We start from the raw sequence: 57319 nt of genomic DNA, 5'->3' as shown, positions 1-57319 counted from the left end.
ATTTCGATCTACCGGGACCGAACCCCGCATCGATTGAACGATGCTGCGACAAATTCACGCAACGTCAGCTCCTCGAGAAGGCCGGCGTTCCAATACCTGCTTATCGGTTGGCGGCGAATGCGATAGACGTAGAATGCGCTGCCGCAGAGATCGGCCTGCCGGTGGTTCTTAAGCCAGCCGTAGGTAGCGGCAGCAGCGGAGTCCGATTGTGCCGCAACATCGATGAGCTGGCCGAACATACGGCCTATCTGTTGAACGGGAAACACATATGGCGGTCTTCGCCGAGGATACTCATCGAAGAATTCGCACGAGGGCCATTCTATGGCGTTGACATAATGGGAAATGAGGTCATTGGAATTGAGGCCGGCGACTTCGGCCCTCCACCGTATTTTGTCTTCCGTCATTTGACCTGCCCGGCCCCGCTGACTGGTGACGAGCATAGGCGTATCGCAGATGTTTCGCTGAGCTGTTTGCGAGCTCTCGGTCTTGGCTGGGGGCCAACCACAGTTGAACTCCGGTGGACGAAGCGGGGCCCAGTCGTCATTGAAGTCAATCCGCGCCTTGCGGGTGGAACCAGTCCTCGGCTGGTTCAAGCGGCTTACGGAATCGATCTCATCACGGAGCACATCAAACTTGTCATCGGCGACGCATGGGATTTGCGCAGAAGGCATTCGCACATTGCGGCCTCGCAGTGCCTGGATGCAGATCGCGATGGCGTACTCGATTGGATCCATGGCGACGGTCGGGCCGCTGCTGTACCAGGTGTCGCCGAGGTGAAATTGTACATTAAACCCAAGACGCCGATCGTCAGGAAGGGCGACTTCCGAGACCGCATCGGACATGTCATTGCCACTTCACCCGGCCGTGCTCAGACTGCGGCTATACTTCAGCATGCCGTCGACTTAATAAGTTGGTCGATCGCACCTTTTCCGGCCTCAGGTAACTGCGTCCCTTCCTCCGCTGCACCGGCGCACGTAAGGCCTGATTAGGGAATGATGTTCGCCGAACTTGGTTCAATTGAGAGCAGGAGAGAGACACAGGTCGATGGTGATACCTCAGCTGCCCGTGCAGAATCCCGGAGGTGGCGCTTGATCCGCGGAATGAGGCGGCGCTTATGCGGCGAGCGTCGGCGAATATACGGCGGTCGTGACGTCCGACTGATCGCTCGCGTTGGCGCTTCCGGCCACTAGGTTTAAGCTCATCGGGCTTCGATGCGGTCGTGTGTTGCCAGCGCAACGCAATCCCTGCCCAGATTGCCCAAGGTGGGGTGTTGCTCTGGTTCAGATCAAAAGGCGGCAAGGTGATTTAGGTACTAAATGCCCATCGGCATCACATCGACCGTGGAGAAAGCACAGAGGAAATGCCCCATGATGCTCCGCACCTTAGTTCGAGCAACTGAGCGAAACACCGTAGCGTTTCATTACCAGAAGTAGGACCGAAATGAAAAGGCCCCAAGGTCGCGCTTGCGGCTATGGCGGCCGACACGCGCAAAGCCGCGTCGCTTCCGGACGACAACGCCCGCTGGTTCGCGTCGCCGATGAGCTACAATCTGCAAATCATCGGCGACGTGACCGGCAAGTGTGGGGCTATTAGACCGCCGTGGCGGCGCCGCCGGCCGGCGCTGGCGGCGATCAGGGCCGGCCTCACGTGCGAGGCAGTCCACGGCAGCCGAGGAGGTCATTCTCCGTCGGCTACCACACCGGGCAGCCGGTTGGTCAGCCCTTCCCAGAGGCGCCGCAACTCAAGCGGGCGATCGATGTCGGTATGATGTGGGTCACGACCTTGCCGTGGTGTGAGAGAGGAACGATGGCAAAACCGCGTCTGGAGACCTTGAAGTCCATCAACGCCGAGTTTCTTGGCAACCAATGGGTTGACGGCGATCTTGAGCAGTTGGCGACGTCTCCTTTCGGGATCGTCTCCAGCTTCGAGAGCTTGCTCTCGGATTTGCGCAGTATCGTCGCCAGGGACCTGGGTCATATCGCGCCGGACGGCGTAGCGCAAGCATCACACTCTGGTCATGACTGATTCAAGGTCAATCAAGACGATCGTCGCCGCACTCGAGGGCGGCAACCGGTCCGCGGTGGAGATTGTCAGAGAATGCATCGCTGCGGCCGAACGGACCAATTCCTCGTTGCGCAGCTTCATTACGGTGGCCGCTGACCACGCGCTAAAACAAGCAGGGAAGTCCGATGCACGCCGAAGGGCGGGCCGCGTCCTAGGCCCGCTTGACGGAATTCCTTACGCCGCGAAGGACATGTTCGAAACGCGCGGCATCCGAACCACCGGTGGCAGCAGGGTGCTAGAGAACAATGTGCCGGACACGTCGGCGGCAGCCATTTGCATGCTCGACGCGGCGGGGGCGGCCCTGATCGGGAAAACGAACCTCCACGAATTCGCCTATGGCGCGACCGGCGAGAACCGCTGGGCCGGAACGGTCGTCAACCCCCATGACGAGACAAGGCTCGCTGGCGGCTCGAGCAGCGGCTCCGCAGCGGCCGTGGCGGCCGGCATCGTGCCGTTCGCGCTCGGCACGGATACCGGCGGCTCGGTTCGCGTTCCGGCCGCGCTCTGCGGCATCGCCGGGTACAAACCGAGCTATGGCCTGATCAGTCTCGATGGCGTCATCCCCTATTGCTGGTCGTTGGACCATGCGGGCGTACTCGCGACATCAGTTGAGGACCTGGAGCTTGTCGTCAGGCACATCGCGAAGCTCCCGCCGGCGACGCAACCCAGTGCGGCGCTGAGGGTTGCGCTGGTCGAGGGCTTCGAGGAAAAATGCGAGGAGCCGGTGCAAGACGCGTTCCTCGCGACGAAGGGGCACATGCGACGTTTGGGGGCAATGTTTGGCGCGATCGAACTCCCAGACCAGTCCGTAGCCCGCACGGTCTCGCTGACAATTCAGCTCGCCGAGACACTTACCTATCACGGCCCCAATCGCGCCCGCGCCCGCGATCGATTCGGTGCTGACATGCGCGGCGGCATGGTGTTGGGGCAGTTCCTATCTGCAGAAAGCTACATCCAGTGTAAGCGCATGCTGGGAACTTACAGGCGAGCGTTTGCGCAGGCCATGCAGATGTTTGATGTCCTGCTGACGCCGGCGTGTCCGATCATGGCGCCGCAGGTCGGGACCGTCGACGTAGACATTGCGGGGCAGACTATTCCGCTTGGCAACGCGCTGACGCTGTTCACTTCTTTCTTCAATCTGGTAGGTGCGCCGGCACTAGTGTTGCCGGTCGCCTCGCCGAGCGGCGGCCTACCCGTCGCTGTGCAGATTGTTGGATCGCCCGGCTCCGATTCCCAGCTCTTCGGGATCGCCCTCATTCTCGAGAATGTATGCAGGGCGTGTAGATCCTGACCGCTGCGAGGCAGTTCGTTCAAGCACTTTGGCAAATGAGCGGAGTATCCAGACAAGACTGAAGACAATTCACGTCACCAATTCCTTTCGGGCGATGCGCTCGCCGGTCTGGCATTCGTTTGCTGACCCAATTTGGGGCATGACCAATTTGTGATCACATCATTTGGCGGCGCCTACGCTGTGAGCCGGCTTAACGGTTGTCTTGCAACTTGTGGAATTGCCGCGCTCATTGTGCGCTGCCGCTGCGAGCCTGCGATCACCGTTGGCCAATGCAGCCATAAGGTCCAGCACTGGATGCTTACGGCGAAGGTTCCGTAACCATGTGGTTGATAGACGAACACTCTAGTGTCGTCGGCGCCGCGATGGCAAATAGCGCTGCAGCGAGAGCGCTGGATATCGACGAAGGTCACCGCGGCGCGGAGGGCCACGCCGGCGCAGGCGTTATTCCCGCCGCCTGGGAGTGGGCGTCGACCTCTGAGACAATGGCTGCAATCGCGCTCGGATACAAATCGCCCTGCGTGTGGCAAGCTCTCGGCCTGCGGAAACAATCGATACATATGCCACTGGGCGCTGGGTAGGCTATGGGGTTGCCGCAGCTACTTCCCCACCATTTGCGGCTGGGTCATAAGCTTCGCTTGCGAACAGCGTGTCGTAGATCGCCAGGCTATGATGGAGGTGATGTTATCCGCAGAAGATCGGATCGAAGATGCGGAGATCATCCATCACCATGCGCACCGTCCGTGTCGGTGGACGCCGTCGGCCTTTGGCAGGGCGGTCAGGGCGTTCTTCGTCTTCGTCAGGTGGCGCGCCCGAGTACTTGCCGCGGTGACGCGAGCATAGGTTATCGCCCGGCACTCGCCGGCGTACCCTGAGCACGGCCCGATCAGTGGCGTCAGCCCGGTCTGAGACGGGGTGAAGGCGAGATTGTACGCGACCACCGAGGACCAGATCTAAGCTTTGAAGTGATCGAAGCGGTCGACAACGCGTTCGATCAGCTTGCGCGCATTCGGCCCTACCACGGAGAACTGGCCCAAGCGTCGGTGGTCGAAATCAACTGGACGTCCAGGCCAAAGGCATTGCCGCGCGAACTCCATGTGTCGGTAAACTGGGCCGGCCTGTGCCGTGGTCGTCGACACGACAAAATTGGCGGTCAAGGCGGCATGCAGCATCGTCGGGTCTGAAGCCGTGAACGATAAGTTGAGACCAAGCATGGGAGGGAAGGAACTCCCCTACATGCTTGAGGCGCGGCCGTGCGCTCTCGTTTTCCTTGGGAATGGACCGACGGCTTCAGTGCACCACCCGGCATATGATTTCAACGACGAAGCCTTCCCTACGGCATCGGGTATTGGGTGAACCTGATCGAGACGGTTCTGGCCGATTGAAGCGAGCGTCATCCGCACCACCTGGGTAAACATTACCGATCGGACGCACAGCCGGAACTCCGTGGCGCCTTGCAGGCTTGGTTTCGGGCTATGACGTCGCCCGAAGGCTCAAGATCGACGGCGATGAGGTTTTGGCGGCCTGAAACGGCGATGTGGCAGCTGTTGGGTGCTTTTCCGCGAGCCTCGCTAGGAGACAGAACGCCACTGTCTGACCACAGCATGCCGCCGTCGAAACGGGCTACGACGGAATTGCCGCCGACAGATGACAAGCCGCTCAGTGGCAGCGTAAGACCATTCATGGCGGGTGTGGTCTCCGGAAATGATTCGGATCGGCCTTACCAACCAAACCCTAGGTCATTTCAATGGCTTGAACCACATCCGCCAACCCGCCGTGAATTTTTCAGGCTAACACTCACGCGAAAACCAGAACGCGGCTGGTATGCGCGTCATGCCGATCCTTTCATAGAAGCCTACAGCGTCGGGCTCGGAAATCAACGCCATTGCGACGACAGGTCCGAGCTGCCGGCGCGCGTCGCCAACCAGGCCCTTGCCGATGCCAAGCCCTTGCGCCGATTTCGAGACGGCGAGCTCGGAGATATAGCAGACCCAAAAGAAGTCGGTGACGCCGCGGAGAACTCCGACCAGTTTCCGGTCGCGCCGGTCGAGCCGCGCCGTCAGCACTAGATCGGCATGGCTAAGCATCGCCTTCAGCCGCAGCTCTCCATGGCCTCCCCCGAAGCCGGATTCCACCAACACTCGGCAGAACTCAGCGGCATCGAGGTCCGGCTCGCTAGCGTAAAGGATTTTAGGGGGCTCGGGCACACCATCTCCTTTCAGAAACGTCTCAAGTATAAATTGAATTGCATCCTATTCTGTGCAATCATAGTAACATCAGCAGTTGCTTTGGTGGTTCATCACTTTTGCTCGTCGGGAAGGTGCCCCGAACGGGGTTTGGCTGCGAACTGATCGAAGCTCCACCAGTCGGTCGTACCGCGACGACTATAACCTCTTACCTAGCGCCGCTGCGCAGAGGTAAGGGCCACATATTGTTCCTATTCGCCAAGGGTCGGAAATGGTGTGATCGACCAACTGATCGAGTCGACGGCACGCTGAAGTGCGATCTCGGTCTGAGCAAGACTGGGTGAAACGGCGACGACATGTCCGATACAGTCTCGGTAGTCGCCTTTCCTGATGATCGGCGTCTTGGGTTCAACATAGAATTTGACCTCGGCGACACCTGGTAAAGCAGCCGCCCGACTGTCGCCATCGATCCAGTCGAGGATCCCATCGCGATCAACAAGTAGGAACCGCGCGGCCGCAATGTGCGAATGCCTTCTGCGCAAATCCCATTCGTCGCCGATCACAAGCTTGATGTGCTCGGTGACGAGATCGATACCGTGAGCCGCTTGAGCCAGCCGAGGTCCGGTCCCACCCACAAGACGCGGGTTGACTTCAATGACGACTGGGCCACGCCTCGTCCAACGGAGTTCAATGTTCGTTGGCCCCCAGCCAAGGCCGAGAGCTCGCAAACAGCTCAGCGAAACATCGGCGATACGCCTATGCTCGTCATCAGTCACAGGGGCCGGGAAGATGCTCCGCAGGAAGACGAAATGCGGCAGGGGGCCGAAATCAGCGGCGCCAATCCCAAGGACCTCATTTCCCATTACAAGAGTGCAATAATAAGGACCTTGTGCGAACTCTTCGACCAGTATCTTCGGCGAAGACTGCCATGTGTGCTTCCCGTCCAACAGATAGGTCGTATGTTCGGCTACCTCTTCGACGCTGCGGCACAATCGGACACCGATGCTGCCGCTACCTACGGCTGGCTTAAGAACTACCGGCAGGCCGATCTCGGCGGCACAGCTTTCCACCTCCGTCGCATTCGCTGCCAGGCGATAAGCAGGTATCGGAACGCCGGCCTCCGAAAGGAGCTGACGTTGAGTGAATTTGTCGCAGCATCGTTCAATCGATGCGGGGTTCGGTCCCGGTAGATCGAAATGCCGGCAGAGCTTGCCGACTGTCGCAGAGACCGACTCGTCGTCGCCGGCAAAGCCAGTAATGCCAGCAATCTCATACGTCGCACGCAGCCGAGAACATTCGTGGATCAGCGCATCGAGATTGTCTGTATCGACACGGATCGCCTCAATTCCTTCCGCCGCAAGATAGTCGTACTGAGCTGGATCAGCCGACAGGGTAATTGGATGAAGGCCAAGACACTGAGCCGCTTTCACGTATAGCAGACTGATACTCCTGTGGCCTTCAACCAAGATGAGCGCGCTTCTTGCCATTGGCTGTTGACTCCGACCTTGGGTTCTGTGCGGCAGTCCGTGCATAAATTGGCATCAGCTTTTGTTAGCTGTGCGTGACTTCAGACGTTGCGGTGAAGGTACCATTGTCAGCGATCTGCGGTCGTGAAGATTCTGTAAAATAGTTTAAAGGACCTTTTGCCACATGTAGTTTGGGGATGTGGTACGAAGCGTCTTGATGAATTTCGGAGGGAGCAAGGCCTGGCCTGCTCCGGCGCGCAGCCGCCATCCCTTTGGCAATGGAGCCTGCCCGGGACTCACATTGGGGACGTGAGATCGGCAAGCTCGGTCATGTCAAACTTAAAACCCTTCGTTAAGCTAGCCGCCTTGATGCACGGCGATGAGGTTTTGGCGGCCTGAAGCGGCGATGTGGTCGCTGTTGGGCGCTTTTCCGCGATCCTCGTCAGGCGCCGGCGATGATCCGTCGTGATGGCAAGTGGTTTGCAGGTTGCGGTCGGCGGATTCGTTTCGGGCGTCTGCGCCCCATCGTTATGTCGCGAGCCGCGGAATGCGATCGAGGACGATGCGCAGGATGCGTTGGTCGGGGCAGGATGTCGGCAGGTGCAGGCGGATTTGCGTCTTCATCTCGATCACCCGCGCAGCGGATCTTGATGATGCGCAAACGCAGCGTGTCGAATTGGGCGACGCCAAGCTGGAGCGTTTCCGCATCGCAGCGCGCAGGCCGGGCGCCCGCATCCTCTCCGTAAAGCGGCTGTGGCCGCGCGAACGGATGTAATACAGACCGGGCGATACCCCGAGCGAAATTCCGGCCTCATGGCGGGCCTGCGGCTATCTAAAAACCAGATGACCTCGATACACACACTGAATTTGACCCAAGCCTATCGGCAACTGAAAATCCACCGACAAACCAAATAGAAAACAACCGCAAATCGGAGGAGACGATGAGCTTATTTGGTGAACAGGCGCATCAATGTTGGCTAGTTGCCGTCGGCGTGCGGTCATCCGTAGCCCGACGGGCTTCGGCGTGATCCTCGGACAAGATGCGAACGTTGATCGACTGTGGTGACGGCTGAAAGGTGACCATTGAACCTAATGTGACGTCGTTCTGCGCCGAGGCCGGGATCAAAGTTACGGCAGGCGCCCGACGAGGATCCGATCGACAACGTCGAACTGCGGAAAACCGCTCCATCCAGCAGATAGGCGCGGATCGTTGCGCCAATAACTTAAGAGGGGAATGAAACATGATAATCACTCGACGCGAAATCATAAAGGCGGGTTTGGCCGCCGGTACGGCTATGTCGATCCCATCGGTCCTGCGGGCGCAGACCGCGCCAACCGCAGCGCGGACGGTCCGGATGGTCATGGGTGACCTCAGTGTGTTCGATCCGGTCGTTACGACGGCTAGCGTCACCTTCAACCATTGCTTAGCGATTTACGACACGTTGTTCGGCGCTGATTCCAAGTTTATGCCGCAGCCGCAGATGGTGAGCAAGTGGAACGTTTCCGACGACAAGAAGACCTACACGTTCGAGCTCAGAGATGGCTTGGGCTGGCACGACGGCTCCCCCGTCACCGCGGCGGACTGTGTGGCCTCAATCCGTCGGTGGGGCCAGGTGGCTCCCGGCGGGCAATTGCTCATGGCGCGGGCCAGGGATATCTCGAAAAAGGACGACAAGACCTTCACGATCGCGCTTCAGGAACCGCTGGGGATTCTACTCGACCTCCTGGGTTTCCAAGGCCCATTCATCATGCGCGAGAAAGACGCGAACCTTTCCCCCACGGAGCAGGTGACTGCGAACATCGGATCGGGGCCCTTTAAGTTCAATCAGGCTCTTGCGAAGCCGGGCGCCAGCTTTACCTACGATCGCAGTGACAAATACGTGCCACGTAACGAACCTGCCGACGGATTGGCCGGCGGGAAGGTCGCGAAGGTCGATCGCGTCATCTGGGAGAATATTGGCAATCAGCAGACTGCGTTGGCGGCCTTGCAAGCAGGTGAGATTGATTTCGTTGGGACGCCGCCAGTCGATCTTTTCCCGGTGATTGAGAGCGATCCCAACCTTGAACTGCAGGTTCTGGACAAGACGGGCCAAGATATGTTCCTGCGTATAAACTGTCTGCAAAAGCCGTTCGACAACGTCAAGGCGCGCCAAGCGCTGCTGCACCTGGTCGATCAGGAGGCAATTATGCGCGCCGCTTTCGGTGACCCAAAATACTTCCGATCCGTCACTTCGATGTTTGGAAACGAAACGCCAGCGTCCAACGACGAAAATACAGGATGGCACAAGACAGGCGGCGACCCGGAAAAGGCCAGGCAACTGTTCAAGGAGGCCGGATATGCCGGCGAGAAGGTCGTCATTCTCGATCCGACTGACTGGCGCGAAGCCGACAATGCCTCGCAGATACTGGTGGCGGCGCTGCAGAAGATTGGGATCAATGCCGAACTTGCGCCGAGCGACTGGGGCGGGCTTGTCGCGCGCCGCGCGAACAAGGGCCCCGTTGAGGACGGCGGCTGGAGCCTCTTCATGTCGTCCGAAGCTGAATGGATCCGCGGCAATGTCGTTACCGCAGTCACCCTATCCATGAATGGCGAAAAAGGTTGGTTCGGCTGGCCGCAGAACGACGAATATGAAACTCTCCGGGTCAAATGGGCAGATGTCGAAACGCTTGAAGAGCGCAAGGCCCTGGCCCGCAAGATGCAGCGGATATGGTGGGACTATGTCCCCGAGGTTCTGTTGGGTCAATATGTCACCCCAATCGCGCGCCGCCAGACCCTCACGGACCTCATCAGCATGCCGGAGCTCATCCCGATATGGAATATGCAGAAGGCCTGAGACACGATGGCCGCCTATATCCTTCGCAGAATGGTGTCGACCATCGCCGTTATGGCGATGGTCGGGGTATTCGTTTTCCTGCTTCTCAGGCTGGCGCCGGGCGACCCGGCGGCCATGATCGCCGGTAGGTTGGCCACGGCGGAGATGATCGCCGGCATCCGCGAAAAAATGGGCCTGAATGATCCTATGCCGGTTCAGTTCATACGTTGGGTGCGCGACATGCTCGGTGGAGATTTCGGGACCTCGATCTTTGCCGGGCGACCGGTTCTCGAGCTGATCTCGCAGCGGCTTGAACCGACCCTTTCGCTGTCAATCCTGACGATGATCCTTTCGGTCATGGTCGGAGTCTCTTTCGGCATCCTTGCCTCGTGGCGAACGGGCGGGCTCGTCGACCGCTTCCTCGCGGCCTTTTCGGCACTTGGTTATTCCGTCCCGGTCTTTGTCATCGGCTATTTTCTCATATACTTCTTCGCGATCAGGACACACTGGCTACCGGTCCAGGGATATGCGCCGATCGATGGTGGCCTCGGGCCTTGGTTTGTACACCTGATCCTGCCCACCGTGGCATTAGGCATTGGCTACATTGCATTCATCGCCCGGGTTACGCGGGCCAGCATGCTTGAGGTTCTGTCGGAAGACTATATGCGAACGGCCGCCGCCAAGGGCGCTTCGTCCTATGCCATCCTCTTCCACCATGCCTTGAGGAATGCCGGCGTCCCGATCCTGACCGTCATCGGCATAAGCTTCGCCTATCTGATCGGCGGAGTCGTCCTCACGGAAACGGTGTTCAACATACCCGGTATCGGTCGTCTGGTCGTCGATGCGATCAACAACCGAGACTACCCCATCATTCAGAGTGTGCTCATCCTGACTTCGGGTCTGTATGTCCTAATCAACCTCACAGTCGATCTGGCTTACACCTTAATCGATCCCCGTATCCGGTACTGATATGACGATTTTATCAGTTGAATACGTCCCTACGGGCCGCCTGCGAATATCTGACCTTCCCCGTTTGGCAAAGCGTCATCCGCTGGTCATTGCAGGCGGCGGTCTGTTGGCGCTTCTGATCATCCTGGCGCTCGCTGCCCCACTTTACGCCGGGAATCCGGTGAACATGGATCCGTTCAAGCGCCTCCAGCCGCCTTCCGCCGAAATGTGGCTTGGGAGCGACAATCTGGGCCGGGATGTGTTTGCGCGGACGGTGTTCGGCGCCCGAATCTCACTCATGGTCGGATTGATGTCGGCGGCGTGCGCGGCCATGACCGGGCTCCTGATCGGAATCATCGCCGGCTACAGCCGTAGCTTCGACAACGTCGTCATGAGGGTCATGGACGGCCTGATGTCGATCCCGACGATTCTGCTAGCGATTGCGCTCATTTCTCTGACAGGCCCCGGGATCGGCATCCTCATCATCGCCATCGCGATCCCCGAGACGCCAACCGTCGCGCGGCTGGTTCGTTCGGTGGTTCTGGGTGTTCGCGAGCGTCCCTATGTGGAGGCCGCGCTCTGCGGCGGCGCGCGCCTGCCGAGGGTGCTGTGGCGACATATCCTCCCGAGCACCATTCCGGCGCTAATGGTCCAGGGTGCCACTGTCTGCGCCAGTGCGATTATGACGGAGGCGGCACTGAGCTTCCTCGGCGCGGGCGTGCCGCCCGAGATTCCAAGTTGGGGCAACATGATCGCCAATTCGCGCTTGTACCTCGCCATCGCGCCATTGACAATCTTCGCCCCCGGTATCTGCCTTGCCGTCACGGTCCTTGCCGTCAACCTGCTCGGCGACGGCCTGCGCGACCTGTTCGACCCCCGCGCCAAACGGAGGCGCTAACATGCGGATACATCAAACCGCAGGGAACGATGTGCTTCTCGATGTCCGAAATCTGGAAACGCACTTTTACGGCGAAGAGAGCGTCACACGTGCCCTGGGCGGCATCAGCTTCCAGGTGAAAAAAGGCGAAACGCTCGGCGTCGTCGGCGAATCCGGATGCGGGAAGAGCGTCACCGCTCTCTCCATCCTTCGCCTGCTGCCGAAGCTGACAGCCAGGACTGTCGCCGGCGAGATCCGCTTTCACGGACGCGATCTTCTCGAGTTGTCCCATCGGGAGATGCGAAAGATCCGCGGCGACCAGATCGCCATGATCTTCCAGGAGCCGATGACGAGCCTGAACCCGGTCTATACGGTCGGCCACCAGATCGCCGAGGTGGTCCAGATCCACACGAAAGGCCCCCGCTCGGTGGCGATGGCAAAGGCCGAAGAGATGCTTCGTCTGGTTCGCATCGCGGACCCCGAGCGTCGCGTCAACAACTATCCGCATGAAATGTCGGGCGGCATGCGTCAGCGCGCCATGATCGCAATGGCCCTTGCCTGCTCGCCGGAACTGTTGATCGCCGACGAGCCGACCACGGCGCTTGACGTCACTATTCAGGCGCAGATTTTGCGGCTCATCCTCGATCTGAAAGAGCGCATGGGAACGGCAGTGATGTTCATCACACATGATCTGGGCGTTGTGGCCGAGACATGCCAACGCGTGATTGTTATGTATGCTGGCCGAATCGTAGAGCAGGCCAACGTCATCGATTTGTTTGCGCGTCCCGCGCATCCCTACACCCAGGGCCTCATGCGCTCGGTACCTGATCCGCGGCGCGGCCGACAGCGCCGCCTTCCGGAAATTCCCGGCATTGTCCCAAGTCTTCGCGAGCCCATTGTCGGGTGCAGTTTTGCGCCTCGCTGCCCGTTCGCGATCGATATTTGTCGCGAGAGGACACCCGTTCTTGATGATGTCAGGCCGGGCCACGCCGCGGCTTGCTGGCGCGCCGAAGAGGTGATGGGCGCATGAGCGATCCTTTGCTGAAAGTCGAGAATCTGACCAAGCATTATCCGCTTGGGGCGGGATACCTGAAGAAGACCATCCCAGTGATCCGGGCGGTGGAGGATGTATCCTTCACCGTTGATGCGGGCGAGACGCTTTGCATCGTCGGGGAATCCGGCTGCGGCAAGTCGACCGTGGCGCGGCTCTTGATGCGACTTGTGGAGCCTACCGGCGGGCGCGTGCTGATTGAAGGAACCGACATTGCTGGCCTCAAGAAGGACGCGCTTCGCGCTTGGCGGCGTCGTATGCAGATGGTCTTTCAGGATCCTTACTCGTCGCTGAATCCGCGCCTCACGGCCGGGCAAATCATCACCGAACCGGTCGAGAATTTTGAGCGCCTCAGCCGGAAGCAGCGTCAGGCGCTTGCCGCGGACCTTCTGCGAAAAGTCGGAATGTCGCCTGAGATGATGCACAGGCTGCCATCCGAATTGTCGGGCGGTCAGCGCCAGCGGCTCGGCATTGCACGAGCGCTGGCTCTTGAGCCCTCGCTGATCATCGCCGACGAGGCGGTCTCGGCTCTGGACGTCTCCGTGCAGGCACAGATCTTGAACCTTCTTCTGGATCTCCAGCAGAAGATGGGCATTGCCTTCGTCTTCATCTCGCATGACCTCGGCGTCGTGGAGCATATCGCGCATCGCGTTGCCGTCATGTACCTGGGCCGGATCGTGGAACTCGCCCCGAGCGAGGCGCTCTTCGCGAAACCGGTCCATCCCTACACCGAGGCGCTGATCGCGGCAGCGCCGGTGCCGGATCCGACGCGGGTTCGGCTGGAGGCGCCCGTCGAGGGCGAGGTGCCAAGTCCGATCAACCCTCCGAGCGGATGCGCGTTCCATCCGCGCTGCCCGCTTGCGGTCGAGCGGTGCCGCATCGAAGTGCCGCCCTTAGTACCGATGGCAGACGGGCGCATCGTGGCCTGTCATGTGCGCGCTCCGGCTACAGGCATGCCGCACCTAGCGCGTGCCTCGACCAATTCGTCGTTCACCCCTATGGCATAGCGCATACGTATTCACCCCAGCAAACATACCGAGCGCACGCGACACGAAGCCGAGGTCGTGCCAAGTGAAAGTAGAGAGATAGAGGATAAATTTATGGAGAAACATTTACACGAGAATGGTCGTTATCCGGTGCGACGGGCTGACGGCTATGATGCGATCGGCTCAACCGAAACAAACGTTGCGGACGGCTTCACGATGGTGGCAGTTGGAGACCTCATCGTCTCGCGAGCGCTGACTAATGGCCACCATCCCGGCTTTGGCGACATTGTCAAGATTCTTTGTAATGCCGATGTTACATTCGGCAACATGGAAACCCTGATCTTCGATATCCGATCGTTCAAGGGAAGTCCGGAGGCTGAGCACGGCGGTGCGTATCACATCAGCGTACCGGAACTGGGACCTGATTTGAAGGCGATGGGGTTCAACATCGTCGGTCGCGCGAACAACCACACACTTGACTGGGGTCTTGAAGGCATGCGCGAGACGAGCCGGGTGCTGGATGAGAGCGGTATCGTCCATGCAGGTGCGGGCGAGAATCTCGCACAAGCTGGCGCCGCTCGCTTTTTGGAAACCGCACGCGGTCGCGCGGCATTGGTGTCATTGGCTACAACGTTCGCGCCTATGGCTCGAGCGTGCGATCCCGCTGGCGAGGCTCCCGGCAGACCAGGGCTTAATGCCCTTCGTTTGGCCCAAAGCATCGTCGTGCCGCCGGAGATGCTTGAGAGTTTGAGGCGGGTACGTGATGCGTTGCCAGGCTACAAGGCGGGCGAAACGGATCCAAGCCGGGTCATGGTCGGTGGGGCAACATATAAGACAGGCAACAAGGCCGGCTACAGCTACGAAGCAGACCAGCGCGATGTCGCCGACATTCTACGAAACGTTCGCCGGGGCAAGCAGTTTTCCGACTTCTGCATTGTCACGAACCACGCTCACGAGCCTGGGGGGTGGAGCCAGGAACCGGCTGATTACGAACAATCGTTTGCGCACCAAATAATTGATGCCGGAGCGGACGCATACGTCGGACACGGGCCGCATCTGTTGCGAGGCATCGAGATCTACAAGGGCCGCCCGATATTTTATAGCTTGGGGAATTTCTTTTACGACGACCTCCGGACGCCCGCCGGGGCGGACATGTTCGAAGCTTACGGAAAAGACCCACGAGTCGATACAGATGCCGAGGTGACAGTTGACGAGGAGGCGAAAGGGTACCCGATTGGGGAAGGGCTGTTCTATGCGGCGCTCTCGGCCCCAGTGTATTATGAGAGTGTTGTCACCGTCAGCCGCTTCGAACAGAACCACCTTGCTGAATTACGTCTTTATCCCATCGAGCTCGGTTTTTCGAATAGGTTTGCCAACCGGGGCGTCCCCCAGCTCGCCCCCACAACCCAAGCAAAAGCTATTCTGGAGCGCCTAAAGAACCTCTCGAAGCCATTTGGGACCGAGATCGTCATCGAGAACAACGTTGGAGTGATCAGATTGAGTCCGACTTCGCCGTGATTACTCGGCTGGGCTGCGGCATCTAGTTCTGTCCTCTATTCCGAACGCTCAGAGTCGGTCAATGGCTGATTCTGCGCATCAAAAGACTGCCCACGGCTGCGTGGATCATGGCTTCGGAGACGTCGATGCGTCGTTCGTGGTCGCGCACGAGGCGGCGCCTGTGTGTGAGCCAGCCGAAGGCTCGGCCTCGCGTCTCTTGTCCATAAGCCCAAAATCGCAATTCGATCGCGCAGGCAATCAACCGGACTCTTACGCGGCAGGGGGAGCCACACATGATAAAATCATCTGATTTTGCAAATGAACCTCGCCAGGACGAGCTTTCAAGCTTGGTTGCAAAAGAGGTCCAGCGCGTTCTGGCTCAGCACCAAGAGGTTATGAAGGGAAGGAGTTCAATCTCATCGCACGTGGGGAATGGCAATATCGCTGCTCCCGATTTGCTTTCGGATTGCGAACAAGCGATTCATGACGATTTGACAGCCTTGGCCTCCAAGTTTGTTCACGGGCTCGCAGCCGAAGCAGCGCGACGTTTCGATGCCAGCGCTCGCGAGACGCCACCGCTCACAGCGCAAACCAAAGGCGCGCATGGGTCCGCAGTTTTAAAAGGGCCTGATCAGCAAAGCAATAGCTTGCGCATTGAAGACTGGGCAGGCGCGGTTGCAGGGCCCACCTTTCTGGAAGAACACTTCGGCATACCGCGGTCGACATTGCATTGGTGGCAACGGCACAACGACGTGGTCGCATTGCGGAAGGGCGCGCGCAAGCATGTGTTTCCCTTAGCTCAGTTCATCGATGGCAGGCCAGCGCCAGGGATACGACAAGTGCTCTCCTTGATCGCCAATCCCAGACCGGCGTGGCTTTGGCTGACCTCCCCTTCACCTCGGCTTGATGGCCGAATTCCCATAGAGATGCTCCGGCAAGATCTGGCTGCAGAAGTCATCTGTGCTGCACGAGACTTTTCCTCAACATGAAGTCCAGCTGACGAAACCAGCTGCAAATCAGTGCACCGCGTTGCGAGCCTGTGAAAGCCCAATTGCGGGTCGCGCACGCCACTACGCACCTGAGCAATCTATTTTGCAATCTCGTGCAACCTGTACAGCCTGTGTTGTTTGTATAGTTTGCACGAATTGTACAGTATATATCTGATTGTACGTGACATAATCGCAACGGTTGTTATACATAGATCTGCGCTGCTCAGCATATACCTTGCATTATTCACAATCACGAATAGCGTCAAACTCCGAGGAAGCAGCGCGATGCGCACTTTTTCGATCGTGGGGATGGGGAGGGATGCTGTCTTTCGGCAATGAAGATGCCCTGGCCCTTTTTTTAATCTTTTGAGTGGAGATCAAAATGAATATCAAGAGCCTTCTTCTCGGCTCCGCTGCCGGCTTGGCCGCAGTCACCGGCGCACGCGCGGCCGATGCCATCACCGTCGCCGAGCCGGAACCCGCTGAATACGTCAAGATCTGCGACGTCTACGGCGCTGGCTACTTCTACATCCCCGGCACCGAAACCTGCCTGCGCATCGGTGGCTATGTCCGCTGGGACGCGTCAGCTGGCCAGGAAGGTTCGTTCAACGAACGTCGTGCTGTCGACCATGAGGACGGCAGCATCAACGATACCTGGCACAAGAAGGCCCGCCTCTCGCTGAGGACCTGGACTGGTCAGGAAACAGAGCTCGGGACCTTGAAGACCTACACTGAAACCAAATTCAACTACTCTGACGGCAGTAACAGCAGTTCCCTGAACTTTGCCTGGATTCAACTCGGCGGGCTGCGTGTCGGTAAAGACGAATCGGCCTTCGATACGTTCATCGGCTACGCCGGAGACGTCATCAACGATTCGCTGGTTCCTTATGGGGATTTCGACACCAACGTCGTCCAGTACTATTTCGACGCCGGCAACGGCTTCTCGGCCGTGGTCTCCCTCGAAGAAGGCTCTGGCGTGGTCGGTACGATCGACAGCTACGTTCCGCATGTCGTTGGCGGCGTGAAGTATACGCAGGGCTGGGGCGCCATCACTGGCGTCGTTGCTTATGACAGCAACTACGAAGAGGTGGCCGGCAAGGTTCGCTTGGACGTGACAGCGACCGAGGCGCTATCGCTATTCATTATGGCGGGCTACGGTACGGACGACAATCTCAACGACCCTACCTATGCGATCCCTGCCGGCGACCGCGGCTTCTACAAGCAGTGGGGCGGCAACTGGGCAATCTGGGGCGGCGGCACCTACACCGTCAACGAGAAGACTGCGTTCAACCTCCAGGTGTCATATGATGAGGCCAAAGAATTTGGCCTTGCGGCGAACGTCGCCTACAAGATCGTCCCGGGTCTCACGATCACGGCCGAAGTTGACTGGGCTCATAACGACCACGACAGCAATGGTTACAACTGGACCGGCATCCCCGCCGGCAAGAGCAACGCCGTCGGCGGCATCCTCCGCTTCCAACGGTCGTTCTGACGGATCGAAGGATTGGATCATAGCGCTCGTCGCATAAGATTGCGAGCGCTAGACTCGCTCGTCCAGCCGGGGTTGGCTTAGCGGGATACCCAAAAAGGCTTTCGGCGGCTCCTTCCAAAGTGCTTAGGTCCGCACCTCCGGGATCGAAGCCTGCCGCCGATGCGAAGGGCGCCCTTGACCAAGGCGCCCTTCAATCTAATGCACGTCGCTCAAAAGTGGCTTCGGTTTTGAGAAAACGACATGCATGGAAACAAAGGCTTGAAGCGCGTCGCATGAGTGCGTTTCGACGAGACGCGCTTTAGAGCGTCGAGCATGAGGCGAGCCCCGTTTCAGAGGCTATTGCGGTTGAGTTGCGGAGGGTCAGGTTGATCGTGGCTGGACCGGTGACGCCGGAGCGGTTGCAAGCAACGCCAGGAAGAAGGCAAACAAAAGCCTCAGCCAGTTGAGCAAGAGGCTGAAGACGATATGGGGCGAGCGGCGAGGGTGTGGCATCCTTCGGCGCTCCAAGAACATCCAGCAGAAGGAGCGTCTCCATGTCGCAATCTTTTGACGCGAGCCGGTCCCTTGCCGCTCTCAAACAGGATAACACGATCATCGCCGTCATCGAAATGAGCAAGGCGAAGTGGCGGGTCGCCGCGCTTGTTCGGGGTCTCAAGCGCCAGCCGCTCAAGAAGCTCGATGCCGACGCGCCAGCACTGTTGAAGCTGCTGCAGCGCTGGCGCGACGAAGCCGGCCGGGCCGGGCACACGGTCAAGCGGATCGCCGTCGCCTATGAGGCGGCGGCGGTGGTCCCGCCGTCGCGTTCGATGGATGACAACCTCGCGGCTCGCGTTAACCGGGCGCACACCTGAAGCACCTGCTTGACGATGTCGGGCGGGTTCTGTTCAACCTCGTCCGTGTGGCGGGCTCTCGCTTATGTGGCTTCGACAGTCGCAATGTCGACAGCGCCCCATCTGGCTTCTAGATGACAACAATATACAAATTGCGTTTGACGCAAGCCGCGTGGCGATTAAGCTTGATTAATGAACACACCTAAATGGCCATGTCGAATGCCCATAAGGTCCATAGTTTTGAAATAGCAGATGCCGGGTATCGAGATTTTCTTCGAACTGTAAGAAGGAAGCAAAGCCGAGCAACCTTCACCACGATATATTTGAGGTTTGTTGAAGGTACCGATTCAACAATAAATATTCAGAGAGATGAGATTAATGAACTCTGAGACAATGGGCTTTACACCAGCCGTAGAGCTGGCTGAACTTGTCAGAAGCAAAAAGATTTCGCCTGTGGAGTATATGCGCACGCTACTGGCTCGCATTACTGAGCTGGAGCCCAAGATAAACGCCTTCGCTTACTTAGCGGCAGATCACGCTATGGATGAGGCGAAAAAGGCGGAAGGCGCGCTGATGAGCGGTGGGCGGATCGGACGGTTGCACGGCGTGCCTGTCACGATCAAAGATCACTCGATCACCAAGGACATGCCGACACAGCACGGCAGCAAGATCTACGCCGGGCATCAGCCGACCGAGGATGCGCCGCTCGTCCAGCGCCTGCGCGCAGAGGGCGCGATCATCATCGGCAAGACCACCGTGCCTGAGATGGGCTGGACCGGCGTCTCGCGCAGCCCACTCACCGGCATTACGAGCAATCCGTGGAAGCTCGGCTACAACGCCGGCGCTTCATCGGCTGGCGCAGGCGCTGCGGCTGCGGCAGGCTACGGTCCGCTGCACCAAGGCAGCGACGGCGCAGGATCGATCCGCATGCCCGCGCATTTCTGCGGCATCTACGGATTGAAACCAAGTTTCGGGCGTATTCCGAACTATCCGGTCCCCGGCAGTGACATGACGACCCACAACGGGCCTATGACACGAACTGTGGCCGACGCCGCGCTGATGACTGAAGTCATGGCCGGTCCGCATTCTCTCGATCATACGACGCTGGAGGCGGGGCCTGCCAGCTATCTGGGCCGCATGCACGAAGGCATAAAGGGCAGGCGGATCGCCTACAGCCCCGATCTGGGTTTTGCCCGTGTCGATCCGGAAGTCGCGGAACTGGTGAAGGCCGCCGCGGCACGCTTTACCGAACTTGGTGCAGTTGTCGAGGAAGTACCCACCCCGTGGGCGAAGGACGGACCGGAACTGATCCGGTTCTTCTGGTCTGCGCACCTGACCGGCCTAGCACAATACCTCCCGAAATGGGAAGCGGAGATGGATCCTGGGCTCGTCGCTTGCATTAAGCACTCTGAGAACGTCTCCGTCGCGCGCTACCAGGAGATGCGCTATCGGAAGATGACCTACGTCGCGAACATCCATCGCTGGTTCCAAGATTGGGACTTGCTATTGACACCGTCCGCTTCAGTCGCCGCTTTCCAAGCCGACAAGCTGATGCCCGATCATTGGCCGACGCATGCTTGGGACTGGATCATGTGGGCGGAGTTCTCCTACCCGTTCAACATGTCATGGAACCCGGCTGCAAGCGTCCCGTGCGGCTTTACTCCGGCAGGCCTACCGGTGGGACTGCAGATCGTCGGCAAACGTTTCGACGATCTGGGCGTGTTGCAGGCCTCGGCGGCGTTCGAACAGCTGCAGCCTTGGAAGGACAAGCGTCCGCGGCTCTCAACCAAAAATATGTAACTTGCCCACTGTCGTCGTCCTTCGGGGGGCGGGGAGCGACACTCCACACTTTACCTTCGATCTCGACGCTGCAGGCTGAGCACGGGCACCTTGTTGTCCCCAAAGGCGCGGATTGCGGAAGCTTCGCTTCCGGTCTTCAGTCGCAATAAAGGGGAGGGACCCGCGCCTTCCTATCACAGGCGGATGTCATGGCAATGAATAGAAGTCTAGCCAGACACTTGAGGCGCTTCTCGTCTGACGAGCTGAAACCGCCCGCGGATGGAATCTTCGAACCTCGCTGCTCGGTGCTGGATAAAATGAAGCAGGGAGATCCCATAGGCATCCTTCATCCGATGGATACGCTGTCGGCTGGTTCCATTGATATTCGCGCGCGCGCCACGCTATCGGTTGCGGTATAAGATCCGGAGCATATGTCGACGCCGACGAGGGGGTGGCGCTCCTTGCGAGACCGCTCAAACGCTGAGGATCGGGGGCGCCTTGCCATTGAGTCAGCCAATCGATTGTGCAGCGGCGAGAAATTAAAAGACGCCGCACCTCCTCCGAGGCCACGGGCGGCTCAAAGTCAAATTCAGTCGGTCTTCGCTATCATCTAGAAGCGAGATGGATTAGATGCCGCAACGGCCATGACAGCCGCTCAGAATTCTCACGCTGCTTGCAAAAAGCTCATGAAGCGGCCAGCTCGTTCTGGTAACAAGACTGACAAGACTCGCTCCTCTCCATCCCGTCAGCCCATAACATCGAACACGCTCTCGCAGATCGGAACCCTGAGCGGCAATCCTCGTCGCCGTCGCTGATCTCAAGACGCCCGAATCCTGCAGCGTCCGGGGAAGCTGTTGCCTTGCTCGGCTCTTTGGGCGCGCCATCACCACTTTCTGCAAAGCATAGCGCGATCGGTCGCCATCTGGTGCAAGCGCTAGTACGGGGAGTACACCCGTAAAGTCAACGGTGGGGAAAATAAGGGGCCGACTGCTCGGGTTTCCGAGCAAGGCTTGTTGGCCGCTCGATCAAAAGGGTCATTTGAGGTGGAAGCTCTCCTTTGTGTATTTGGAGGACCCGTTCGTCCAGTTCCTTGTCTGCTTCCGTGAGGCGATGGTTCAGGCGAAGATAGTCTGTCCAGGTCGGCGTGCGGAATGTTTCTATCCACTGCACAGGCTTCTGAAGATTGCGCTGCAGGGTCCATTGCCGAGCACCGACGCGGGTCTGCACATGCCGGCGCTCGCGCATGAGGTCCAGGAAAGCCTCGACGTTCTCTTCATGGATCAGATATTCGACCTTGACCACGATCGGGCCGCTTCTCGGCTTCAAATTGAGAGCGACAGCTGGGGCGTCGAATTCCTCCAAAGGATCGGGCTCGGACTCCCGGCGCTCGCGAAGAGGAAACAGCACGCCGGCTGCGGCGACGAGCAACAAAGCACCAGCGGAGCCCTCCAGCGCCCAGGTCAGGGAATGGTTCTGGGAAACCGTGCCCCATACCCAGCTTCCGGCAGCGATGCCGCCATCTATCAATGCATAGTAGATCGAGATGGTGCGTCCCACGACCCAGCGCGGGCTCGCCAGCTGCACGCTCACGCCAACGCCGGACCAGGCGGTGACCCAGCCCGCGCCGCCCAAGGCGAGTGCAAGTGCCGCCACCGCAATGGAAGAGGTCAGTGCCAGGGAAAGGGAGCATGCCGCGCAGGCGACGCACGCGAGCCTCATCAACCGTTCCTGCGATAAGCTCCGTCTGAATGTGCCGTTGGCGAGGCCGGCGAAGACGGCGCCTGTCCCGAAACCGGCCATCAGCGTGCCATAGGCGAGCGGTCCTCCCCCCAAATGATCGCGGACAGCCAGCGGCAGCAGTGCGAGTATGGCGATGCTCGCCAGGCCAAAGATGGTTCCGCGCGCGATCGCCGCCTTGATCTCAGATGACATCGCCGTGAAGCGCAGCCCGTCATAAATCGCCGTTTTCATCGACTCACGCGGGAGAGGTGAAGAGCGAACCTTCCACTTGCAGCGCCATACGGTGCCTAGCGGGACTAAATAGGTGAGGGTGGTCACTGTGAAGGCCGCCAGAAGCCCGAAGGAGGCAACCACGATGCCGCCGAGCGCCGGGCCCACGGTCCGCACAGTGTTGAAGCCGACGGAGAGCAGGGTCACGGCAGCCGGAACATCGCGGCGGTCTACGATATCGCCAACCGAAGCTTGCCAGGCGGGATCGTGGAGAGCGCCGCCGCATGCGATCAAAAAGCTGAAGCCGAGGATCATCCACGGACTGACAAAGCCCAGCGCCACAAAAGCGGCCAGCGCCACAGAGGCTATCACCATAAGGCAGCGGCCGGCGAACATGACCCCGCGACGGCTGTAATTGTCGGCGAGAGCGCCAGCGAACACGGACAAGATGAAAGCGGGCAAGTTCGATGAAGCCTGCACCAGCGCCACCATCAGATCGGAAGTCGAGATCGTCGCCATCAACCAGCTGATGGCGACAGTCTGCATCAACCAGCCGAGAGAAGACACCTGGGTGGCGAGCCAGATCGAACGAAAGGTCGGGTTTCTAAGCGGCGCAAATGTCGCCGGCGAACCTGCGCCCTCGTCTGCTCCCGCCATCCTGCGCATATTTCGGAGCGCCGCCTCTCGTCTTACGTATAGACTCGCCTGCGCGGAAGATGTGCAGGCGCAAACTGCCGCCATTTTGCAATTTCATTCCAGTCCAAGATTGATCAACTGCTGGCTTGCGTCAAATGCAGTATCCATAGCTGGGTCATCTAGCGGCGAGATGGCCCTAAGCTCCGCTTGCCGGCCCTACTGGGCGGCATGATCAGCGCCCTCGTCGCCCGCAAAGTCCGTCCGCACTGTCGGTTGACCCGCGCCAGCGGCTCGGCACATTGCGCCGAAGCGGCCCCTCAAGCCTCGCAGCTCATCGCCCGGCCCTGGACGTCTTCGTATAGGCCCAGACCCTGAACCTGCCTATCAATCTGCAAGAGGGGATCGGCATCGCCTTCATCTTCATCTCGCACAAGCTCGGCGTCTTGGAGCAACGGGCACCGCTCATAATGTCCGCCAGGATAAACCGCGGTAGCAGGCGATATGCTTCTTAGCCCTCGATCGGTGATGAAACGCTCCAGTATCTGCCCAAGCTTGACAAGATCCCTGAGGGGCTGGCCCGTGTGGCGGGCAAGCAGGCTGGCGGCCATTGGGTGTAGGCGGGGGAGCCAGCTATTCATCACGGTTCCCGTCTGAACATCGTGCAGCCACCAAGCCAGGCGGCGGCCATCTAAAAACGCGATGGCACCATCTGGGACATTATATTGGCTAATTGAACACCGCGTGGCGCATACTTCCAGAGCAGCAAAACGCGCATCAGCGATCGTAAACCCGGCGCCAGGTCGCCTGAATACTAGCAATAGGTTGAACAATGAGCGAAGCACCGCATCTTACCTTTGATAGCGATATGCCCGGCGTGAGCAGGGGGCATCTTGTTGTCCCGGGAGGTGCCGACCGCGGGGAGCTTTCGCTCCCTGTCTTCAGTCTCAATAGAGGAGAGGGGCCGCGCCTTCTTGTCACCGGCGGAAATCATGGCAATGAACTGGAGGGGCCGCTTGTCGCGCGACGGCTTATCGAGTGGCTGCCAGAAGCGCAAACCTGTGGAAGGGTCATCGTCCTACCGATGCTCAATCCATTAGCCGTGCAGGCATGGAGCCGCAATACTCCGCTCGACGGGTTGAATCTCAATCGCGTGTTTCCGGGCCGCGCCGGCGGGTCAGTGACCGAACGAATCGCGGATGCGGTTTCGCGCATTTTGTTGCCAATGGCCGACACGGTATTTGATCTGCACAGCTTCGGACCAACGTGGGATTTTCCACCGGCCGCCACGACGCACCCGATTGCCGATCTCGATCTCATGGCCAGGACGGTGAGAATGGCGGAAGCGTTCAAATTGCCCTTGACATTGGTCTGGGAATACAACGACACGGTTGGAATGTTCGATATCGTGGCCCAAAACCAAGGGAAGGTATTTGTTTGCGCTGAATTTGGCGGCGGCACGGTCGGCGCGGACAATCTCGCGATTTACGAGGCTGGAGTGCGCAACGCGCTCATCGCGCTCGGGCTGGTCGAGGGTAAGGCCGAGTATCCAACGTTCCGTCAACAGAAGTCCGGCCAAACACTCGAAACGCATCCGTCCGACGAGTTGAAATCGCCCGCACCGGGCATCTTCGAACCTCGCGCGTCGGTGTTGGATGAAGTGAAGCAGGGAGATCTCATAGGCATCCTGCATCCGATGGATTCTCTGTCCGTTGAATCCATTGACATCCGCGCGCCTGGAACAGCCATCGTCTTCGCCATACGATCGGGGGGGCATGTCGGCGTCAACGAATGGGTAGCGGCCGTTGCGCGCCCCCTGCGCCTCGAGTGCCACTAGCAGAACGAAATTTAATCCCCTCAGAATGAATCGAGTGACTGAATTGCAAATCAAAGACGTCCTCCTCACGCTTGGCAATGGCGCATTTTTCTATGACGACCAGGCTGCTATCAGGGCCGGGGCCTCGCAGGATGCTTTCATCTATGTTGGCGAACCGGTAACGCCCGGGTTTACATCCATTCGCGTTCCAGCATCGTCGCTCAGCGTCGGGCTTGTCCTCTCCGACGACACCGTTGTTTGGGGCGACATGATGGGCGTTCAGTACTCTGGTGCTGGCGGACGCGATCCATTGTTTGAAACTTCTCAAATCTCGGATTTGACCTCCCGGGTCGTGGCGCCTCGGCTTCTGGATGTTGATGTATCTCGTTACCTTGTGGCCTGCGCGAAGGTTCTCGAGCCTCACGAACATAAGCGGCTACCTCTCGCGATTGAGTATGGCGTCAGCCAGGCCCTGCTTCGAGCCGCGGCCTACCTCCAGCGCGCCACCATGGCAGAGGTTGTATGCGCTGAATTTGACTTGCCGCTGCCGACGCGCAGGGTCCCGATCTACTGCCAGAGCGGCGATGCTCGCGAAATCAATGTCGACAAGATGATTCTGAAGGCCGTGGATGTGCTTCCCCACGGCCTGATCAACTCACGGCAGAAATTCGGAATCAACGGCCAGACCTTCATGGAGTTCGTGAAGTGGGTTGCAAGGCGTACGCGCGAAATCGGCTGCCCGGGGTATCATCCGGTGCTGCATTTCGATGTGTATGGCTGGATCGGCCAGGAAATCGGCCTTGAGCCGCAAAACATCGCGGACTTTATCTGCCAGGTTGCAAATACCGTCCCGGATTTCACGCTAAACATCGAGTCCCCAGCGGATTTCGGTTCGACGCAGGCACAAATTGAGAACTATGCCAAGATCGTATCGATATTGGACAACCGGGGTTCCAATGCCCGTATTGTTGTGGACGAGCGATGCAACATGCTCGAGGATATCCGGCTCTTTGCCGAAGCAAAGGCCGCCCATCTCGTCCAAATCAAGACCCCCGATGTTGGCTCAATTGCCGACACGGCACGTGCCGTTCTTATTTGTAAGGAGAACCAAGTTGGAGCGTATGTCGGGGGGAGCTGTACCGAGACGGATCTCTCCGCCCAAGCTTCTGTCCACGTATCGGTCGCGACCCAGGCCGACATGATGCTCGCAAAGCCCGGTATGGGTGTCGACGAAGCATTTTCAATCGTTGGGAATGAACAAAATCGGCTGCTTGCGATGCTGAACCGTCGTCGGGCTCAAAACGAAAACGTTGGATGAAAGCACGGTGTAGCATGCAGAACTCTCTTGAGGGGATCACTGTCGTCGCCGTGGAGCAGGCCGTGGCCGCGCCTTATGCATCGTCTCGTCTTGCTGACGCCGGCGCACGTGTCATCAAGGTCGAAAGGCCCGAAGGGGACTTTGCCCGCAACTACGACAAGTTGGTGCGGGGACAAAGCGCTTACTTCGTCTGGCTCAACCGGGGTAAGGAGTCGGTCTGTCTGGACTTGAGAACTGAGGGGGACCGCGCCGTCCTGGACACGCTCATTGCCGGTGCCGACGTCTTAATCCAAAACCTGAAGCCGGGCAGTATCGAAAAACTGGGGTTCCGGTCTAGGGATCTCCGTCGGCGATTTCCGCGTCTGATCACCTGCGATATCTCCGGTTTCGGCGACACAGGGCCGTACTCCCATTTGAAGGCCTATGATCTCATCGTCCAGGCCGAAACTGGTCTGTGTGCGATCACCGGGACGCAACAGGGGCCCGCCCGTGTGGGTGTGTCGGTTTGCGACATCTCGGCAGGCATGAACGCGCATAGCGCCATTCTTCAGGCGCTATATCACCGCGAGGTCACTGGCGAAGGGACAAGCATCCAGGTGTCACTGTTCGATGCCGTCGCCGACTGGATGAACGTGCCGGTTCTTCAAAACGACTACAGCGGCTATCACACGGTGCGCGCGGGCGTGAAACACCCGTCGCTCGCGCCATATGGTGCCTATCGGTGTGCCGACGGCAAAGAGGTCATCTTTTCGGTTCAGAATGACCGTGAATGGGTGAATTTTTGCGAAAAGTTCCTGAAGCTGCCGAAGCTTATACGCGCACCTGGTTTCGCCGATAATATGGAGCGCCTCGGTCACCGTGCGCAACTTGATGAGATCATCGAACGGCGCTTTTCCAAACTGCTATGCCACGAAGCAATGCAGGAGCTTGAGGCAGCCGGGTTGGCATATGGCCGACTGAACGAAGTCGCGGATGTTTCAAAGCACCCACACATTCGCAAGGTGCAGGTCGGAACACCCGAAGGGACCATCGAGACGATCGCCCCCGCAGCGATCTTCAACGCTGAGCACCCTTTGCTGCGCCCTGTCCCGGCTCTTGGCGCTCATACCGAGGCTGTCCGCGAGGAGGTTCTGGGACGTTTGCGCGAAAGAGCCACATCGGCGTGAGCGTGCGTCTTGTCGGTAAGGCCGGTGCGCTCGCGATCTATAGGAGAGCGTGTGTACCACGGATCATCCAGCGAATCGGCGGCCCTGCGAGCTCGCTAAAATCGACCGCAGAGGCGACTCCATGATCAAGGACACCTTTCCGGCCATTGAAAGCCCTATGTCTGTACCCCGCTGGAGATCCCTGCTCTTCGTTCCCGCTCACGTTCCGCGCTTCGTTAAGACGGCCCATGAGCGGGGTGCAGATGGCGTCATACTCGACCTCGAGGACTCGGTCCCGCAAGACCGGAAGGACCAGGCAAGGCGTCAACTTCGTGGATCGGTGGCAAAAGTGGGTCGCAACGGTGCGTCGGTTTTGGTCCGCGTGAACCGTGGCCTGCGCGCGCTGGCTGCCGACCTTGAAGCAGCGGTCGTCGCAGGCGTCAATGCGCTTGTCCTTCCCAAGGTGGAATCGGCCGAGTGGGTGATGGAAGTCGCTGATGCCGTGACGGAACTTGAGCACGAAAGGAATCTTGACGCGGGAAGCATTCGGTTCGTTGCCCAGATCGAGACTCCGGGGGCATTGACGAGACTCGCGGCAATAGCTTCGGCCCATCCACGGATGGCCGCGATGGCGCTTGGTCCGGAAGATTTCAGCGCGGCCGCTGGCGGGACACCAAGTCCAGAGCTCCTTCTAGGACCGAACCTTTCGGTCTTGTTCGCCGCCCGTGCGAGAGGTCTGCTGCCTCTTGGATTCGTTGGAAGTATCGGGCAGTTTTCGGACACGCAGAAGTTCCGCGATGTCGTCATACAGGCAAGGCGGCTCGGTTTCGTCGGAGCGTTGGCGATTCATCCGACACAAGTTGCCATCCTGAATGAAGCCTTCTCGCCAAGCGCAGAGGAGTTCGAGTGGGCCCGGCGCGTGCTCGCGACCGAAAGGGATGCCGCGGCAGAGGGTAGGGGTGCTTTCGCCTTGGACGGCAAGATGGTCGATGCCCCGGTTGTCAGGAGGGCCCGTGAAATCATCGCCATGGGTCCAAAGGCCGAGTTGGGCGTTTGAACGGCTGATTAGCCCAGACTCGGACGACACGACACGAAGGTGCTCCACTTGCCTCGGCCGTGGATTGCCTGGGCGATTGCTGCAGTGCGGCACAATTATTGCTTTCTCGCCATCACTTTTCGAGATAGATACGAGGAAGCTGGGGAAGTGCCTCAGTTGGGCACTTCAAATGATGGAAATTAGGCAGTTAAAATACTTCGTCGGCGTAGTCGAAGCGGGCAGCTTCACGAAGGCTGCTGCGTTCCTCAATATTGCTCAGAGCGCTCTGAGCTTGCATGTGCGTCAGTTGGAGGAAGGCTTCGGCACTCAGCTGCTGATACGCGACAGGTCCGGCGTAAGCGTGACGGCGTCAGGAGCCAAACTGCTCGAGCGAGCGCGGGCGATTCTCAGGGAAATTCGACTCACCGAGGCGGAATTGACCAATACAGCCGCTTCCCCTGCCGGGGAGGTGACCATTGGCATTCCGTCGGGAGCCGCTCGCGTGCTGAGCGGCCCCTTGCTTGAATCAGTGAGAGCCGAACTGCCGAGGGTCTCACTAAAGATGATCGAGGGTATGACGGGACCGCTGGAGGAGTGGATGGCTGCTGGCCGCTTCAATCTGGCAGTTCTCTACCGCACAGCGGATAGTGTGGCACGAATGACGGTCCTGGCGCGCGAAGAGCTCTGTCTCGTGGTGCCATCAGGTGAACCGCCTTTCGAAGCTTCGATATCTCTGGCGGATCTACACGCGTTCCCGCTGGCGGTTCCCATGCGCAATAACAATGTCAGACGTTCGGTGGCTGACGTCGTCGCACAACACGGTTGCGCGCTGGACGTCAAGTTTGAAGTGGACTCGCTCTCAACGATCATCAACATGGTTATAGAAGGAAAAGCCCATTCTATTCTCGCCCCCTCAGCCGTTCAAAAAGAAGCCACTCAAGGGCTAGTTCGGACGGTCAAAATCGTCGATCCGGTGATTACCCGTTCCGTCGTACTTGCCGTAAATCCGAAAGATGAGCGTTCTGCGGCCGTCTCCGCGGTCCGCAAGCTCATCCCCAAGGTCGCCAGAGAATTAATTGAGAGTGAGGCCTGGGCAGCCGCGGCTCCTGACGCCACCTGAACTCTTCGACCTATTTGGAAACGCTATGTCTTCTTGCGGCCATCAGGATCAGATCGATCTGGATTCCAGATGGATTTCGGCAATATTCGATATTTGACCTGCCGCGACACTCGCGATGAAACTGGCTCAGGCGAGTTTAGCGGTTCGCTATCGAACGGCGATCGTACGGCAAAAAATTCACACAAGTGGAGCACGCGATGTCCGAGGCCAGGAGCTACGAGCTCTTCATCAACGGCAAATGGCGGGCGGGTGGTAGCAGAGTCACATTGCCGGTGATTAATCCGGCAACGGAGAAGGTAGTTGCCTCGGTAGCCTCGGCGACGGTGTCGGATCTGGACGAGGCCCTCGCTTCGGCAGAACGCAGCCGCAAGGCTTGGTGTTCACGGCCTGCAAAAGAACGTGGCGAGATCCTGGTAGCAGCCGCAAGAGTCTTGGCAACGCAGATTGAACCAGCAGCTAGGGACCTGTCGGCCGAACAGGGAAAGACGATTGCCGAAGCAACAGGCGAGTACGCGCGCGCGGTCGAAACGCTGGAGTGGAACGGTACGCACGCGGAAGAGCTGTCCGCGACTATTCCGTTGGGTCCGAACCGGATGATCGTTCCGGAGCCGCTCGGTGTCGTTGCTGCGTTCACGCCATGGAATTATCCGGCCGTGCTCATCACCCGCAAGCTCGCCCCGGCGTTGGCGGCAGGCTGCCCAGTGATCCTCAAAGGGGCTGAAGAGACACCGAGCGTAGCTGTCCATATCGTTGAATCATTGCGCCAAGCAGGTGTTCCGGACGGCGTGGTCAATCTGGTTTTCGGTGTGCCGGTGCATATATCGCGGCATTTGCTCAGTTCACCAATCGTGAAGGTCTTGACTTTCACCGGTTCAACCGCTGTTGGAAAACAGCTGGCCATGCTCGCGGCGAATAATTTGCAGCGCTGCATTCTTGAACTCGGTGGGCACTCTCCGGTTATAGTGTGCGAGGATGCCGACCTGGCAAAGGCGATACCGGCTATTTCGGAATACAAGTTCGAGTGCGCGGGCCAGAGCTGCAATGCGCCCAGCAGGATTCTTGTCGCTCGGACACTCTACGAGGAATTCCTATCCCGGATGACGGAAGCCGCCCGCAAGATCAGGATAGGCCTACCGGACGACCCTGCGACGGAGATGGGACCGATGGCAAACGCGCGGCGAATCGAGGCCATGCAGCGTCTGACCAAGGATGCGGTCGATCGCGGCGCCCACATCGAGACAGGTGGAACCCGCCTCGACGGAGCGGGCTTTTACTGGCCGCCAACCATCCTGACGGGCGTGCCGAAGGATGCCAGAGTGCTTCATGAAGAGCCGTTCGGACCGATCCTCACCGTGGCTCCGTTCGATACGCTCGACGAGGCCATCGGGGAAGCCAACGACACTGAGTATGGCTTGGCCGCTTACTTCTTCACGGACGCTGCCGATACGCAACGAAAGCTGACCAATAGTCTTTCGGCGGGCGCTGTCAGTGTGAATTACCTGAAAGGGGTTTCAGCTGATGCACCTTATGGAGGCGTCAAACAGAGCGGCTATGGATATGAAGGAGGCGAGCAGGGGGTACGGAGCTTCCAGATCCTGAAAATGGTGAACGGCCTCGGTTCATTTGGATGAGATCCGGTGGGCAGTAGAACACGGACCATCGCCGGCAAGGACATCATAAGGAGCGTGGCCGACGCCCTTCAGTACATCTCGTACTACCATCCTCCAGATTACATCCGCTCTCTTTCGCAAGCGTACGCGCGCGAACAGAGCCCAGCGGCAAAAAACGCAATAGGGCAGATTCTGCTGAACTCCCGCATGGCGGCCTTCGGGCGGCGGCCGATCTGCCAGGACACCGGCCTTGTGGTGGTCTTCGCAAAAGTCGGCATGGACGCCCGGATCAAATCAACGGCCAGTTTCGCAGAGCTCGTGAATGAAGGCGTCCGTCAGGCCTATCTCGACCCGGACAACCCCCTTCGGGCATCGATCGTTGCCGATCCGCTCGCCGGACGAGTCAATACTCGTGACAACACGCCGGCGGTCGTCCACGTCGACCTTGTACTAGGTAACCAGATTGACATCACCATTGCCGCAAAAGGCGGCGGGTCAGAGAACAAGGCACGTTTTACCACCTTGAACCCCAGCGCCTCCGTTTCCGACTGGGTGGTTGACACAGTCGCGACGCTTGGCAGTGGGTGGTGTCCACCCGGCCTGATCTCGATTGGCATCGGTGGCAGCGCTGAAAAGGCGATGCTGCTGGCCAAGGAGGCCATGAACCAGCCCATCGATATGGCGGAATTGATTGCCAGGCGGCCTTCAAGCGCGGAAGAGGCACTGCGGATTGAACTTTATGACCGGATTAACGCACTGGGCATCGGCGCCCAAGGCCTTGGTGGCCTGACGACAGTCGTCGACGTCAAGGTTGCGACCTATCCTACTCATGCCGCGTCCAAGCCCGTGGCGCTCATTCCGCAATGCGCCGCCAACCGGCACCTGAAGTTTACCTTGGATGGCTCTGGACCAATCATGCTGGAGCCGCCCGATTTGCGCGAATGGCCCGACATTGGAACGGACGAATTGAGTCCAGCCGGCGTACGAAGAGTGAACCTCGATGCGCTGACCAAGGAACAGACGGCGTCGTGGCGTTGCGGGGAAACGCTCCTTTTGTCCGGAAAAATGCTGACGGGCCGTGACGCCGCCCACAAGCGAATGGTCGAGTTGATCGACGCCGGCAAGCCGCTTCCGTTCGATCTGCAGGGGCGCGTAATCTACTACGTTGGACCCGTCCGCGCCGTGAGAGATGAGGTCGTCGGACCGGCCGGCCCAACAACGTCCAGCCGCTTGGACGATTTTACGGACAAGGTGCTCGCCGAAACCGGGCTTTTCGCGATGGTAGGCAAAGCGGAGAGAGGACGGGCGGCCATCGAGTCGATTGTAAGGCACAAAACGCCGTATCTCATCGCAGTGGGTGGGGCTGCCTACCTGATATCAAAATCAATCAAGTCAGCGCGGCTCATTGCCTTCGAAGACCTGGGCATGGAAGCAGTCTATGAATTCGAGGTGCAGGATATGCCTGTCATCATGGCTGTCGATGTTGAGGGAAACTCAATTCACAATTCTGGGCCTCTTGAGTGGCGCAAGCGCATGGCGGCGGACAGCATCGCACGCAACATCGGCGTTTGAGCCTTCCGACCAAGCTCGGTTGATCGGCGTCAATTCCATTGTCAACACGGCTTAAGAGCACAAGGTCATGAAGTCGAAGCCCAATCCTGCGCGCCTGGACGCTTGGGACTTCCGGATTCTCTCAGAGATTCAGTCAGACGGCCGGATCTCAAAAAGCGAGCTTGCAAAACGCGTTCATCTTTCGGCGTCGGCCTGCTCGGAGCGGCTCCGTGCACTCGAGACAGCAGGGATTGTCGAGGGGTTCTACGCGCGGCTGAGTCCGGCCCTCATCGGCGGCATGGTGTTTGTGATGGTGGAGGTCGTTCTGGAACGTCATCGCCTCGAGGACCAAAGACACTTTGAGACTGCGATCGGAGAATTTCCGGAAATCTTGGATTGCTGGGCTATCGGCGGGCGGATCGATTATCTGATGCGCGTCGCATCTCCTTCTATGGCTGCGTATCAGGATTTCATGGAGAGACTGCTGCAGGCAGGCTTGGGGATCGATCAATATTACAGTCTTGTCGTGACCAAACCAATCAAGTCCAATTCACCAATCCCCTTGTCCGCACTAAGGCGACGGTAAACGCCGACGCCTTCGTTTCCACGGCTTTTGATCCCCATTCCGCGAATTCGTCGGCGAAGGACGTGCATTCCCGCGAAACTGGAGAGGCGTTTGCGGTATGGTAATTGCTAACGCGGCCGGCCGAGTGCCCTCCGCCAATCCATCGCGAGGAGAGGACTATGCGGTTGAGTAATCTGGGAACCGAGCAACTCAGAGAGAAGGATCGAAGCTTCGTCTTTCATCCGTCCACGCATCTGGCCAAGCACAGCCGAGGCGAGACCCCAAATCGGATCATGGCCGGTGCGGAAGGCGTGTACATTTGGGATACCGAAGGCCGAAAGAGCCTCGACGGTTTCGGTGGGCTCTACTGCGTCAACATGGGATATGGCTGCACGGAAATTGCCGAGGCCATTGCCAGGCAAGCACACGAAATGCCGTTCGCCCATATCTATGCAAGTCAAGGAACAGAGCCAGTCGCCCTCTTGGCAGAGGCCGTGGTCGAGTATTTTGGTCAGAACATGCGAAGGGTCTTTTTCGGCCTTTCCGGCTCCGACGCCAACGAAACCAACATCAAGCTGGTCTGGTACTACAACAACATTCTGGGCCGCCCTGAAAAGAAGAAGATCATCTCGCGTCATCGCGGCTATCACGGGTCCGGGCTGGTCACCGGGAGCCTGACAGGCCTTGCCTTCTTCCATAATTTCTTCGACCTGCCGCTGGACTTGGTGCGCCATACCACGACGCCGCACCACTATCGCCAGGCGCATGACGGCGAAAGTGAGCAAGCATTCTCGAAACGCTGCGCGGATGAACTTGAAGCCCTTATCGTGGCTGAAGGCCCGGAGACCGTTGCAGCTTTTATTGGAGAGCCGGTGCTTGGGACAGGCGGTATCGTTCCACCCCCAAAAGGATACTGGACCGCTATTCAAAGCGTGCTCGACAAGTACGATATCCTGCTGATCGCCGACGAGGTGGTTTGCGGGTTTGGACGAACCGGTGAGAAATTCGGTTCCCACCTCTATGGCATGCGGCCGGACTTCGTGACCATCGCCAAGGGTTTGAGTTCCGCCTACCTGCCCATCTCCGGGTCAATCATTGGCGACCGCGTCTGGTCGATCTTGGAACAAGGAACAGAGAAGCACGGCGCCCTCGGCCATGGCTGGACATATTCGGGTCACACGCTTTGCGCTGCGGCCGCGCTCGCCAATATTCGACTCCTAAAGGAAAGAAATATCCTGGAGCATGTCCGCGATGTCGGCCCGTATTGGCATGCCCGCATGAATGCCGAACTGGCGGGACACCCCATTGTTGGCGAGGTTCGTGGTGTCGGAATCCTCTCCGCCGTAGAGCTGATGCGAGATCCAAAGCAGAGAATACCGTTTGAATCCGATCTTCAGGTCGGGGTTCGAGCCGCCGCTGCTCTGTTCGAGAATGGTGTCATCGGCCGTGCCATGCCACACGGCGATATCCTCGGCTTTGCCCCGCCTTTGATCATCACCCGGAAGGAGATCGACATAATCGTCAACGCAACCGCGAAATCAGTCGAGACGACCTATCGCGCGCTGAAGGCCGAGGGTGCGATATGAACATGCGAGTGCCGACGGAAGCGAGCCCCGGGTTCGACGCCGTCCCGGGTAAAGTGGTCCCTGGGAGGAACTTTCCCACGGACCAAACGCTTTGACGTCAGCCTGTCGCCCACGGTGTCCCATTGGTGAAGGCGGGTTGACAGCGCATTTCGCGCCGAGCCGACCGAAACTGCTGAACTTGAAGCCGTCGGATTCTAAGCATGCTTCGGATACCTTTGATCGCAAGCGATAACCAAATCAGTTCTGCCGCCGCTGTCCTGTTGCCCAACGACCAGGGTGTTTGTGCGGCGCGCCCTGCCGATGTACCTCCCCGCCGGCAGGGCGCCTTTTTTGACCCGCTGGATCTGGGTGGCCCGCTGGATCTGCGTGATTGTAGCGCCTCCGCAATCGACAGTTCGAGAAGGAGGTCATCTGCATATCCGGATGGCACATCGAGCTTCGATAATTCTTATACACCATGGCGACCGCCCACAATCGCAGCTTCGGACCCGCGGCTTACGGCAGCCGGCGTCGAGGTCGCATGCACCTCCTTTCATATGATCGAAGGTCCGGGGAGTAGTCACCGCGGTGAATTTTCTCCAGCGTCGAACATCTCGGGGGGCGAGTCCTCTCGCCGTAGCTGCCAAGAAGCCGGAAAGTCCCAGGTTTAATTGAAAACAGCCGCAGGAGAAAATGCAGCTCGTCTTCGAAACTTTGCTGGAACAGTTGTCTTTGAGTGTTGATGAAGTCGACTTCCATAACGCACTGGCCAGCGCCGCCGGCGCCTTCGACATTCCCGCATTTGCCTATCTGTCTCTGGTGTCTGATCGCGTCACAAAACCCAGGCTGATATCGAACTATCATTCTGGCTGGACGTCGCACTACTTGCGCCACCAATATGAAAGGATCGACCCAGTCATAGAATGGGCAAGGTGCAGCGAATATCCCTTTCAGTGGGGACCTGATTTCGGCCATGCTGGCATTTCAACGCGACAGCAACAGCTTTTCGATGAGGCTGCCGAATTCGGCATCTGCTGCGGACTGACGATACCACTTGTTGATCGCCGCGGCGGTGTCGCTGCGATGACCTTCGCGGCAGACAGGCTCGATCCGACCTTCCTGCGCGTCGCCGAGAAGTATGAGCAGGCGCTCGAGATTATGGCGATGTGCTTTCACATTGGCGTTCGCCGCAAGCTTTCGTGTGGTCTGGCGGTGGATGGTGTTTCGTTGACGCCCCGTGAGTACGAATGCCTGGAGTGGACGGCGAAGGGCAAGTCCGCCTGGGAGATCGGCTGTATCTTGGGAATCAAGGAGCGCACGGCCGCTTTCCATTTGGACAATGCCAAGAAGAAGCTCGGCGTGCGCACCAAAAATCAGGCAGTGACACTGCTGGCCTCCTCACGATCATCAATTCTCTGAGGGACAGAATCCCTCTTTGATCGACCTGTGCAAATGCACAGGCAGTCGCGGCATGAAGGTTCGCCTCCAATGGCAGGGTCATACCTGCGAGGAGACCATCATGATTGAGCTTATTGCGCCCGGCTGGCACGGCGCCTTTGCCTACGAACTTCACGAAATGCACCGCCTGCGCTACCGCGTCTTTAAGGAGCGCCTCGATTGGAACGTGAGCACGACCGGCGGCTTCGAGATCGATTCATTCGATTCCCTGAAACCGCACTATCTTGTGTTGTGCGATTCCGCCGGTCGCGTCGGGAGCGGCGTACGCCTTCTGCCCTCGACGGGGCCGACGATGTTGCGAGATGTCTTTTCGAGGCTGTTGGAGGAGAGAACGGCACCCGAGGAACCGAGCGTCTGGGAAAGCAGCCGTTTCGCCCTTGATCTTCCACCGTCTTCACCGAAGGGCAGTGGGAGTATTGCTGTTGCGACCTATCAACTCCTCGCTGGCATGATCGAGTTCGGTTTGTCGCGGCAGCTTACCCATATCGTCACGGTTACGGATTTGCGCATGGAGCGAATCCTGCGTCGCGCCGGATGGCCGCTGGCCCGGATCGGTCCGCCCCAGACAATCGGCACCACGTGCGCAGTTGCCGGCTGTTTGGATGTCTCAGAGGCGAGCCTTGCTGCGGTCCGCCACAGTGGCAGTCTTGGCGGTCCCGTCCTGTGGGCGCCAGTGCTCTGCACGGGCGCCTGACATGGCTATGATAGGTAATGACGCCGACTGGCCGGACTGGCAGGATGAGAAATCTTATCGCTATACGCGGCACCTGACGCGACGCGGCTGGGCCTGGGAATTCCTGCGGCGCAATCCGGCCTTCCAGCGTGACTGCAGGCACGCGCTTGAGCACGCAGAATTTGCAGAAAGGTGGTTCGAGGTAGAACTGGTGAGATCGTCGCTCGATCTCACGCAGTGGGGGCTCCTGTTTCGCAAGCTCGTTGAGGCCTGATGCGGCTGTGTTCTGGTGCTCCCGCCAATGCCCGCATGTCCTGCCGGTCATTGCGAAAAAGGCACTGTCGCCCGAAACGCTTTCGTTTGATCTCGCTAGATTGCCATGTCGGGCGGCACTCATGATCACGGCGGACGGTCGACAGCACGTCATGCTGCGAAATGCTCACCGGGACCTCCAACTTGTCGTGGAGGGCGCGGAGGTTTTGCGCCCCGTTCGGCTTTCCGTCGACGCGATCTGGCCCGCCGATCGAATGAGGCAGCACCTGAATGCGCTCGAATGCCTCAATGCTTTTCACGCGACTGGACAATTTCCCGACAGGCTGTTTCCCCCCGAAGCGCGCGCTAGCCGTCTGCGCTTTGTTCTTCAGGCGCTCGACGGCTCGCTAGGCGGGGCATCGCATCGCCAAATCGCAATGGCCCTGTTGGCTCGACAACGCGTCCAGGCCGACTGGACGGATCCGCGCAACCACCTTCGCGATCGAATCCGCCGTGCCGTCCGGCGCGGTCACATGCTCATGGATCGTGGCTATCGGGATTTCCTCGTCTAAGATGATTGGAATAGCTCACCTGGAGCCGGTCAGCGCGCGAACAGTTCTTTGTATCCAGTCGTAACCATCCAGTTTGCCCGATCGAGATGGCTGCGAACCGCCATTCGGGCGCGCTCAGGTTCTCGCATCGGATCGATGCCAAGGACGAGCTGCGCCATCTCGTCTTCGCTGGCGTCGTCGGCGGACGCGTCCAGGAGCCTCATATAGATGGTGAAGTGCTCATTGTCGTAAGCGGTCAGGCTGTCCGACCATGGGACTTCGTCTTGGACTTTGCGTTTCATCGCGACCCTCTTGCCGGTTTGGGGTTTGTTGTGATCGGGCACGGCTTCTCCTCGGTTGGCTCACCATAGCGAATAGGAACGATCGTTCCTAGAACGATAGTTCCGGTTCTGGTCCCTATCTCGCCATGGACCTCACGGAAGTCATGGCGATCAACATGCGTCGTTTGCGCCATGATCAGGACCTGACGCAGGAAGAATTGGCTGCCCGCGCAGAACTGAGCATGCGCTATGTGGGCTCGATCGAGCGTGCTCGGGTTTCCGCAAGTGTCAGTGTGCTTGGCCGGCTCGCAAAAGCGTTTGACGTTGATCCTTGTGAGTTGATTAGGCCGCCGCAGTAACAAAGGCGATCAGTCCATCCCGGATTGCCGAAATCCATCTGGATGACGCGCAACCGCCGCCCATGAACTGAGCCCGCTTTTCTTCGACATGGTCTCGACCATACAGTTTGCTCCATGGCGCGGTTTGCCTTGTGGATTGCAAATATATCCTAAAATGGGATAATCCGAAACTGGGATTAGTTGATGAGCCGGTTCCCTTCTGGCCGGTTCATCTGATGCCGAAATCCCTTCGATCGCCCCGCCAACGCCGGCTGCTGGAACAGCTGATAGCGGCGCGCAAGAACAAGGGCTTAACCCAGGCCAAGGTTGCCGAAGCGCTTCGCCGCCCGCAGTCTTTCGTGGCCAAGTATGAGGGCGGTGAACGTCGCATGGACGTCATTGAGTTCCTCGATGTAGCGGAAGCGCTCGAAATCGACCCTTGCGAGGTTCTCGCACGTGTGCGTCGCTTGCGTGACCGATAGCTTGTGCTGCTTGGCAAGCGACAAGTCACCAAAATCGTAGCCCTGGATTTGCTGCCCCGGCGGCAGATGGTTCGGGCACATCGATGGCATAAACTCAATGGCTTTGACTTGCTGACCTTCGCATGGAGAGCGCAAGCTGGTCTGACGAAATGCACGCAGGATCAGGGAGAAGGCCGGCTTGACGCAGGAGCAGCTTGCCCAGATCTCCGGCTTCAGCCAGCAGTACATCAGCGGGCTGGAGAAGGGCAAAAGGAACCACCATCGTCAGGCTTTATGAACTGGCACAAGCCCTCCGTGTCAGCCACATCGAAGGGGTGCGACCTAACTGACCAGGATAAGCGCTATTTGGAAATGGCGCCAACGCGCCGCGGACATTTCGACCGCATCCACCATGTAGATGATGCTGCGCACACTCGGATAGGCGAAGAACGGCACGACGTGCTGCCAGTCGCGCCGCCAGCTCTGAGTGATCGCCGGGTGTCGCCGGCCTCGAAGTCCTGCAGAGCCTTCATGCCGGCTTAGCGTCCGCCCCCGGCAGAGGGCGCTGAGCGTCGGCACAACGGCTTCGCGACCTTCCGCGACACGAACAGATGACGGATCAGGTGCACGATACAGGTTAGCACTGTCGCCTAGGTAGAGGTGGCGCCGCTCGCCTCCCTGTTGGCCAAGCAGTTTGCCAGCTTGCCGTCTTACCAGCCACCTCGCCAGTCTCGTTGCGTTCTTGTTTAGGCCTTGCAACAGATCCTTCAAGGAAATTTATGGAATCTTTGCGACCACAAATCGCTGTCAATGGTACGCTCACCACAACTTTCAAGTTCAGTGGTGGCAGAAATCTGATGTGGTTATGTTCCGCTGCCGAACAGCATTTGCGAAGAGCCCGACATGAAAAAGCGAGCAGGACGAGGGGTTCGGTTCTTCTATTTGGCGCCGTGCTGACCAATGATGATACTTGTCGATCGCCTGATGACAGCAGCACATCTTGATCGCCTACGGATCCTGGGCCTTTGCGCGCATGCCGACCTGACTGTCCGCGAACTGGCGGAGATTCTCGATCTTCGTCGGGAGCGCGTCGCGCGACACGTCCGGATGCTGGCCAGAGCCGACTTTCTTTGCGGCAACGGACAACGTCCTTGGTCCTCATATCATCTCAATGCAGGGGGCAAGGACGGAGGGTTGGTTCAATTCCTGGTCGATCTCCTGCCCCACGACGATGGGTATCATAAGCGGGACCTGGAGCGGCTCGAGGCGGTACAGACGCGTGGTCGAAGGGGACTGCTGCTTAATCGTGAAAAGATCCGCCTAGGTGGGAGTGAGAAACTACCATGAATAACTCCGCTGACGTAGCCATCGCAGAGCCCGGCACATTCGGACGGTCTTCCTTGGTCCATGTCGATTGCCGCGTTCACGAACTGCTTCTACGACAGAGGCGGCAAGAGCGGACGATGCTCAAACTCATCGCATCTGAGAACTTTGCCTCCTCAGCCGTACTGGAAGCGACCGGCTCTATCTTCGCGAACAAATACGCCGAGGGCTACCCGGGTGCGCGCTACTACGCGGGAAACGAGATCGTCGATGAGCTTGAGACCCTCGCGATCGAGCGCCTGAAAGCGCTATTTGGCAGTGAGCACGCCAACGTCCAGCCTTATTCGGGCTCACCAGCCAACCAGGCGGTCTATCGCGCGCTTTTGAGCCCCCGTGACAAAGTCATGGGGCTGCCTTTGCCCGAAGGCGGCCATCTGACTCATGGGTGGTCCGTCAACTTTTCCGGCACTGATTATCAACGCGTCCCCTATGGGCTGCACGAAAAGACGCAGCAAATTGACTATGACCGCTTGCGCGAGACCGCCAGGCGGGAACGGCCGAAACTCATTTGGGTCGGCGGAACTGCCTACCCGCGCGTCTTTGACTACGCGGCAATGGCAGAAATCGCTGCGGAGGCGAACTCCTATCTCGTGGCCGACATTGCGCACATCAGCGGCCTAGTTGTCGCAGGAGTGCATCCGACCCCCGTGCGCCATTGCGATGTAGTCACCAGCACTTCTCATAAGTCGATCCGCGGCCCCCGTGGTGGGTTCATTTTGTCAAGGGATGAAGACCGTTATCAGCCCCTCTATCATCCGAAGACCAAACACAATCTGGCCAAACGTATAGACCGCGCCGTGTTCCCTCTCCTGCAAGGCGGACCGCATATGAATACTGTCGCCGCGCTTGCCGTCGCTTTGCAGGAAGCAGCAAACCCGTCCTTTCGTGTCTACGGTCAGCAGATCGTCAACAACGCCAAGGCTCTGGCCGAGGCGCTTCTGGACCGTGGTTATGACCTGGTCACCGGCGGCACTGACAATCACATGCTGATCCTTGATCTGCGGGGCCGGCCGCTGTCAGGGAAAGCCTATGCCGAGCGCCTGGCAAGGGCAGGCATTATTACGAACTTTAATATGGTGCCGGGCGACCCGCGCGACCCGGCGGTCACAAGCGGGATCCGCTTGGGGTCGCCGGCAGTGACGTCCATGGGCATGCGTGAAGGGGAAATGGTGCAGATCGCCGCTTTTATTGATCTGGTCTGCCGCCAGCCCGACGACGAGGAAGTTCATGCGAACGTGCGAAGGGACGTTGCCGACTTCTGCGCTGCGTTCGACGTCCCCGGCATCAGCGACCGGTAAGACCGCCCCAGTCCAGAAACTCCCACCCAACTCCAACACTTGAAGCGAGGACATTCCATGACCAGGCAGTTCGTGTTCTCTTCCGAATCCGTCGGCGCGGGACACCCCGATAAGATGGCAGATAACATCTCGGATGCCATCCTCGATGCCATCCTCCGCACCGACCCGAAGGCGCGCGTCGCCTGTGAAACGTTGGTGAAGACAGGGATGGTCGTTCTGGCTGGAGAGATCACCAGCCACGCGGAGATCGATTACACTCAAGTTGCCCGCGATACGATCCTCGATATTGGCTACGACGACGATGCCATCGGCTTTGATGGTCGACGTTGCGCCGTCATTCTGGCTCTCACCGAGCAGTCGCCCGACATAAGCCAGGGCGTTGATGAAGGACGAGGGCAGGATCTCGAGCAGGGGGCGGGGGATCAGGGCCTCATGTTTGGATTCGCATGCAACGAGACGGATACATTGATGCCCTTGCCGATCCAACTCGCTCACCATTTGACGAAAAGACAGGCGGAGGTCCGGAAAACAGGACAGCTTGGCTGGCTGCGTCCGGACGTGAAATCTCAGGTGTCCGTACGCTACGAGGGTCTCCGCCCGGTGGCACTGGACACCATAGTCCTGTCAACGCAGCATGACGGGGCGGTCTCCCAAGATACAGTCCGCGAAGGCGTCATTGAGGAGATCATAAAACCGGTCCTGCCGACCCATCTGGATACTTCGGAGATCAGATTCCTGGTCAACCCAACAGGGCGGTTCGTGGTCGGTGGGCCGGCCGGCGACTGCGGCCTCACTGGACGCAAGATCATCGTCGATTCCTACGGTGGAACGGGGCGTCACGGCGGCGGCGCCTTTTCGGGCAAGGACCCATCCAAGGTTGACCGCTCGGCAGCCTACGCCGCCCGGTATGTCGCGAAGAATATCGTTGCCAGCGGACTTGCGGAGGTCTGCGAGGTTCAGCTTGCTTACGCGATCGGCGTGGCCAGTCCGGTTTCTGTCATGGTCAATACCTTCGGAACCGCAAGGATTGACGAAAAAAGGATTGAGTGCCTTGTTCTTGAGCTTTTCGATCTCCGACCGAAAGGCATCATCAAGATGCTTGATCTCTTGCGCCCGATATACCGCAAGACCGCGACATACGGACACTTCGGCCGTGAAGAGCCTGAGTTCACCTGGGAGAAGACGGACAGAGCCGACGACTTGCTGCGTGAAGCAGGACCGGCAGCTGCGTGAGGGCCGCTGGATCAAGCGCATGCGGCAACCCATTTCAACTCGCTAGACCCGCGCCTGGCCGGCATAGCAGAAAGCCGGTGGGTAGTTGGCGGAGACATTGATGCCGGATTATGACGTGCTTTGCATCGGCAATGCCATTGTCGACATCATCGCCCAGTGCGACGAGGAATTCCTCGAGACCAACGGCATCATCAAGGGCGCGATGAACCTCATCGACACCCATCGCGCCGAACTACTCTACAGCCGCATGGGCCCGGCGATCGAGGCCTCCGGCGGCAGCGCCGGCAACACGGCGGCCGGCGTTGCCAGCTTCGGTGGACGTGCCGCCTTCTTCGGCAAGGTTTCGAACGATGCGCTGGGCGAGATTTACGCGCACGACATCCATGCGCAGGGTGTCGCCTTCGACACCAGGCCGCTGGCGGGTCTACCCCCGACGGCGCGCTCGATGATCTTCGTCACCCCCGACGGCGAGCGCTCGATGAACACCTATCTCGGCGCCGCCACCGAGCTCGGGCCGGAGGATGTCGAGGCCGACAAGGCTTCGGGTGCGGCGGTCACCTATTTCGAGGGCTATCTGTGGGACCCGCCGCGCGCCAAGGAGGCGATCCGGCAGACGGCGAAGCTCGCGCATGCCGCCGGCCGCGAGGTGTCGATGACACTGTCGGATTCGTTCTGCGTCGACCGCTACCGCGACGAGTTCCTCAAGCTGATGCGCTCGGGCACGGTCGATATCGTCTTTGCCAACAGCCACGAGATCAAATCGCTCTACCAGACCGCCTCCTTCGACGAGGCGCTGGCGCAGATCCGCAAGGACTGCAAGATCGCCGCCGTGACCCGCTCGGAAAAGGGCTCGGTCATCGTGCGCGGCGACGAGACCGTGGTCATCCAGGCGACCGCGATCAAGGAACTGGTCGACACCACGGGTGCCGGCGACCTCTATGCCGCCGGTTTCCTGCATGGCTACACGCAAGGCCGCGACCTGAAGACCTGCGGCGACCTTGGCTCGCTGGCGGCCGGATTGGTGATCCAGCAGATCGGCCCAAGGCCACGGCAGAATTTGCGCCGCGAGGCCGAGCAGGCTGGGTTGTTGTAGGGGGCGTTAATGACGAGCTGCCCGTCTGCCCTCCTGGGGGCTGTGCGGAAAAGTGCGCGTAAATCGAAATGTCGGATGCGCATCCGCGTGAGACGGCAGCCCGCGGCATATCATGATCGAAACGTTGATGGCGTTGTCGCCCTCCAGTGCGAACCTTCTGCCGTGCGATATAGGGAAGCGTTTCGATCGGCAGCTCGACCTGTCGCATATATTGCTCACCCGCCATCATCGACCGCGTGTGGCAACAGGTCGGGATCGTGATGCGATCGAGCGGGTAAGCGGCCAACTGGTGAATTGACATGAACGCATCGCCCGATTGAGATTATCCCGCCGGGAGCGCAGTGCGTTGTTCAAGCCAGTCGGACGATCATGGGCAAATATAAGGACCATCGTGAGCCACGCCGGCATCGTCATGACGATGACGCGGCTTCTTTTACGGAACGGCCTTCCGAGCCAAGCTACTTTCAGCGTCCGTCGATCGTAACCGCGGACCCTGTCGACGCCGAAGTGGTGTGGTTCAACACCAGCAAGGGTTTTGGCTTTGTCAAACTGCCGCAGGGCATCCAGGCCTATCTGCACATCCGGGTGCTGGAGGCGGCCGGGAGCCGCGGTGTTTCCGAGGGAACGCGTCTCAAGGTCACAACGGAAGAAAGTCCAAGAGGTGGTCATCAGGTCGCGCAAGTGCTGGAGGTCGGCGATCAGACCGCGAGAACTCAGCTACATACGCGTTGCGCTGGAGAGTCCACCGCCGGGACGAGTGCCCAGTTGGAGAGCGAGGCCACGGTCAAGTGGTACAATCCTGAAAAAGGCTTCGGCTTCATTGCTCCTGAAAACGGTGAGAAGGACATCTTCGTTCATGCCACCGCGCTGACCCGCTCGGGACTGAGCATGCTGATGGAGGGCCAGAAGGTGTTTGTCCAATGCGGTCAGGGCAAGAAGGGCCTGGAAGTTCGGAGCATTCGCCTCGCTTAGCCAAATGCGTTGGCTCTACCGAAATCGCGGCTCAACAAATAAAAAAGCCCGCTGCCGGGAGGAGGTGGCAGCGGGCTCGATTTCGAATGAGACGCGGGAGGAGGTGCGCCCCATTCAGCGTCGGCACCACATCTGGGAGGAGTAGATGGCCGACAACATTATCATACCGATCGCCGCGGATATTGCAACGCACAAATTTTATCTCGCGAGTGCGAAATGATGCCGGATCCGCTTAGCCGATCCTGAAAAACTGCGGTCAGGCTGCGGCTTTCTTGCCGGCACGCTTGGCCGGTGCCGGCGTTTCCGGTTCCTTCGGCTTGCGGCCCAGACCCATGGTCTTGGCCAATGCCGAGCGCGCCGCAGCGTAGTTCGGCGCCACCATGGGATAGTCTGCCGGCAGCTCCCATTTCGCGCGATATTCGTCGGGTGTAAGGCCATAGTGGGTAGCCAGGTGACGCTTGAGCGACTTGAACTTCTTACCGTCCTCAAGGCTGATAATGTAGTCGGGTGTAACCGATTTTCTGATCGGTACGGCAGGCTTGAGAGCTTCCGGCTTTTCTGGTGCGGCCCCACCAGCAGTGCCTTTCAATGCGATGTGGATCTGGCCGATAAGCCCAGGCAGTTCACCGACGGGAACCGGATTGTTCGAAACATAGGCTGAGACGACATGGGCGGTGAGTTCGATGAGGCTGTCAGCTTTGCTCTCGGTTTCTTCGGTCATAAAAACGCTCCTGCGGGCTTAGACTAGGCGGTGAGAATCACTTCGTAGCTTAATAGTGACGACGGCGTTTGATAGCAACCAAGCCATTGCATGATGTGTTGGCGGATCGCTGCACGCCCGGCCGCGGTCGCGGATCTCCTCTTGAACCGTCATCGCCCTGACAACACATTGTGCCATGGTCGCCGTGTCGATGCGGCGCCTCTTCACCGCAAATTGGCTATTTAGAAAGTTGGGAGAAACCAATGAACGCTGAGGCTTTCAGCAGCCCCCTTTTTGTGAAACGCGCAACCCACATCATCCAAGAGATTGCCGGCCTTGCGGATGCAATCGATTTTCTCAACGAATGGCCGGAAGACCGCAGAGACCTGATCCACGAAGCCGCCCTGAGGGCATGCTACGATGCATACGATGGGCGCAAGCCGGTAAGCACGGCGCGCAATGCCTTTTTCGGCTTTGCGAAGCGGGTCGCCATATTGGAAGATGCAACCTCCGCGATGCAGTGGATCGCCGCCTGCAGATCGGGCAGTGGAAAAGTGCAGGTGTAGACATCGACGACATGTTTGAGACTGGCGAGGCGCGTCAAACAGTGCACTATGTCCAGGTTTCACAGCTAGACCACGCGAATGAGAAGCAGTTCCTCACCATCGACTGCACAACCGCAGATCGCACGCAAGCTGACCATGGCCGGACGCGCCTCATGGCGATCGCTTGCCCGCCAATGGCCAGGCTCAATGGCGCAGGTGCAGCGGTCGCGTTCGGCTGAGTAAAGAAAGGCGGCCCGGGCTTTTTGCCGAGTAGTGGCTGTGGAGGAGGGGATGACCGGGTTGATCAGATTTGAGAGGCCAGTCGTAGTTCAGCTTAGCCGCCGCAGCTCGGAGCGTGTCGTGTTCGACGTCAACGACGCGGCCGCTATCTTGCTCCGGGATCTGCATCATGCGACCGATAAACGCAGGATAGCGATGGACACCTGTCTGCAGGTGTTACGCGGTAAGACCCATCCACCAGCCGCTCGACGAGCTTTCGTCGCAGCCGCACTTGAAGCACGCATTCTGCGCAGCGATTGAGATTTGGGACGCCGCTCGTGAATTTCGGCCATCTGCGCATCGCGATTGAGCGCGGTCCGAATACCTCTGCCGGCATCCGCCAGGAGCAAGCCAACCCCGCTCTTTCCGCGACGGCTTTCCTGGTCCGGCGCCTGATCTTCCACCATCAAAACACAAGGGTCCGCCAGCCAGCTGCGGCCGCTCGGCTTCGCCGTCGCGGTGATCGTGATTGCAGCCAGAGGAGACGGAGCCATCGAGCGGGAATTGGCCCGCTGCAGATGGCGGAGCGTCGATGCCGCTTCAACAGTCTCCGGAAGTGCCGTTTGAACCTTCCCCCAGCTTGGCCCTGCATCCGATTTCCCGGAACACGCTCCGCGGACCGGCGGCGCGTGATCGCCAATGCCTCTCCCGATGGTCGGGACCGGGGTTCGGCGACCAAGGTCGGGGAGATGATAGTGACACTGGATTATCCCAATACGGAATAATCCGAAACTGGCTGGCGGTGAGCCGCCTCGTTTCTGGCCGGCTCATTTGAGACCGAAGCCTGCTTCGATCGCCAGCCAACGCCGGCGTCTGGAAAGCTGACTTCGACGCGCCGTAACAAGGGCCGCGGCCAGGCCAAGCTTGCCGAGGCGCTTCGTCACGGGCAGCTCGATTGCCTTGGGTGCGCCGGATGGACTCACCCCAAGATTGCCCGGTGTGTGGCGTTGCCGCTCACCGCCGGCGAGTGGCACCGAGCCCTACGCCGTCCGCGCTTTTTCCCGAATTGCGCGTGCTGCAGCCACCATGTTCACCAAGGCAGGGCGGACCTCCTCCCATCTGCGCGTTTTGAGACCGCAGTCGGGATTCACCCACAGTTGGCCATCCAACAATCGATCGCGCGCAAGCATGATAAGGTTGGAAATCTCGCCCACTTCCGGGACTCGCGGCGAGTGAATGTCATAGACACCAGGACCGATCTCGTTCGGATACTTGAAGGTTCGAAGCGTATCGAGCAGTTCCATCTGCGAGCGCGAGGTTTCAATGGAGATCACATCGGCATCCATTGCGGCAATCGCGTCCACGATATCGCCGAACTCGGAGTAGCACATATGGGTGTGGATCTGGGTCGCATCGCCGACCGCCGTTGAAGCCAGCCGGAAGCATTCGACGGCCCAGTCGAGATAGGCCTGCCACTCGGCCTCGCGCAGCGGCAAGCCCTCGCGCAGTGCGGCTTCGTCGATCTGGATCATCCCGGCGCCGGCCTTTTCGAGGTCGCTCACTTCATCGCGAATGGCGAGCGCGACCTGGCGGCAGACGGCTGAGCGGGCAAGGTCGTCTCGGACGAAGGACCAGTTGAGGATCGTCACCGGGCCGGTAAGCATGCCCTTCACCGGCTTCGGCGTCAGCGACTGGGCATATCGCCACCAGTGTACCGTCATCGGCTGTTGTCGCGACACATCGCCAATGATGATCGGGGGGCGCACAAAGCGCGAGCCATAGCTCTGCACCCAGCCGTGTTGCGTGAAGGCGAAGCCGCGGAGCTGCTCAGCGAAATATTGCACCATATCGTTGCGCTCGAATTCGCCGTGGACCAGCACGTCGAGTCCGATCTCTTCTTGCCAGCGAACGGCGGCTTCTATCTCTTTTTTCAGGAAGGCCTCATAGTCGACGTAACTCAGCTCGCCCTTGGCATGGGCTGCCCGCGCCTTGCGAACCTCGGCTGTTTGCGGGAAGGAGCCGATCGTCGTGGTGGGGAAGGATGGCAAGCCAAACGTGTCGCCCTGAAGCTTGGAGCGCACGTCGAATGCGCTCTTCCGGCGCGTCATGGCGACCTTGATGCTGGCGACCCGACCTTCGACGAGCGGATCATGCACCTTAGCGGATGTCGCGCGAGCGGCGGCAGCCTCAGCCGACGCCTCTAGTTCGGCGGCGACCGCGTCCCGGCCTTCGGCCAGCGCACGGGCGAGCACGACCAGCTCGTCGGTCTTTTGCGCCGCGAAGGCGAGCCACGATTTCACATCCGCATCGAGTGCCGTCTCCATGTCCAGGTCGATCGGCACATGCAGCATCGAGCAGGACGGGGCGATCTCCACGCGGTCCCGCGGCCAACCGGCGACGATCGGCTTGATGCGGTCAAGCATGGCAGGCAGGTTCGCGCGCCAGACGTTGCGGCCGTCGATCAGCCCGAGCGAGAGCACAAGGTCCTTCTGCGCGAGCCGGCCGACGGTCTCCAACTGCTCTGGAGCGCGCACGAGATCGACGTGCAGTCCCGCCACGGGCAGAGAAATCGCGGTCTCGAGATTGTCTCCCAGCGATCCGAAATAGGTAGCGACCATGATCTTCAACTCCGGTGCTGCTTTTGACAGCCGGCAGTAGGCGAATTGGAGCGCATCCCGTTCGTTGGGAACCAGATCGACCACGAGCGCCGGCTCATCGATCTGCACCCAATCGGCTCCCGCGAGCTTCAGCCTCCGCAGGAGCTCCTCGTAGACGGGCAGCAGCCGTGGCAGGAGCGCGATAGGGTTGAAACCTTCCTCAGGTGACTTCGCCAACTTGAGAAAGGTAACCGGTCCAAGCAGGACCGGGCGCGTGTGGATGCCGAGCGCCTTGGCCTCGAGGAAATGATCGACCGGTTTCGCCGACGAGAGGGCAAAGCTCTGATCGTCGGTAAGTTCCGGCACAATGTAGTGATAGTTGGTGTCGAACCATTTGGTCATTTCCATCGCGGCAAGGCCATGCCCGTTGGCCGCATGCTCGTCACCGGCATGTCCGCAATCAGCGGCCTGATCTTGGTTGCCGCGCGCCATGGCGAAATAGGTATCGAGTGGGACCTCGCCGTCAGTCCAGACGTATCGTGCCGGCACGGCGCCGACCATGGCGACGGTGTCGAGCACATGGTCATAAAGCGAGAAATCGTTGGACGGGATTTTCGACACGCCGCGATCGTGCTGCTCCCTCCAGCTGGCGGCGCGTAGCGCCTTCGCCGTCGCGAGCAGGTCGGCAGCGGGAGATTTTCCGGACCAGTAGCTTTCAAGCGCGAATTTCAGTTCCCGCCGTCGACCGATACGCGGCACGCCGAGCGTTGCCACAGGAATTTGTTGAGAGACAGTCATGCCATACCCCGATGGTTGGGGCGTGGGGACAAGGAACGCGCGAGCAGGCGGCACGAAGCCGGGCTACTGCGGCCACCGAGACACCCCGCCCGTGGACGTTGTTCGTCGTGGCAGGTCTCCTGGCTCGCGGGTCAAAGCCTCTGCCCGTCTTCCCGAGGCCGTTCGCCTCAGTGACACCAATGGGCTTGGCTCGCCGCTAACAGTTGCGGGGGCAGCGCCGGCATCGCACCGGCTTCCCTCTTAGCTCCGCTACGGCAGTGCCGCGCGGAGAACCACGACATGCGCACAATCACAGCAGCTTCGCTCCTTGTCAATACATATAACGAGATGTTTATGTGATGATGCGAATAGTGCCCTTGCGCTGATCGGTCTCTTTCGCCCAAAGCCGCTTACGATGCCGCCTCTTATCAGTGCAGGCTCGGAGAGATCCTTGTCCCCATCGGCGACGCCGGATCAGATCGAGGTCGCCGGGCTCAAGAGCGTAAAGTGGGGCGAGGCCGTCACGGTCCGCCGGGAATCCCGGTATTTGTTCCCCGCTCGGCTTTGCTCAGCGTGCTTGCGCACTCGCCCATCAGCACGCTGATAACATGTCCGGAAGCGGAAAGGAGAGGTGGCGCCTCAGGTCGGCGGACTGGGGCTGGGCCGCCAGCGTCTCGAACAACTGCGCGGGGATCGCCTCGACCTGCTGCGCGAGCAGCTTCACCCTGCGATTGCTGAAGGCCGGCGCCACGATCGTGCGTAACCGGGCATGCTCGCCCCCCTCGTGCGAGACCAGCCACCCCGGCGAACCGAGAATCACCGAATCCGGGGTGAATGCGGCACTCTCTAAGCGACGGAAGGGCGGAAGCTGACCGGCAGGCGCTGCGGGCAGCGAATGACGTAAGACGGCATGTAGACGACGTCCTCCGCAGCGATGGTCAGCGCCAGATCCTCCAGCCGCCCGAACAGCGCGGGGAAGGCGCAGCGCAATTCCAGGCGCGCCAGCGCAGCGCCCAGGCAGGAATGCGGCCCCTCGCCGAACGACAAATGCGGGTTGTGCCGCCGGGTGACATCGAATCTGTCGGCGCCAGGACCGAAGGCCTTTTCGTCCCCGTTCGCCGCATCGAACGCCATCAGGACGGCATCGCCGCGGCGGACCATGCATCCGTCGATCTCCACGTCCTGGGTGGCATAGCGGAACGGCAGATTGGCCGCTGAGCTGCCCCAGCGCAGGATCTCCTCGATCGCCTGTGACCACGGAACTTGGCCGCTGCGCACCAGGTGCAGTTGCTGCGGATGCGTCAGCAATGCCAGCACGCCATTGCCGATGACGCCGGCGGTGGTCACGAAGCCCGCAGAGAGCACCATGAACAGCATGTCGATGAGCTCGGTGTCGGAAACGAGCTCGCCTTTGTCACGCGCGACGATCAGGGCCGAAGCCAGATCATCGCCGAGCTGGCCCCGCTTGAGCGCGATCAGGCGACGGAAGAACTCCGGGATGCGCTGCCGCGTCTGTCGCACCTCTTCGGCTGTGGCGGAGGTGTTGGCCAGGCTGTAGGTGAGCGCGACGATCTCTTCGCGCTGTTCGTCCGGCAAACCGAACAGTTCGGCGATCACGTTGGTGGGCAGCGGAGCGGCGAACTCGCACATCAGATCGGCACTGCCGCCGCGCTGCGCCATCTCGGCCAGGAGTCGATCGACGCATTGTTCGATCCGTGGCGCCAGCAAGGCGATACGACTGGGCGCGAAGCTGCTGGACAGCAGGCCGCGCAAGCGCCGGTGATCGGCGCCGTGCGCCGTGGTCATGTTGTCCACTTTGCATATCCCGATCAGCGGATGATCCTCGGGAATCTCGCCGTCCTGCAGCGCCCGCCACTGTCGCCAGTCCTTATTGAAACGCTGGTCGGAAAGCATCTGCCTGAGCGTCTGGTGACGGGCTGCCGCCCAGGTCACCACATCGCCTGGCAGCGACACTCGCGCCATCCCCCCCTGCCGCAGAATCGCAGAAGAAAGACGATCAAGTTGCGTGGGAGCGGCCGGCACACCGATCACGTCGCAATGATCGTTTTCTACACGCATGCCAACAACTCCTTCAAGACCATCGCGGGTCCACTTCTCGGCACGGAAGATCCGCGCGCGGACTTCGAAAAGTGCCCCCCCCAGTGTGCTTCGTCCTCAGAAGCGGTAGGTGAGACCTGCGCCTATCAACCAGGGATCGAGCTTGGCCTTGCCCGTGAGCTTGGCGCCGGCGACAGTGACGTCGAAGTCGGGCTTGAGGAAAAGCTTCTTCACGTCGAAGTTGACGCCCCAGTGCTCGTCCACCATGTAGTCGAATCCGACCTGCAGCGCGGCGCCGAATGTGTTCTTGACCTTGAGATCATCGGCGCTGCCGGCTTGCTGATGATAGAAGATCGTATAGTTCACGCCGGCGCCGATATAGGGCTCGAAGGCGCCGAAATCGGTAAAATGATACTGCAATGTGAGCGTGGGCGGCAGCAGCCAAACCTTGCCTACCTTGCCCAGCCCGCCGATCGCACCCTGGCCATCGATGTTGGCATAGGTGGTGCCGAGTATGAGTTCGGCGGCGATGTTGTCCGTGAAGAAATATGAGATATCGAGTTCCGGCGTCACGGTGTTCGAATACGAAAGACCGGAGCCGGGCACCGCATTGACATAGCCCGAATCCTCGGTGATCACCCCCAACGCACGCAGGCGGATCTGCCAGGGGCTTGGCGCTTCCGCGACGCAGGCTTCTGCCTGCGGGACGCTCGCGGCTTGCCCAACATCTGCCGCGCCGGCCTGTCCCGCAACGATGAGGACGACAGCCGCTGTCATTGCCCGCGCCACGCCAATTCGCGCTCTCGCCATACTTTTCTCTCCTTGATCTTCAGAAGCGACGCACTGCGCCTTGATTGAATCCTGCTCGCATCAATCGAGATTGACGGAGCGCTCATGCGGGATAGCCCCCGCATGTGTCGTGCCAAATGAGAAAATCGTTGCAGAACAATGCGGTCACTCCGATAGCGCTGTGTCGGATGTCCGACTTCGTCGAAGATCCGACAATGAGTGCAGCCGTAGCCGCCCCTGGGAGCCGTTCGTCAACATCGGCCGGCAGTTCGTTGGCACGCTCGTCCTCGGCTTCGAGTTTTGGCGTATTCTGCGTTCAGCGCCTTGATCGGCGCCTGCTGCTCGGTCGTCAGGCCGGGGAACGTTCCAGCCAGTTCGCGCAGTCCGTGGGCGTATCCGTAAGGCGTCTCGACCGCGGCCGATATGGGCGGGAAATCCTTTGGCAGCATGCGCCAGCCGCCATCCGATCGGGCCATGTAGCGGAACGCGTTCAATACCACGCGCCGCCCGGTCTTGGCCGCGCCCGGCAGGAACGGTTGTATCCGCGACCATTCCTCATCCGTCAGATCGGAGAGGATAGCGCTTGGTCTTCTTCTCGATATCGGCCATCCGGCCACGCGTCGCTCGGGTCCACTTCCCAAGCTTGAAACACGATTAATCCCGCCAATCCGCTGCCCGCCCTGCAGCAGGCCCCTCTTCGGGCGGCAATTAATCCTGCTTCGGTTTGAAATTCGCGACGAGAGCACGATATCGTTGTGACGACCGACCTGGATTGATCCATCAAGTGGCCGATACCGCCGTAGAATGCGACGAAAAGGCGCGTGGCCGTTCTGAACCTCCGGGCCGGCCGCCGCGCAATCGTGCGGTGATGAAGCACTCCGATGTCCTTGGTGGGCTCGATTACCTGGCGGCGGACTATCACCGGCAGGATTTCTCCAAGCATATCCACAACGAGTATCTGATCGGGCTGATCGAGCGAGGCGTCCATGATGTCTGGTGCCGAGGTGAGGTTTGGCACGCCGGTAGCGGCACCGTCGCGACCTTCGCGCCCGGCGAACCGCATTTCGGGGGCGCTGGTGACGATCTTGGCTGGAGCCAGAAGATCTTCTACATGCCCGAAGGCCTTGTCCGGCAAGTCCTTGAGGACAGCAGCCAAACCGAACCCGGAACGATCGACTTCAAAAGCCCGTTCCAGGAGAATGCCCCAGTTGCACACGGCCTCAGCGCGTTTTGGCGCCTCCTTGAACATGAGCATAGCTCGGCACTGGAGATCGAGGAGCATCTGATCCGCTTCCTGCGCCGCGTTTTCGCACAAGTCGGCGGGTCGCGCGTTGCTGGGCCAAAATTCGTGCCGCCGAGGTTCCGCGACGTGCGTGACTTCATCCATGCCCACTTTGACGAAGTCCTGCAGCTCGCCGCCCTGGCCGCCCTCGCCGGATGCTCCAAGGCGACGTTGATCGATGGCTTCAAGGCGCATTTCGGGTTGCCCCCCACCCGCTACCTGATCCAGGTCCGCATCGACGAGGCGCGACGGCTGCTGAGGCGACGTCAGCAGGTCGCCGAGGTCGCCGTCGCGGTAGGGTTCGCGGACCAGAGCCACCTGACCCGGCACTTCAAAGCGGTGTTGGGGGTGACGCCGGCGCGTTACCTCTCCGTTTGAATATCGTTCAATAAAGCGCGCGGCGAACCGTCTAGCTTGGACGCTCAATGGATGAAACGAGCGTCAAGACCATGAGCGACAGCAAGCAGACCCGCCCCCGCGGCTTCACCAGCGACAACATCGCCGGCGTCTCCCCCGAGGTGATCGCAGCCATCACCGCGTGCGCGTCGGGTCAGGCGCTTCCCTACGGCAACGATGAGCTGACGCATACCGTCGAGCGCCAGCTCGCCGAGGTGTTCGAGCATGCGGTCGACGTGTTCCTCGTTTCGACGGGGTCGGCGGCGAACGCGCTGGCGCTCGCGGCGATTACGCCGCCATGGGGCAGCATCCTCTCGCACGCCGACGCACACATCAACCGCGACGAGTGCGGCGCGCCGGAGTTCTACACCGCCGGTGCGAAGTTGGTGCAGCTTCCAGGCGAGGCTGGCAAAATCGCCATCGACGCCTTGGCGGCCAATGCAACGCGCATGGTGGGCGATATCCACTCGGTCCAGCCCTCCAGCGTCAGCATCACGCAGGCGACCGAGATGGGATCGGTCTACGCGCTCGACGAAATCAGGGCGATCGGACATATCTGCCGGTCAGCGAACCTGCCGCTCCACATGGACGGTGCTCGCTTCGCCAACGCCCTCGTCACTCTGCGCTGCTCGCCGGCCGAGATGACGTGGAAGGCCGGCGTCGACCTAGTGTCGTTTGGCGCCACCAAGAACGGAACGTTTGGGGTCGATGCGGTCGTCTCGTTTCGCAGAGATCTCGCGAGCACGATCGCCTTTCGCCGCAAGCGGGCCGGCCAGTTGAGTTCCAAGATGCGCTTCATGGCGGCGCAAATGGACGGTTATCTGAGGGACGGTGTCTGGCTTCGCAACGCGGTCCATGCCAATGCGATGGCATCGGCGCTCGCGCGGGGGTTGGCCCTGGTGCCAGGCGTGAAAATCCAGCAGCGGCCCGAGGCCAATATACTGTTCTGCCGACTTCCCACGTCCCTGATCCGGGGGCTGCTCGACATGGGATTCCGCTTCTACCATGATCGCTGGGAGCCCGGGATCGTGAGGTTCGTCACCTCTTTCGCGACGACCGAGGCCGACGTGTCCGACTTGATCGGCGCGGCGACCAGCCTCTGCGCACCGGTCGGCTCGGCTCGTGTTCCGGCTGGCGCCGAATGAGTTGTGGCGACCGTCGAGCGCTCTCGCCGCCCGTTACGGATGTCCTCTTTGCTCGACTGCATTGTCCGAGCGTTCTGGCCGCACGAGCATCTCAGGCTGCATCTTTTGTCTCAGGCCCTTTTCGACTTGCAGCTTCATCTTACCTCGGCAAGGGGCTTCACCGTGCAGTTGCGATGTGACCGGGTTGATTTTTTGTAAGAAGGTCCCCTATCTGCGCAATTGACCTCAAGTCATCCGTAATCCTGCATGCTTGTAATATATATTTTGCATTCTTTTATCATATTTTCGATGAAAAATGCTGTTCACTCGTCAGAGTTACTTAAAAGAGTGAGTCGGATCTGCGCGGATAGCAGCGTGACTCGGGATTTTGACCACTAGCAGGAGAAAATATGCCTTCCATATCTACGCGCCGCGCCAACGCAACGGACGCAGGGACGGTCGTCCGTTTTATTCACGCGCTACTCGATGAACTCACTGGCGGGAAAGCGCCCGCGCCCGACGACGTGAGACAAAGCGCGCAGATAATGCTTGCCGACGCTGGCGTGGTCGCCGTGATCGCAAGTGCAGATGACGAGCCGGTCGGCATCATGGTGCTGAATGAATGCACGGCGATCTATGCAGGAGGTAAGTTCGGCTATATTTCGGAGCTGTATGTTCGACCCGAAAAGCGCTCCAAAGGGATTGCCCCTCATCTGCTTGAGGTCGCCTCGCGGGAAGGCCGTGCGCGTGGTTGGAAGCGACTTGAGCTTGCAGCGCCCAGGCAACCAAAATGGAAGCGCACGCTCGATTTCTATCTGCGCAACGGGTTCGAGGAACTCGGCCCTCGGCTCTATCGGATTATCTAGACTAGAGAGTTTGCTATGGGCTGCTCAAAGCAACCTGCACGATCTCAGCGGATTGAGGTCCGGCGTGGTCGCTGCCTGACGCTGCAATCGTACCAGCATCGTCATCGCAAATGTGTGCCTCGGATAATGCAGGGTTCCCGTCACGCCGGCCGCCCGGAACGCATCGGCAAAAACCGCCGTCAATCGGGTCACGTCAACGGCGTTTCCTTGAGTGTTGAGGAACAGAGCCGAGGGCGGCAATTTCGCCACCTACAGGGGCGCTGCATAGACGACCGCACCTGACGTGCACCCGGTTACGCTGCGTATAGCCGACGATGATTCCTATGAGGGTAGTCCCATGAAATTGTACGCGAAAGTCTTTGGTGGAGCGGCAGCGTTGCTCGCTGCCTGGCCGGCGATGGCCAGCGACGCGGTGGCGAGCGAACCGGCGCCCTACAATCCCAATTTCTCTTTCGTTGGCGGCGTCGGCGTCATCGACATCGAGGCCAACGAGCTAGTCTATCAGGCTCCCGGCAGCGGCTCGAAGCTGAGCCACCTTATCTGGGAAAGCACCTCTGCGGTCATTTCAGCCGAGATGACGGCGCGCAGCGAGGCCGGCTGGACCGCCAAGCTTTCCGGCCAGATCGCCTTCAGCGGCAACAGCTACATGGAAGACTATGACTGGATCCCGCCATTCTCGACCAATGATGGCTGGAACGACTGGAGCGACCGTTCGCGCCATTCCGACACCGATCTTGATTACTTCTATTCGGCAACCGTCGCGCTCGGCCACGATTTCCAGGTCAGCGACCAGCTGCTGATCAACGTCAACGGTGGTTTCAAGTACACCTCGGTCAAGTGGACTGCCTATGGCGGCTCCTATGTCTACAGCGTTGCCGGCTTCCGGGATTCGGTTGGCGACTTCCCAGGAGACGCAAAGGCCATCAGCTACCAGCAGAAATTGCCGGTCGCCTTCGCCGGCATCGATGCGACCTATGTCCAGGATCGCTGGAACTTCGGCTTTGCGCTGAAGGGCGGCACGACCTTCTCCGCCGGCGCTACCGATCATCACTGGATGCGTGACCTGCGCTTCGAGGATGATTTCGAAGCGGCGCCGGTTCTGATGGTCGGCGGCAGCGTCGGCTACCAGTACAACGAGCGGACCAGCTTCTTCGTCTCCGGTTCCTACGAAAAGGTGTTCACCGCTCGCGGCGACTACAACACCTATGACATTGCGACCGGCGCAGAGACTGGCGGCGAAGACGACTGGATCGGCGGCGATTTTGCCGCGGCGACGGTGATGGTCGGCATCAAGACCTCGTTCTGATTGAACGAGTGCGACCGGAACGCCAAACCGATGTCCGCACGGCGCAGAAATCTGATGCGCCCGCGCGCCTGACGGCGCGTGCCGGGTGCTCG

The 57319-nt window shown here is 59.6% G+C and carries 50 protein-coding genes, 6 pseudogenes and 1 riboswitch (1 of these 57 cut by a window edge); of the genes and pseudogenes, 43 read left to right on the top strand and 13 right to left on the bottom strand.

The window, feature by feature from the left end:
* The 6 genes from A3A9_RS43755 to A3A9_RS46465 all read left to right on the top strand — a co-directional run.
* Positions 1–989 carry the 3' portion of an ATP-grasp domain-containing protein gene (locus A3A9_RS43755; RefSeq protein WP_080680402.1) on the top strand. It extends 289 nt beyond the left edge of the window, so only the last 989 of its 1278 coding nucleotides appear in the window; its start codon lies beyond the left edge, outside the window; the stop codon is at positions 987–989.
* 817 nt (positions 990–1806) lie between these two features.
* Positions 1807–2025, top strand: a complete 219-nt coding sequence (locus A3A9_RS41025; RefSeq protein WP_033839217.1) for a hypothetical protein — start codon at positions 1807–1809, stop codon at positions 2023–2025.
* Positions 2018–3355, top strand: a complete 1338-nt coding sequence (locus tag A3A9_RS0137930) for an amidase (RefSeq protein ID WP_027033295.1) — start codon at positions 2018–2020, stop codon at positions 3353–3355. The genes A3A9_RS41025 and A3A9_RS0137930 overlap by 8 nt, the downstream gene beginning before the upstream one ends.
* Before the next feature lie 320 nt (positions 3356–3675).
* A complete protein-coding gene (locus tag A3A9_RS44730; RefSeq protein WP_027033296.1) occupies positions 3676–3933 on the top strand; it encodes an MmgE/PrpD family protein in 258 nt (85 codons plus the stop codon).
* Between the two features lie 384 nt (positions 3934–4317).
* Positions 4318–4536, top strand: a complete 219-nt coding sequence (locus tag A3A9_RS45550) for a hypothetical protein (RefSeq protein ID WP_169627230.1) — start codon at positions 4318–4320, stop codon at positions 4534–4536.
* Positions 4478–4708 (top strand): M20/M25/M40 family metallo-hydrolase, encoded by a 231-nt coding sequence (locus A3A9_RS46465; RefSeq protein WP_342355840.1) that lies wholly within the window; start codon positions 4478–4480, stop codon positions 4706–4708. The genes A3A9_RS45550 and A3A9_RS46465 overlap by 59 nt, the downstream gene beginning before the upstream one ends.
* 434 nt (positions 4709–5142) lie before the next feature.
* Here A3A9_RS46465 and A3A9_RS0137910 read toward each other — a convergent pair whose 3' ends face one another.
* From A3A9_RS0137910 to A3A9_RS46230, 3 genes and pseudogenes are all read right to left on the bottom strand, one after another.
* Complete coding sequence (locus tag A3A9_RS0137910; protein WP_027033298.1) at positions 5143–5559, bottom strand: GNAT family N-acetyltransferase; 417 nt, start codon at positions 5557–5559, stop codon at positions 5143–5145.
* Positions 5560–5789: 230 nt separating this feature from the next.
* Positions 5790–7025, bottom strand: coding sequence for an ATP-grasp domain-containing protein (locus tag A3A9_RS41015; RefSeq protein ID WP_033839212.1), 1236 nt, complete (start codon positions 7023–7025; stop codon positions 5790–5792).
* A gap of 507 nt (positions 7026–7532) precedes the next feature.
* Positions 7533–7683 (bottom strand): annotated as a pseudogene (locus tag A3A9_RS46230) (transposase); the annotation flags it as partial.
* 562 nt (positions 7684–8245) lie between these two features.
* On the opposite strand from A3A9_RS46230, the gene A3A9_RS0137885 reads away from it, so the two are divergent.
* The 6 genes from A3A9_RS0137885 (at position 8246) to A3A9_RS0137860 (ending at position 15197) form a co-directional block, all read left to right on the top strand.
* Positions 8246–9838 (top strand): ABC transporter substrate-binding protein, encoded by a 1593-nt coding sequence (locus A3A9_RS0137885; RefSeq protein ID WP_027033302.1) that lies wholly within the window; start codon positions 8246–8248, stop codon positions 9836–9838.
* A 6-nt stretch (positions 9839–9844) separates the two neighbouring features.
* On the top strand, positions 9845–10786 hold the full coding sequence (locus A3A9_RS0137880; protein WP_027033303.1) for an ABC transporter permease: 942 nt from the start codon (positions 9845–9847) through the stop codon (positions 10784–10786).
* Between the two features lies 1 nt (position 10787).
* Positions 10788–11663, top strand: a complete 876-nt coding sequence (locus tag A3A9_RS0137875; RefSeq protein WP_027033304.1) for an ABC transporter permease — start codon at positions 10788–10790, stop codon at positions 11661–11663.
* Position 11664: 1 nt separating this feature from the next.
* Positions 11665–12672 carry an ABC transporter ATP-binding protein gene (locus A3A9_RS0137870; RefSeq protein ID WP_027033305.1) on the top strand — a complete coding sequence of 336 codons (1008 nt, stop codon included), beginning with the start codon at positions 11665–11667 and terminating at the stop codon, positions 12670–12672.
* The gene (locus tag A3A9_RS0137865) at positions 12669–13700 is read left to right on the top strand and encodes an ABC transporter ATP-binding protein (protein WP_027033306.1); all 1032 of its coding nucleotides are present in this window, start codon (positions 12669–12671) and stop codon (positions 13698–13700) included. Before A3A9_RS0137870 ends, A3A9_RS0137865 begins: the two co-directional genes overlap by 4 nt.
* A 93-nt stretch (positions 13701–13793) precedes the next feature.
* Positions 13794–15197: a CapA family protein gene (locus tag A3A9_RS0137860; protein ID WP_027033307.1), complete on the top strand. Its 1404-nt coding sequence runs from the start codon at positions 13794–13796 to the stop codon at positions 15195–15197.
* A gap of 58 nt (positions 15198–15255) precedes the next feature.
* Here the strand turns inward: A3A9_RS0137860 and A3A9_RS46225 are convergent.
* A pseudogene (locus A3A9_RS46225) lies at positions 15256–15381 on the bottom strand (IS5/IS1182 family transposase); the annotation flags it as partial.
* A gap of 88 nt (positions 15382–15469) precedes the next feature.
* Between A3A9_RS46225 and A3A9_RS43745 the strand changes: the two are divergent.
* The 4 genes from A3A9_RS43745 to A3A9_RS0137845 all read left to right on the top strand — a co-directional run bounded on the left by A3A9_RS43745 (position 15470) and on the right by A3A9_RS0137845 (position 20287).
* The gene (locus A3A9_RS43745; protein ID WP_080680404.1) at positions 15470–16165 is read left to right on the top strand and encodes an antitoxin Xre/MbcA/ParS toxin-binding domain-containing protein; all 696 of its coding nucleotides are present in this window, start codon (positions 15470–15472) and stop codon (positions 16163–16165) included.
* A 382-nt stretch (positions 16166–16547) separates the two neighbouring features.
* Positions 16548–17657 carry a porin gene (locus tag A3A9_RS0137855; RefSeq protein ID WP_027033308.1) on the top strand — a complete coding sequence of 370 codons (1110 nt, stop codon included), beginning with the start codon at positions 16548–16550 and terminating at the stop codon, positions 17655–17657.
* Positions 17658–18190: 533 nt separating this feature from the next.
* Positions 18191–18508 (top strand): hypothetical protein, encoded by a 318-nt coding sequence (locus tag A3A9_RS0137850; RefSeq protein WP_027033309.1) that lies wholly within the window; start codon positions 18191–18193, stop codon positions 18506–18508.
* 357 nt (positions 18509–18865) lie between these two features.
* Positions 18866–20287: an amidase gene (locus tag A3A9_RS0137845; protein WP_027033310.1), complete on the top strand. Its 1422-nt coding sequence runs from the start codon at positions 18866–18868 to the stop codon at positions 20285–20287.
* 939 nt (positions 20288–21226) lie between these two features.
* Here A3A9_RS0137845 and A3A9_RS0137840 read toward each other — a convergent pair.
* Positions 21227–22882, bottom strand: coding sequence for an MFS transporter (locus A3A9_RS0137840; protein ID WP_027062888.1), 1656 nt, complete (start codon positions 22880–22882; stop codon positions 21227–21229).
* Between the two features lie 799 nt (positions 22883–23681).
* Here A3A9_RS0137840 and A3A9_RS0137830 point away from each other — a divergent pair.
* From A3A9_RS0137830 to A3A9_RS41005, 13 genes are all read left to right on the top strand, one after another.
* On the top strand, positions 23682–24686 hold the full coding sequence (locus A3A9_RS0137830; protein ID WP_027033314.1) for a succinylglutamate desuccinylase/aspartoacylase family protein: 1005 nt from the start codon (positions 23682–23684) through the stop codon (positions 24684–24686).
* A 43-nt stretch (positions 24687–24729) separates the two neighbouring features.
* Positions 24730–25983, top strand: coding sequence for a methylaspartate ammonia-lyase (locus A3A9_RS0137825; protein ID WP_027033315.1), 1254 nt, complete (start codon positions 24730–24732; stop codon positions 25981–25983).
* Between the two features lie 14 nt (positions 25984–25997).
* Positions 25998–27149: a CaiB/BaiF CoA transferase family protein gene (locus A3A9_RS0137820; protein WP_027033316.1), complete on the top strand. Its 1152-nt coding sequence runs from the start codon at positions 25998–26000 to the stop codon at positions 27147–27149.
* 121 nt (positions 27150–27270) lie between these two features.
* Positions 27271–28185, top strand: coding sequence for an HpcH/HpaI aldolase/citrate lyase family protein (locus A3A9_RS0137815; RefSeq protein ID WP_169627229.1), 915 nt, complete (start codon positions 27271–27273; stop codon positions 28183–28185).
* Positions 28186–28357: 172 nt separating this feature from the next.
* Positions 28358–29284: a LysR family transcriptional regulator gene (locus A3A9_RS0137810; RefSeq protein WP_027033318.1), complete on the top strand. Its 927-nt coding sequence runs from the start codon at positions 28358–28360 to the stop codon at positions 29282–29284.
* A gap of 197 nt (positions 29285–29481) precedes the next feature.
* A complete protein-coding gene (locus A3A9_RS0137805; RefSeq protein WP_027033319.1) occupies positions 29482–30915 on the top strand; it encodes an NAD-dependent succinate-semialdehyde dehydrogenase in 1434 nt (477 codons plus the stop codon).
* Positions 30916–30921: 6 nt separating this feature from the next.
* On the top strand, positions 30922–32466 hold the full coding sequence (locus A3A9_RS0137800) for a fumarate hydratase (RefSeq protein ID WP_027033320.1): 1545 nt from the start codon (positions 30922–30924) through the stop codon (positions 32464–32466).
* Between the two features lie 67 nt (positions 32467–32533).
* Positions 32534–33031, top strand: a complete 498-nt coding sequence (locus A3A9_RS0137795; protein WP_027033321.1) for an Lrp/AsnC family transcriptional regulator — start codon at positions 32534–32536, stop codon at positions 33029–33031.
* Positions 33032–33189: 158 nt separating this feature from the next.
* Positions 33190–34596, top strand: coding sequence for an aminotransferase (locus A3A9_RS0137790; protein WP_027033322.1), 1407 nt, complete (start codon positions 33190–33192; stop codon positions 34594–34596).
* A 672-nt stretch (positions 34597–35268) separates the two neighbouring features.
* On the top strand, positions 35269–35994 hold the full coding sequence (locus A3A9_RS0137785; RefSeq protein ID WP_027033323.1) for a LuxR family transcriptional regulator: 726 nt from the start codon (positions 35269–35271) through the stop codon (positions 35992–35994).
* 100 nt (positions 35995–36094) lie between these two features.
* A complete protein-coding gene (locus A3A9_RS0137780; protein WP_027033324.1) occupies positions 36095–36727 on the top strand; it encodes an acyl-homoserine-lactone synthase in 633 nt (210 codons plus the stop codon).
* Position 36728: 1 nt separating this feature from the next.
* Positions 36729–36980, top strand: a complete 252-nt coding sequence (locus A3A9_RS0137775; protein WP_032933001.1) for a transcriptional regulator domain-containing protein — start codon at positions 36729–36731, stop codon at positions 36978–36980.
* 121 nt (positions 36981–37101) lie between these two features.
* A complete protein-coding gene (locus A3A9_RS41005; protein WP_027033326.1) occupies positions 37102–37530 on the top strand; it encodes a DUF2285 domain-containing protein in 429 nt (142 codons plus the stop codon).
* 29 nt (positions 37531–37559) lie between these two features.
* On the opposite strand, the gene A3A9_RS0137765 is transcribed toward A3A9_RS41005, so the two are convergent.
* Positions 37560–37811: a DNA -binding domain-containing protein gene (locus tag A3A9_RS0137765; RefSeq protein WP_027033327.1), complete on the bottom strand. Its 252-nt coding sequence runs from the start codon at positions 37809–37811 to the stop codon at positions 37560–37562.
* Between the two features lie 125 nt (positions 37812–37936).
* On the opposite strand from A3A9_RS0137765, the gene A3A9_RS0137760 reads away from it, so the two are divergent.
* The 3 genes and pseudogenes from A3A9_RS0137760 to A3A9_RS43730 all read left to right on the top strand — a co-directional run bounded on the left by A3A9_RS0137760 (position 37937) and on the right by A3A9_RS43730 (position 38939).
* On the top strand, positions 37937–38149 hold the full coding sequence (locus tag A3A9_RS0137760; RefSeq protein ID WP_027033328.1) for a helix-turn-helix domain-containing protein: 213 nt from the start codon (positions 37937–37939) through the stop codon (positions 38147–38149).
* A gap of 215 nt (positions 38150–38364) precedes the next feature.
* Positions 38365–38610, top strand: coding sequence for a helix-turn-helix domain-containing protein (locus tag A3A9_RS43735; RefSeq protein WP_080680407.1), 246 nt, complete (start codon positions 38365–38367; stop codon positions 38608–38610).
* A gap of 160 nt (positions 38611–38770) precedes the next feature.
* Positions 38771–38939, top strand: a pseudogene (locus tag A3A9_RS43730) (helix-turn-helix domain-containing protein).
* Positions 38940–38964: 25 nt separating this feature from the next.
* Here A3A9_RS43730 and A3A9_RS46215 read toward each other — a convergent pair.
* Positions 38965–39233: pseudogene (locus tag A3A9_RS46215) on the bottom strand (transposase); the annotation flags it as partial.
* Between the two features lie 316 nt (positions 39234–39549).
* Between A3A9_RS46215 and A3A9_RS43725 the strand changes: the two are divergent.
* From A3A9_RS43725 to A3A9_RS46380, 5 genes are all read left to right on the top strand, one after another.
* Positions 39550–39936, top strand: a complete 387-nt coding sequence (locus tag A3A9_RS43725) for a winged helix-turn-helix domain-containing protein (RefSeq protein WP_202596452.1) — start codon at positions 39550–39552, stop codon at positions 39934–39936.
* A complete protein-coding gene (glyA, locus tag A3A9_RS0137740; RefSeq protein ID WP_027033330.1) occupies positions 39933–41270 on the top strand; it encodes a serine hydroxymethyltransferase in 1338 nt (445 codons plus the stop codon). Before A3A9_RS43725 ends, glyA begins: the two co-directional genes overlap by 4 nt.
* 57 nt (positions 41271–41327) lie before the next feature.
* Positions 41328–42503 carry a methionine adenosyltransferase gene (metK, locus tag A3A9_RS0137735; protein ID WP_027033331.1) on the top strand — a complete coding sequence of 392 codons (1176 nt, stop codon included), beginning with the start codon at positions 41328–41330 and terminating at the stop codon, positions 42501–42503.
* Positions 42504–42603: 100 nt separating this feature from the next.
* Positions 42604–43596, top strand: coding sequence for an adenosine kinase (locus A3A9_RS0137730; protein ID WP_027033332.1), 993 nt, complete (start codon positions 42604–42606; stop codon positions 43594–43596).
* Between the two features lie 369 nt (positions 43597–43965).
* Complete coding sequence (locus A3A9_RS46380) at positions 43966–44568, top strand: cold-shock protein (protein WP_080680408.1); 603 nt, start codon at positions 43966–43968, stop codon at positions 44566–44568.
* Positions 44569–44824: 256 nt separating this feature from the next.
* On the opposite strand, the gene A3A9_RS0137720 is transcribed toward A3A9_RS46380, so the two are convergent.
* The gene (locus A3A9_RS0137720) at positions 44825–45289 is read right to left on the bottom strand and encodes a MucR family transcriptional regulator (RefSeq protein WP_027033334.1); all 465 of its coding nucleotides are present in this window, start codon (positions 45287–45289) and stop codon (positions 44825–44827) included.
* Positions 45290–45531: 242 nt separating this feature from the next.
* Between A3A9_RS0137720 and A3A9_RS0137715 the strand changes: the two genes are divergently transcribed.
* Together A3A9_RS0137715 and A3A9_RS0137705 are read left to right on the top strand one after the other, a co-directional pair.
* Positions 45532–45834, top strand: coding sequence for a DUF982 domain-containing protein (locus A3A9_RS0137715; protein ID WP_027033335.1), 303 nt, complete (start codon positions 45532–45534; stop codon positions 45832–45834).
* 270 nt (positions 45835–46104) lie between these two features.
* Positions 46105–46353, top strand: a complete 249-nt coding sequence (locus A3A9_RS0137705; RefSeq protein WP_027033337.1) for a DUF982 domain-containing protein — start codon at positions 46105–46107, stop codon at positions 46351–46353.
* 719 nt (positions 46354–47072) lie between these two features.
* Here A3A9_RS0137705 and metE read toward each other — a convergent pair.
* From metE to A3A9_RS46200, 5 genes and pseudogenes are all read right to left on the bottom strand, one after another.
* Positions 47073–49403, bottom strand: a complete 2331-nt coding sequence (metE, locus tag A3A9_RS0137695) for a 5-methyltetrahydropteroyltriglutamate--homocysteine S-methyltransferase (protein ID WP_027033338.1) — start codon at positions 49401–49403, stop codon at positions 47073–47075.
* Between the two features lie 116 nt (positions 49404–49519).
* A riboswitch (cobalamin riboswitch) is annotated at positions 49520–49719 on the bottom strand.
* 291 nt (positions 49720–50010) lie between these two features.
* Positions 50011–50286: pseudogene (locus A3A9_RS0137690) on the bottom strand (cytochrome P450); the annotation flags it as partial.
* The gene (locus A3A9_RS0137685) at positions 50253–51485 is read right to left on the bottom strand and encodes a cytochrome P450 family protein (RefSeq protein ID WP_027033340.1); all 1233 of its coding nucleotides are present in this window, start codon (positions 51483–51485) and stop codon (positions 50253–50255) included. The gene A3A9_RS0137685 and the pseudogene A3A9_RS0137690, both read right to left, overlap by 34 nt.
* A gap of 96 nt (positions 51486–51581) precedes the next feature.
* Positions 51582–52274, bottom strand: coding sequence for an OmpW/AlkL family protein (locus tag A3A9_RS0137680; RefSeq protein ID WP_027033341.1), 693 nt, complete (start codon positions 52272–52274; stop codon positions 51582–51584).
* A gap of 404 nt (positions 52275–52678) precedes the next feature.
* Positions 52679–52862: pseudogene (locus A3A9_RS46200) on the bottom strand (transposase); the annotation flags it as partial.
* A 175-nt stretch (positions 52863–53037) separates the two neighbouring features.
* On the opposite strand from A3A9_RS46200, the gene A3A9_RS0137675 reads away from it, so the two are divergent.
* The 4 genes from A3A9_RS0137675 to A3A9_RS0137660 all read left to right on the top strand — a co-directional run bounded on the left by A3A9_RS0137675 (position 53038) and on the right by A3A9_RS0137660 (position 57227).
* Positions 53038–53913 carry an AraC family transcriptional regulator gene (locus tag A3A9_RS0137675; RefSeq protein ID WP_027033342.1) on the top strand — a complete coding sequence of 292 codons (876 nt, stop codon included), beginning with the start codon at positions 53038–53040 and terminating at the stop codon, positions 53911–53913.
* 71 nt (positions 53914–53984) lie between these two features.
* Positions 53985–55076: a threonine aldolase family protein gene (locus tag A3A9_RS0137670; protein WP_032926764.1), complete on the top strand. Its 1092-nt coding sequence runs from the start codon at positions 53985–53987 to the stop codon at positions 55074–55076.
* A gap of 389 nt (positions 55077–55465) precedes the next feature.
* Positions 55466–55921, top strand: coding sequence for a GNAT family N-acetyltransferase (locus tag A3A9_RS0137665; RefSeq protein WP_027033344.1), 456 nt, complete (start codon positions 55466–55468; stop codon positions 55919–55921).
* 337 nt (positions 55922–56258) lie between these two features.
* Positions 56259–57227 carry an omptin family outer membrane protease gene (locus A3A9_RS0137660; protein ID WP_027033345.1) on the top strand — a complete coding sequence of 323 codons (969 nt, stop codon included), beginning with the start codon at positions 56259–56261 and terminating at the stop codon, positions 57225–57227.
* Positions 57228–57319: the final 92 nt, after the last annotated feature.

This window comes from Mesorhizobium loti CJ3sym (assembly GCF_000472785.1).
Taxonomy (GTDB): domain Bacteria; phylum Pseudomonadota; class Alphaproteobacteria; order Rhizobiales; family Rhizobiaceae; genus Mesorhizobium; species Mesorhizobium loti_E.
Note: the sequence above shows the minus strand (reverse complement) of the source record. Positions and strands in the feature narration are given on the sequence as shown.

What these genes read in the sequence shown, in the direction of transcription:
- A3A9_RS0137795 (WP_027033321.1), top strand. Translation starts at nt 32,534, where the DNA reads ATGAAGTCGAAGCCCAATCCTGCGCGCCTGGACGCTTGGGACTTCCGG.
- glyA (WP_027033330.1), top strand. Translation starts at nt 39,933, where the DNA reads ATGAATAACTCCGCTGACGTAGCCATCGCAGAGCCCGGCACATTCGGA.
- A3A9_RS0137930 (WP_027033295.1), top strand. Translation starts at nt 2,018, where the DNA reads ATGACTGATTCAAGGTCAATCAAGACGATCGTCGCCGCACTCGAGGGC.
- A3A9_RS0137680 (WP_027033341.1), bottom strand. Translation starts at nt 52,274, where the DNA reads ATGGCGAGAGCGCGAATTGGCGTGGCGCGGGCAATGACAGCGGCTGTC.
- A3A9_RS0137875 (WP_027033304.1), top strand. Translation starts at nt 10,788, where the DNA reads ATGACGATTTTATCAGTTGAATACGTCCCTACGGGCCGCCTGCGAATA.
- A3A9_RS0137855 (WP_027033308.1), top strand. Translation starts at nt 16,548, where the DNA reads ATGAATATCAAGAGCCTTCTTCTCGGCTCCGCTGCCGGCTTGGCCGCA.
- A3A9_RS0137805 (WP_027033319.1), top strand. Translation starts at nt 29,482, where the DNA reads ATGTCCGAGGCCAGGAGCTACGAGCTCTTCATCAACGGCAAATGGCGG.
- A3A9_RS0137820 (WP_027033316.1), top strand. Translation starts at nt 25,998, where the DNA reads ATGCAGAACTCTCTTGAGGGGATCACTGTCGTCGCCGTGGAGCAGGCC.
- A3A9_RS0137705 (WP_027033337.1), top strand. Translation starts at nt 46,105, where the DNA reads ATGACCGGGTTGATCAGATTTGAGAGGCCAGTCGTAGTTCAGCTTAGC.
- A3A9_RS0137665 (WP_027033344.1), top strand. Translation starts at nt 55,466, where the DNA reads ATGCCTTCCATATCTACGCGCCGCGCCAACGCAACGGACGCAGGGACG.
- A3A9_RS44730 (WP_027033296.1), top strand. Translation starts at nt 3,676, where the DNA reads ATGTGGTTGATAGACGAACACTCTAGTGTCGTCGGCGCCGCGATGGCA.
- A3A9_RS43745 (WP_080680404.1), top strand. Translation starts at nt 15,470, where the DNA reads ATGATAAAATCATCTGATTTTGCAAATGAACCTCGCCAGGACGAGCTT.
- A3A9_RS0137730 (WP_027033332.1), top strand. Translation starts at nt 42,604, where the DNA reads ATGCCGGATTATGACGTGCTTTGCATCGGCAATGCCATTGTCGACATC.
- A3A9_RS0137660 (WP_027033345.1), top strand. Translation starts at nt 56,259, where the DNA reads ATGAAATTGTACGCGAAAGTCTTTGGTGGAGCGGCAGCGTTGCTCGCT.
- A3A9_RS41005 (WP_027033326.1), top strand. Translation starts at nt 37,102, where the DNA reads ATGATCACGGCGGACGGTCGACAGCACGTCATGCTGCGAAATGCTCAC.
- A3A9_RS0137850 (WP_027033309.1), top strand. Translation starts at nt 18,191, where the DNA reads ATGTCGCAATCTTTTGACGCGAGCCGGTCCCTTGCCGCTCTCAAACAG.
- A3A9_RS43725 (WP_202596452.1), top strand. Translation starts at nt 39,550, where the DNA reads ATGATGATACTTGTCGATCGCCTGATGACAGCAGCACATCTTGATCGC.
- A3A9_RS41015 (WP_033839212.1), bottom strand. Translation starts at nt 7,025, where the DNA reads ATGGCAAGAAGCGCGCTCATCTTGGTTGAAGGCCACAGGAGTATCAGT.
- A3A9_RS0137880 (WP_027033303.1), top strand. Translation starts at nt 9,845, where the DNA reads ATGGCCGCCTATATCCTTCGCAGAATGGTGTCGACCATCGCCGTTATG.
- A3A9_RS43735 (WP_080680407.1), top strand. Translation starts at nt 38,365, where the DNA reads ATGCCGAAATCCCTTCGATCGCCCCGCCAACGCCGGCTGCTGGAACAG.
- A3A9_RS0137840 (WP_027062888.1), bottom strand. Translation starts at nt 22,882, where the DNA reads ATGCGCAGGATGGCGGGAGCAGACGAGGGCGCAGGTTCGCCGGCGACA.
- A3A9_RS0137865 (WP_027033306.1), top strand. Translation starts at nt 12,669, where the DNA reads ATGAGCGATCCTTTGCTGAAAGTCGAGAATCTGACCAAGCATTATCCG.
- A3A9_RS0137785 (WP_027033323.1), top strand. Translation starts at nt 35,269, where the DNA reads ATGCAGCTCGTCTTCGAAACTTTGCTGGAACAGTTGTCTTTGAGTGTT.
- A3A9_RS0137810 (WP_027033318.1), top strand. Translation starts at nt 28,358, where the DNA reads ATGGAAATTAGGCAGTTAAAATACTTCGTCGGCGTAGTCGAAGCGGGC.
- A3A9_RS0137720 (WP_027033334.1), bottom strand. Translation starts at nt 45,289, where the DNA reads ATGACCGAAGAAACCGAGAGCAAAGCTGACAGCCTCATCGAACTCACC.
- A3A9_RS0137670 (WP_032926764.1), top strand. Translation starts at nt 53,985, where the DNA reads ATGAGCGACAGCAAGCAGACCCGCCCCCGCGGCTTCACCAGCGACAAC.
- A3A9_RS0137780 (WP_027033324.1), top strand. Translation starts at nt 36,095, where the DNA reads ATGATTGAGCTTATTGCGCCCGGCTGGCACGGCGCCTTTGCCTACGAA.
- A3A9_RS0137815 (WP_169627229.1), top strand. Translation starts at nt 27,271, where the DNA reads ATGATCAAGGACACCTTTCCGGCCATTGAAAGCCCTATGTCTGTACCC.
- A3A9_RS0137775 (WP_032933001.1), top strand. Translation starts at nt 36,729, where the DNA reads ATGGCTATGATAGGTAATGACGCCGACTGGCCGGACTGGCAGGATGAG.
- A3A9_RS0137860 (WP_027033307.1), top strand. Translation starts at nt 13,794, where the DNA reads ATGGAGAAACATTTACACGAGAATGGTCGTTATCCGGTGCGACGGGCT.
- A3A9_RS0137870 (WP_027033305.1), top strand. Translation starts at nt 11,665, where the DNA reads ATGCGGATACATCAAACCGCAGGGAACGATGTGCTTCTCGATGTCCGA.
- A3A9_RS0137845 (WP_027033310.1), top strand. Translation starts at nt 18,866, where the DNA reads ATGAACTCTGAGACAATGGGCTTTACACCAGCCGTAGAGCTGGCTGAA.
- A3A9_RS46380 (WP_080680408.1), top strand. Translation starts at nt 43,966, where the DNA reads ATGGGCAAATATAAGGACCATCGTGAGCCACGCCGGCATCGTCATGAC.
- A3A9_RS0137830 (WP_027033314.1), top strand. Translation starts at nt 23,682, where the DNA reads ATGAGCGAAGCACCGCATCTTACCTTTGATAGCGATATGCCCGGCGTG.
- A3A9_RS0137790 (WP_027033322.1), top strand. Translation starts at nt 33,190, where the DNA reads ATGCGGTTGAGTAATCTGGGAACCGAGCAACTCAGAGAGAAGGATCGA.
- A3A9_RS0137760 (WP_027033328.1), top strand. Translation starts at nt 37,937, where the DNA reads ATGGACCTCACGGAAGTCATGGCGATCAACATGCGTCGTTTGCGCCAT.
- A3A9_RS0137715 (WP_027033335.1), top strand. Translation starts at nt 45,532, where the DNA reads ATGAACGCTGAGGCTTTCAGCAGCCCCCTTTTTGTGAAACGCGCAACC.
- A3A9_RS0137685 (WP_027033340.1), bottom strand. Translation starts at nt 51,485, where the DNA reads ATGCGTGTAGAAAACGATCATTGCGACGTGATCGGTGTGCCGGCCGCT.
- metK (WP_027033331.1), top strand. Translation starts at nt 41,328, where the DNA reads ATGACCAGGCAGTTCGTGTTCTCTTCCGAATCCGTCGGCGCGGGACAC.
- A3A9_RS41025 (WP_033839217.1), top strand. Translation starts at nt 1,807, where the DNA reads ATGGCAAAACCGCGTCTGGAGACCTTGAAGTCCATCAACGCCGAGTTT.
- A3A9_RS0137885 (WP_027033302.1), top strand. Translation starts at nt 8,246, where the DNA reads ATGATAATCACTCGACGCGAAATCATAAAGGCGGGTTTGGCCGCCGGT.
- A3A9_RS0137765 (WP_027033327.1), bottom strand. Translation starts at nt 37,811, where the DNA reads ATGAAACGCAAAGTCCAAGACGAAGTCCCATGGTCGGACAGCCTGACC.